47 protein-coding genes, 3 tRNA genes and 1 pseudogene (1 of these 51 only partly in view) are annotated in these 57671 nt (G+C 57.7%); 37 read left to right on the forward strand and 14 right to left on the reverse strand.

Features of this window, described 5'->3' with window-relative positions:
* Positions 1-129: 129 nt before the first annotated feature.
* The 5 genes and pseudogenes from ACIQLF_RS10055 to ACIQLF_RS10075 form a co-directional block, all read right to left on the reverse strand.
* Complete coding sequence (locus ACIQLF_RS10055) at positions 130-1566, reverse strand: IS1380 family transposase (protein ID WP_400297554.1); 1437 nt, start codon at positions 1564-1566, stop codon at positions 130-132.
* A gap of 332 nt (positions 1567-1898) precedes the next feature.
* Positions 1899-2216: pseudogene (locus tag ACIQLF_RS10060) on the reverse strand (IS481 family transposase); the annotation flags it as partial.
* Between the two features lie 581 nt (positions 2217-2797).
* The gene (locus ACIQLF_RS10065; protein ID WP_400297557.1) at positions 2798-3892 is read right to left on the reverse strand and encodes a capsular polysaccharide synthesis protein; all 1095 of its coding nucleotides are present in this window, start codon (positions 3890-3892) and stop codon (positions 2798-2800) included.
* A 616-nt stretch (positions 3893-4508) separates the two neighbouring features.
* Entirely contained in the window at positions 4509-5198 is a 690-nt protein-coding gene (locus ACIQLF_RS10070; protein ID WP_400297560.1) for a response regulator, read from the reverse strand.
* A 4-nt stretch (positions 5199-5202) separates the two neighbouring features.
* The gene (locus ACIQLF_RS10075) at positions 5203-6402 is read right to left on the reverse strand and encodes a sensor histidine kinase (protein WP_400297562.1); all 1200 of its coding nucleotides are present in this window, start codon (positions 6400-6402) and stop codon (positions 5203-5205) included.
* Positions 6403-6567: 165 nt separating this feature from the next.
* Between ACIQLF_RS10075 and ACIQLF_RS10080 the strand changes: the two genes are divergently transcribed.
* From ACIQLF_RS10080 to thiL, 13 genes are all read left to right on the forward strand, one after another.
* Positions 6568-7626, forward strand: coding sequence for a 3-isopropylmalate dehydrogenase (locus ACIQLF_RS10080; protein ID WP_400297565.1), 1059 nt, complete (start codon positions 6568-6570; stop codon positions 7624-7626).
* Positions 7627-7725: 99 nt separating this feature from the next.
* A complete protein-coding gene (locus ACIQLF_RS10085) occupies positions 7726-8820 on the forward strand; it encodes a branched-chain amino acid aminotransferase (RefSeq protein WP_400297567.1) in 1095 nt (364 codons plus the stop codon).
* A 97-nt stretch (positions 8821-8917) separates the two neighbouring features.
* Positions 8918-10033 (forward strand): UDP-glucose 4-epimerase GalE, encoded by a 1116-nt coding sequence (gene galE / locus ACIQLF_RS10090; protein ID WP_400297747.1) that lies wholly within the window; start codon positions 8918-8920, stop codon positions 10031-10033.
* 3 nt (positions 10034-10036) lie between these two features.
* Positions 10037-10798 (forward strand): fumarylacetoacetate hydrolase family protein, encoded by a 762-nt coding sequence (locus ACIQLF_RS10095; protein ID WP_400297570.1) that lies wholly within the window; start codon positions 10037-10039, stop codon positions 10796-10798.
* Positions 10799-11187: 389 nt separating this feature from the next.
* Positions 11188-12339, forward strand: a complete 1152-nt coding sequence (locus ACIQLF_RS10100) for a hypothetical protein (RefSeq protein ID WP_400297573.1) — start codon at positions 11188-11190, stop codon at positions 12337-12339.
* Between the two features lie 238 nt (positions 12340-12577).
* Positions 12578-14083 carry a glutamate--tRNA ligase gene (gene gltX / locus ACIQLF_RS10105; RefSeq protein ID WP_400297575.1) on the forward strand — a complete coding sequence of 502 codons (1506 nt, stop codon included), beginning with the start codon at positions 12578-12580 and terminating at the stop codon, positions 14081-14083.
* 17 nt (positions 14084-14100) lie between these two features.
* Complete coding sequence (locus tag ACIQLF_RS10110) at positions 14101-14883, forward strand: HAD family hydrolase (RefSeq protein WP_400297578.1); 783 nt, start codon at positions 14101-14103, stop codon at positions 14881-14883.
* Positions 14884-14983: 100 nt separating this feature from the next.
* Positions 14984-15055: transfer RNA gene (locus ACIQLF_RS10115), tRNA-Gln, on the forward strand.
* A gap of 67 nt (positions 15056-15122) precedes the next feature.
* Positions 15123-15195, forward strand: a tRNA-Glu gene (locus tag ACIQLF_RS10120).
* A gap of 49 nt (positions 15196-15244) precedes the next feature.
* Positions 15245-15320: transfer RNA gene (locus ACIQLF_RS10125), tRNA-Glu, on the forward strand.
* 117 nt (positions 15321-15437) lie between these two features.
* A complete protein-coding gene (locus ACIQLF_RS10130; RefSeq protein ID WP_400297581.1) occupies positions 15438-17240 on the forward strand; it encodes a dynamin family protein in 1803 nt (600 codons plus the stop codon).
* Positions 17237-18877 (forward strand): GTPase, encoded by a 1641-nt coding sequence (locus ACIQLF_RS10135; RefSeq protein ID WP_400297583.1) that lies wholly within the window; start codon positions 17237-17239, stop codon positions 18875-18877. Before ACIQLF_RS10130 ends, ACIQLF_RS10135 begins: the two co-directional genes overlap by 4 nt.
* Entirely contained in the window at positions 18864-19883 is a 1020-nt protein-coding gene (gene thiL, locus ACIQLF_RS10140; RefSeq protein ID WP_400297586.1) for a thiamine-phosphate kinase, read from the forward strand. The genes ACIQLF_RS10135 and thiL overlap by 14 nt, the downstream gene beginning before the upstream one ends.
* Positions 19884-19928: 45 nt before the next feature.
* Here thiL and ACIQLF_RS10145 read toward each other — a convergent pair whose 3' ends face one another.
* Complete coding sequence (locus tag ACIQLF_RS10145) at positions 19929-20648, reverse strand: IclR family transcriptional regulator (protein WP_400297589.1); 720 nt, start codon at positions 20646-20648, stop codon at positions 19929-19931.
* Positions 20649-20760: 112 nt separating this feature from the next.
* Here ACIQLF_RS10145 and leuC point away from each other — a divergent pair, with 112 nt between their 5' ends.
* The 6 genes from leuC (at position 20761) to ACIQLF_RS10175 (ending at position 27310) form a co-directional block, all read left to right on the forward strand.
* Positions 20761-22218 carry a 3-isopropylmalate dehydratase large subunit gene (gene leuC / locus ACIQLF_RS10150; protein ID WP_400297592.1) on the forward strand — a complete coding sequence of 486 codons (1458 nt, stop codon included), beginning with the start codon at positions 20761-20763 and terminating at the stop codon, positions 22216-22218.
* A 9-nt stretch (positions 22219-22227) separates the two neighbouring features.
* Positions 22228-22830 carry a 3-isopropylmalate dehydratase small subunit gene (gene leuD, locus ACIQLF_RS10155; RefSeq protein WP_400297594.1) on the forward strand — a complete coding sequence of 201 codons (603 nt, stop codon included), beginning with the start codon at positions 22228-22230 and terminating at the stop codon, positions 22828-22830.
* 211 nt (positions 22831-23041) lie between these two features.
* Positions 23042-24370: a UDP-N-acetylglucosamine 1-carboxyvinyltransferase gene (gene murA / locus ACIQLF_RS10160; RefSeq protein WP_400297596.1), complete on the forward strand. Its 1329-nt coding sequence runs from the start codon at positions 23042-23044 to the stop codon at positions 24368-24370.
* A 19-nt stretch (positions 24371-24389) separates the two neighbouring features.
* Positions 24390-25157: a lysophospholipid acyltransferase family protein gene (locus ACIQLF_RS10165; protein WP_400297598.1), complete on the forward strand. Its 768-nt coding sequence runs from the start codon at positions 24390-24392 to the stop codon at positions 25155-25157.
* Between the two features lie 30 nt (positions 25158-25187).
* Positions 25188-26189, forward strand: coding sequence for an NAD(P)H-dependent glycerol-3-phosphate dehydrogenase (locus ACIQLF_RS10170; protein WP_400297600.1), 1002 nt, complete (start codon positions 25188-25190; stop codon positions 26187-26189).
* A complete protein-coding gene (locus tag ACIQLF_RS10175) occupies positions 26186-27310 on the forward strand; it encodes a D-alanine--D-alanine ligase family protein (protein ID WP_400297602.1) in 1125 nt (374 codons plus the stop codon). Before ACIQLF_RS10170 ends, ACIQLF_RS10175 begins: the two co-directional genes overlap by 4 nt.
* Before the next feature lie 64 nt (positions 27311-27374).
* Here the strand turns inward: ACIQLF_RS10175 and ACIQLF_RS10180 are convergent, their stop codons facing one another.
* On the reverse strand, positions 27375-27917 hold the full coding sequence (locus tag ACIQLF_RS10180; protein WP_400297604.1) for a DUF3515 family protein: 543 nt from the start codon (positions 27915-27917) through the stop codon (positions 27375-27377).
* Positions 27918-27991: 74 nt separating this feature from the next.
* Here ACIQLF_RS10180 and ACIQLF_RS10185 point away from each other — a divergent pair, with 74 nt between their 5' ends.
* From ACIQLF_RS10185 to rsmD, 4 genes are read left to right on the forward strand one after another with little or no spacing between them, the layout of a single operon-like run.
* Complete coding sequence (locus tag ACIQLF_RS10185) at positions 27992-29035, forward strand: LCP family protein (RefSeq protein WP_400297607.1); 1044 nt, start codon at positions 27992-27994, stop codon at positions 29033-29035.
* Between the two features lie 22 nt (positions 29036-29057).
* A complete protein-coding gene (locus ACIQLF_RS10190) occupies positions 29058-30020 on the forward strand; it encodes a DAK2 domain-containing protein (protein WP_400297610.1) in 963 nt (320 codons plus the stop codon).
* Positions 30013-32226 (forward strand): ATP-dependent DNA helicase RecG, encoded by a 2214-nt coding sequence (locus ACIQLF_RS10195; protein WP_400297612.1) that lies wholly within the window; start codon positions 30013-30015, stop codon positions 32224-32226. The genes ACIQLF_RS10190 and ACIQLF_RS10195 overlap by 8 nt, the downstream gene beginning before the upstream one ends.
* 7 nt (positions 32227-32233) lie before the next feature.
* Positions 32234-32833, forward strand: coding sequence for a 16S rRNA (guanine(966)-N(2))-methyltransferase RsmD (gene rsmD, locus ACIQLF_RS10200; protein ID WP_400297615.1), 600 nt, complete (start codon positions 32234-32236; stop codon positions 32831-32833).
* Here rsmD and ACIQLF_RS10205 read toward each other — a convergent pair.
* Together ACIQLF_RS10205 and ACIQLF_RS10210 are read right to left on the reverse strand one after the other, a co-directional pair.
* A complete protein-coding gene (locus ACIQLF_RS10205; RefSeq protein WP_400297618.1) occupies positions 32795-33574 on the reverse strand; it encodes a spermidine synthase in 780 nt (259 codons plus the stop codon). The two genes, rsmD and ACIQLF_RS10205, sit on opposite strands and share 39 nt — an antisense overlap.
* A 1-nt stretch (position 33575) precedes the next feature.
* The gene (locus ACIQLF_RS10210) at positions 33576-34787 is read right to left on the reverse strand and encodes an aminotransferase class I/II-fold pyridoxal phosphate-dependent enzyme (RefSeq protein WP_400297620.1); all 1212 of its coding nucleotides are present in this window, start codon (positions 34785-34787) and stop codon (positions 33576-33578) included.
* 118 nt (positions 34788-34905) lie between these two features.
* Between ACIQLF_RS10210 and coaD the strand changes: the two genes are divergently transcribed.
* The 10 genes from coaD to ACIQLF_RS10260 all read left to right on the forward strand — a co-directional run bounded on the left by coaD (position 34906) and on the right by ACIQLF_RS10260 (position 44216).
* A complete protein-coding gene (coaD, locus tag ACIQLF_RS10215; protein WP_400297749.1) occupies positions 34906-35376 on the forward strand; it encodes a pantetheine-phosphate adenylyltransferase in 471 nt (156 codons plus the stop codon).
* 55 nt (positions 35377-35431) lie between these two features.
* Entirely contained in the window at positions 35432-36328 is an 897-nt protein-coding gene (gene galU, locus ACIQLF_RS10220; RefSeq protein ID WP_400297623.1) for a UTP--glucose-1-phosphate uridylyltransferase GalU, read from the forward strand.
* Positions 36329-36469: 141 nt separating this feature from the next.
* The gene (locus ACIQLF_RS10225) at positions 36470-37525 is read left to right on the forward strand and encodes an LCP family protein (RefSeq protein ID WP_400297625.1); all 1056 of its coding nucleotides are present in this window, start codon (positions 36470-36472) and stop codon (positions 37523-37525) included.
* A gap of 135 nt (positions 37526-37660) precedes the next feature.
* A complete protein-coding gene (locus ACIQLF_RS10230; RefSeq protein ID WP_400297628.1) occupies positions 37661-38509 on the forward strand; it encodes an ABC transporter permease in 849 nt (282 codons plus the stop codon).
* Positions 38493-39389, forward strand: coding sequence for an ABC transporter ATP-binding protein (locus ACIQLF_RS10235; protein ID WP_400297631.1), 897 nt, complete (start codon positions 38493-38495; stop codon positions 39387-39389). Before ACIQLF_RS10230 ends, ACIQLF_RS10235 begins: the two co-directional genes overlap by 17 nt.
* Entirely contained in the window at positions 39386-40432 is a 1047-nt protein-coding gene (locus tag ACIQLF_RS10240) for a glycosyltransferase family 2 protein (RefSeq protein WP_400297634.1), read from the forward strand. Before ACIQLF_RS10235 ends, ACIQLF_RS10240 begins: the two co-directional genes overlap by 4 nt.
* Positions 40429-41256 carry a CDP-alcohol phosphatidyltransferase family protein gene (locus ACIQLF_RS10245; protein WP_400297637.1) on the forward strand — a complete coding sequence of 276 codons (828 nt, stop codon included), beginning with the start codon at positions 40429-40431 and terminating at the stop codon, positions 41254-41256. The genes ACIQLF_RS10240 and ACIQLF_RS10245 overlap by 4 nt, the downstream gene beginning before the upstream one ends.
* A 4-nt stretch (positions 41257-41260) precedes the next feature.
* The gene (locus ACIQLF_RS10250) at positions 41261-42154 is read left to right on the forward strand and encodes a glycosyltransferase family 2 protein (RefSeq protein ID WP_400297640.1); all 894 of its coding nucleotides are present in this window, start codon (positions 41261-41263) and stop codon (positions 42152-42154) included.
* 55 nt (positions 42155-42209) lie between these two features.
* Positions 42210-42671 carry an adenylyltransferase/cytidyltransferase family protein gene (locus tag ACIQLF_RS10255; protein WP_400297643.1) on the forward strand — a complete coding sequence of 154 codons (462 nt, stop codon included), beginning with the start codon at positions 42210-42212 and terminating at the stop codon, positions 42669-42671.
* A gap of 120 nt (positions 42672-42791) precedes the next feature.
* Positions 42792-44216 carry an SDR family NAD(P)-dependent oxidoreductase gene (locus ACIQLF_RS10260; RefSeq protein ID WP_400297646.1) on the forward strand — a complete coding sequence of 475 codons (1425 nt, stop codon included), beginning with the start codon at positions 42792-42794 and terminating at the stop codon, positions 44214-44216.
* Between the two features lie 89 nt (positions 44217-44305).
* Here ACIQLF_RS10260 and ACIQLF_RS10265 read toward each other — a convergent pair whose 3' ends face one another.
* The 5 genes from ACIQLF_RS10265 to ACIQLF_RS10285 form a co-directional block, all read right to left on the reverse strand.
* Positions 44306-47506, reverse strand: a complete 3201-nt coding sequence (locus ACIQLF_RS10265; RefSeq protein WP_400297649.1) for a CDP-glycerol glycerophosphotransferase family protein — start codon at positions 47504-47506, stop codon at positions 44306-44308.
* A 107-nt stretch (positions 47507-47613) separates the two neighbouring features.
* Complete coding sequence (locus ACIQLF_RS10270; RefSeq protein WP_400297652.1) at positions 47614-49110, reverse strand: CDP-glycerol glycerophosphotransferase family protein; 1497 nt, start codon at positions 49108-49110, stop codon at positions 47614-47616.
* A complete protein-coding gene (locus ACIQLF_RS10275) occupies positions 49107-52433 on the reverse strand; it encodes a CDP-glycerol glycerophosphotransferase family protein (RefSeq protein WP_400297655.1) in 3327 nt (1108 codons plus the stop codon). The genes ACIQLF_RS10270 and ACIQLF_RS10275 overlap by 4 nt, the downstream gene beginning before the upstream one ends.
* Before the next feature lie 399 nt (positions 52434-52832).
* Positions 52833-54641 carry a glycosyltransferase gene (locus ACIQLF_RS10280; RefSeq protein WP_400297658.1) on the reverse strand — a complete coding sequence of 603 codons (1809 nt, stop codon included), beginning with the start codon at positions 54639-54641 and terminating at the stop codon, positions 52833-52835.
* Positions 54642-54714: 73 nt separating this feature from the next.
* A complete protein-coding gene (locus tag ACIQLF_RS10285; RefSeq protein WP_400297660.1) occupies positions 54715-55914 on the reverse strand; it encodes a CDP-glycerol glycerophosphotransferase family protein in 1200 nt (399 codons plus the stop codon).
* Between the two features lie 210 nt (positions 55915-56124).
* On the opposite strand from ACIQLF_RS10285, the gene ACIQLF_RS10290 reads away from it, so the two are divergent.
* The 4 genes in view from ACIQLF_RS10290 to mutM are tightly spaced (at most 9 nt apart) and all read left to right on the forward strand, a layout consistent with a single transcriptional unit that may run on beyond the window.
* Complete coding sequence (locus tag ACIQLF_RS10290; protein ID WP_400297663.1) at positions 56125-56688, forward strand: YceD family protein; 564 nt, start codon at positions 56125-56127, stop codon at positions 56686-56688.
* 2 nt (positions 56689-56690) lie between these two features.
* Complete coding sequence (gene rpmF / locus ACIQLF_RS10295) at positions 56691-56894, forward strand: 50S ribosomal protein L32 (protein WP_387523435.1); 204 nt, start codon at positions 56691-56693, stop codon at positions 56892-56894.
* 9 nt (positions 56895-56903) lie between these two features.
* Complete coding sequence (rnc, locus tag ACIQLF_RS10300; protein WP_400297666.1) at positions 56904-57599, forward strand: ribonuclease III; 696 nt, start codon at positions 56904-56906, stop codon at positions 57597-57599.
* Between the two features lie 2 nt (positions 57600-57601).
* A protein-coding gene (mutM, locus tag ACIQLF_RS10305; RefSeq protein WP_400297668.1) for a bifunctional DNA-formamidopyrimidine glycosylase/DNA-(apurinic or apyrimidinic site) lyase crosses the window boundary here: on the forward strand, positions 57602-57671 show its 5' end (the start). The gene runs 857 nt beyond the window's last position; the window shows 70 of its 927 coding nt (coding positions 1-70); it begins with the start codon at positions 57602-57604; its stop codon lies off the right edge, out of view.

Consider the following 57671-nt stretch of genomic DNA (forward strand, 5'->3'; position numbering starts at 1 on the left):
CCGGGGTCAACGGCCTGACTGGTTTTGCGGGCATGCCGGTATGGCCATATCGCTGGCCCAGGCGCCGGGTTCCATCTCCCGGATAGGTTGTTCTTTCGTCTTGAAGGGGCTTGCACGCGGCATCGCTGGCTATGTCGCGCGGCGCCCCTGCCGCCAGCGGTGCCGCAACCGTGCGGAGCCGTCGATGAGCACGGTGAAGAGACTGGCTTCGGGTGCCGCCTCGGGGATCAGCAGCCTTCTCTGCCGGGCGCTGCTGATCAGCTTTCCGGCGATCGAAAAAACCCGGTAGCGCCATCGCTTCATATCCCAGACCCCGGCCCCATGACCCGCGGGCAGGACCGCCAATTGCATCCAGGACACGAAGTTCACCGCGAGCACGGCCAGGTCCGCCCAGAGCTGGTTGGCGGCGAAAGCGTTGAAGGGTAGCTTGCCCAGCCCCGTGTTTTTCAGTGTCTTGATCCTGTTTTCGCACCTGGCCCGGGCGCGGTGCCGGGCATCAAGAAACGCGACGTTCCAGCGCGGTGCGTTGGTGAGGAACGCCGTCACCCGATGCCCGTCGACGTCGAAGAGCGAGGCCTTGGCCCCGGGATGCAAGGGTTCGGCCCGCAAATACAGGCGGGTGCCGTCGGGGTAGTCCTTCAGCTCGATGACCTTGGTTGCGTCGATGACCCACGCATCGTGGCGCTGGTTCCCGTGCTGGTCCAGGGCCGGCTCCCAATGCTCCTTGTCGTTTATCCAGTGGATGAACCGCTCGTTGGGAACCGGCAGCGCGAACGAGGTGGAGAACTGCAGCCCCATCGAATGCAGGTGGTGCAGGAACTCGCGGGAGGCCCCGGCGCTGTCGGTGCGCACCAGGATCCTCTCCGTATCCAGGTTTCCGTGCCCGTCGAGCAAGGCCTCGGGCAGCTGCGCCAGGGCCTCGGCCAGCACGGTGATGTGGTCCTTGGCGTTGTTGGCGGTCTTGTTTCCCGGGCGCAGCATCGCGGCCAGGACCTCCCCGGTCCCGTTCTCCGAGCCGTAATCGATGCTCGCGACCATCGGGGCGAACCCGTACCCTCCCTTGTAGGTGCCGACGCTGTTTTCCTTCTCGGAGTGCACGGTGACGAGAGTGGCGTCGATGTCGATCAGAAGCGGATCCAGCCGGGTGGCCAGGACAGCGGGGTTCCGTGTCCCTGCAGCTTCCCAGATCCGCGAACGCAGTCGCCGGCTGAGGGTGGTGAATCCGTGGGCGAATGCCTCGGGCTGACCGGTGGCCCGTGCCACGAAACTGGACACCGTCGCGTTCGAGGGGACCTGCCCGAAGAGCCCCGGGCTGTTGCGCAGCACGTCCAGGTCCGAGACGTGTTCCCCGCCGCCGGCCAGCATCACCGCCAGCGAGCCAAGGATCCGGCCCGGCCGGTGCACGGCACGCTCCGGGACGAACTGGGAGAAACGGTCCTCGCACAAGGCACCGAAACCGGTCGCGTCCACGAACGAGCTCAGTACGTTCAACCCGGCGTGGGAAACCAGCAACTGGCCGCTGAACGATACGGGAACGGAGGGAAAAACACGGATAGTATTGATCATTGAAAAGGTGAGTCCTGATTTGGTGGATAGATGGCGTCGTAACCTCTATTTTCCAGATCAGGCCACCTTTTCGCTGCTAAAGTTGCTTAATGACACCGCACCTCATGAAACCGTCAGGCTAGGTGGTACACCCAGTCCACGTAGTTGGTGGGTCATCTCTCAGGACATCGTTTACGCACCTCGTCAGATGTAATCACTCATGCCTTCGTTTACACACGCACTCATTACATCGTTTACAAACGAACTCGATACATCCTTTACACGTGGCGTCAGCACATCACTGACAATCAAACTCAACAGATCGCTGACACCACGCGTGCCGGATTCCCCGCTCAGGCTTGGGCCGGTTCCTCCACGGAGAAGTAGATGTCCTCGTAGTCGATCCTCTTCTGCGTCCAGGCCGGTTTCGGATCCCTGATCCGTGCCCCGTGCACCTGCCACAAGGGCACCAGCCTGGCACTGGAGGCCAGCCTGACCGGCAGCGGGAAGTACAGGCTCTGCTCGCCGTCAACGGTGCCGTAAAGCGTGTACGCATCATTGGTCAGGATCAGCTGGTACTCACTGACCAGGTGGATGGGCACCTTGAAGATCCAGCCCCGGTGGTAGATCTGCGGATTGGTTCGCCGGATCTGGATCACGTCATCGCACTGTGCTAAATAGCGTCAAATGGTAGCGGTGTTCTGACGAGGTGTAAACGATGTGCTGAGAGATGACAAAGCACCGCGTTGTATCCACCGTACCCAACTTGAAGAAAAATCTGGGAGTGAGCGCCGTCAGTATCCATACGCAGAGGAAGGGTTCGGAGCTGCAGGGCTGTTGAAAGTCGCTTAAGTTGTCGATCAAGCTGGCACCGGTTGTTACGAAATGTCAGTGATGGACGTGCCCCGCCGGGTGTTCCCGGCAGGGCGGTCGATATCAGAGTTGCGGCTCGATTGGTATCGATGCCGGATTAATTATCCGGCGAATTCTGCCTCCACCGTTTGTACCGTGGAGTCGTCCTCGACCGAGTTTTGGGTTGGGCTGGTGGCCAAAGCCTGGCCGCGGCGAAACGGTGACGAGGTGTTGGTCCAGGGCAGCCAGGAACGTTGCTTTCAATTGACGGTTCAGGATAGGTTGTGCGGCCCGGCGTAGAGCGAAGCATAATTCGGTTTCCATGCAAACATTCGTACGTTAGACGGATTTCGGCACAATCTGTTCATTCGTAGTGTCGTGACTATCCTGCGATGGGCACTTATTGTCCCCGTGCTGCCTCTGAAACAAGGCGGGCAACGCCCGTCGTCGGATCGCCGAGCTTGGACTGATCAAACTTCCATGTCAGTTTGTTCACTGGGCTTCGTCGGCGTATATCGAACCACTCATGATCGGCAAGGCGTCGTCCGAGAGACTTGTTCATTTCCAAGGCTTCGCGGGGGTGCAAGTACAGACCGGTGTCCCAATCATTGCGGTAGCGGGCGTCGGTCCAGTAGAGCATCTCAACGATGTCGTGGAACATGAAGTAGTTGGACCAAGGGCGTCCAGATTCAAGCCAGAGGTGTAATGCTGCGCGCAGTAGTTGCAGGCGGTACGAGTCCGGCTGAGCCCAGAAGAACCAATTGCCGGTACGAGACCCACGATAGGTGTACAGGAAAAAGTTCTCACGGTTTATCTGGTCGTACAGGAAGGGAAAGCCTGGGTTCAGCAGGCAGGTGGCGTCTAGCCAGAGACCGCCATGTGTGGAGAGCAGGTTCAATCGGATAACGTCCGAGCGGTGCGCTGGATTCTCGATGCCAGCCAGAAGACTTTCATCGATCGTTACCCAATCCTTGATTGTTGCTGCATTGAGCTCTACAACTTCAAGATCTTCTGGGGCAAACTTATGCATCGACTCGATGCACTGGCGCACAATGTCTGGTCGGTTGTCGGTGTCCCAATAGACGAAAGCTCGGGCAGCGGTTGTGCGCTCTTTCGCTTGTAAGCACGCGAGTTCAGCACTGGTACTCAACTCCGCCGCATGTTCAGTGAGGAACGTTGCGATAGTGTCACGTTCAACTGGCGCGGCGGCATAAACCCCAAAGGCTGCAGCGGAATCGTAGCATGTTGATGGGTGTAGTCGATTCGCTAGACTAGTGTACGTAGCTGCAACATCGTGACTGCCCATCCGCTCATGTGCCGAAGCGGCACTCAACCAAATATTTCGGTCGCTTTCGCCGTTCCGAAGAGCCTCATCAAACTCTATTGCAGCAGTTTTCCAATCTTGGGCGTGGAAAGCCTCAAAACCGAGTTGCTTCTTGCCGGAAGGTGCCCGGATTGCATACTTGGCTATGCTGCTAAAGAATTGGTGTTTCATTTGGCCTTCCGAATGCGGTGTGCTGGAGATATCGTACTATTCTAAGCCGCGAGGCTCGGCATACCGTATCCAGTCATACGGTAGGTATTTTGTAGGGCCTGATATGTAGAAGGCATAAATAATGTGCTTCCAAGCAGCGAATGGCGATGGCTGCGCTATGAGCGTAAGCGCTTCCTAACATGCCAGAGCTAAGCGGTACCACGGTGAGGGAGCAAACCGGCTCGATCACGGACGTCGAGAATCAGCAATCCAATCATTGTGTCTAACTTAGTTTTGGCAGAATCAAGCTATGAACCGTCCAAGAACAGTTACGGAGCGCGTGCTGGTGGGCTCACTTCTAGAATCAAAGATCTTCCCGCTATCTCCGGAGGCAATGTCATTGGATTGCCGGACTTCTGTTGCGCGATCCCGACCGTCATGATCAACCTGTTAGTGCCCTTCAAACGCGGGTTAACCAGGTCGCACACCCGAAACACCCTGTCAACAGTGCCAACACGGAGAACATTGCATACGGCACTGAAACTTGTTCCAGGGCGCAGGCCTAGACAACATTCTGTGCTTCCTTGCTTCCCTGCAGCGGATAGCATCCGTGGATTTTGAATTCAGGTGCAGGTCCCTAGGGCGTCACCACACCTGTTTCGTATGCAATCACGACTGCCTGAACCCGGTCCCTCGCGTTGAGCTTGGCCAAGATGTGTCCAACGTGCGTCTTGACCGTGGCTTCAGAGAGATAGAGGCCGGCGGCGATTTCCGGATTGGACTGGCCGTTGGCGATAAGCCCGAAAACTTCGCGTTCACGGGGTGTCAACGATTCCACCGCCTTGACGTGAATGCTGTCCGGCAAAGTCGAACGGCGAAGGATCGGTGCGACATGGTCCAGCAGCCGGCGAGTGGTTGACGGAGCGATGACGGCATCACCGCGGAATACTGTGCGAATCGATTCGAGCAATTCTTCGGGAGGCGCATCCTTAAGCAGGAACCCGCTGGCGCCTGCCTGAATTGCCGAAAGTGCGTACTCATCAAGGTCGAAAGTGGTCAGCACTATCACCCTTGGCCCAGGCGAATCCTTGGACCGTCCAGCGAGCAAATGCTCGGTGGTTTCGATGCCATTCATTTCCGGCATACGAACGTCCATCAGAATGACATCAGAGCCAGCCAACGCCGGAGAAGCGAGAGCTTCCCGTCCATTGGAAGCTTCTGCAACCACTTCAAGGTCGGGTTGTGAGTTGATGAGCATCCTGAAGCCGCTGCGAACTAAAAGCTGGTCGTCTACGAGGGCGACGCGAATGGGATTGTCTTTCAACAAGTTTCTAATCCTCTGTGTAAGGGATGAATACTGCAACATGGAACCCGCCGCCGGGAACTGGATTCGCTTCCACCCGGCCATCATAGAGCGAAACCCGTTCACTCATTCCCCGCAAGCCCTGACCGGCATCTGCGGTTCCGAGGGCGCCGGCTCCGCGGCCATTGTCTGTGATGGCGATATTCAATCCACGGTAATCCCAAGCGAGTCTCACCGTTGCCTGAACGGATGGACCTGCATGCTTGACCACATTCGTCAGGGCTTCCTGAATGGCGCGGTATGACGTCAGCTCGGCACCCGCAGGAAGTTCCCGGCGTGCTTGACCGGATTCCGAGTAGCTAATGTCAAGGCCGGTTTTTCTTGTTGCATCCAGCAAATCATGGATGTCTGCAAGGGTGGGGAGCGGCCGGGTGGAAGCTTCCTCGTCGTTCCGGAGTACCCCCAAGAGCCGGCGCATCTCGCGAAGCGACCCTCGGCCGGTATTGGCAATCGTGGCAAGTGTCGCGCGCGCGATTTCCGGTTCGTGTTCACTTGCATACCGGGCGCCGTCAGCCTGGGTGATGATGACGGAAAGCGAGTGCGCCACGATGTCATGCATTTCGCGCGCAATGTGGCTACGCTCATCCGCGGCAGCCAGATCTCGCTCTTGCTGCCGCTCGATTTCTAGCCTTCGAGCACGATCTTCCAGGGTCTGCATCGCCAGCCGACGTGTGCGTGCCAGATCGCCAAAGGTCCAAGCGACCATGACAACGAGGCCGAGCCCCACAAAGCTGATTAGGGTTCCTTCAATGGTGAAACCGTTGGCCATGCTGAGCTTTAACGTCACCAGCAGTGCGCCGAGAAAACCGGCGGCAATGCCGGCGATGGATTGCCACCTTTTCGCATAAGCAGCAAGCGTGTACACGGTAATGGGAACGGCAATCTGTGATGGCAGATAGACATCGGTGATGCCCACCTGAACCAGGTGGGCAGCTACGATTACACCCGCCGAAATACCGGGCCTTCGTCGACGCCAAATGAGGGGGAGGGTTTGCGCCGACCCCAAAAACAACGCCGGAACGAACTGACTGACACCGTTCACGACGATACCTGACATCGTAAATGCACTGGAGAGACCAAACGCAAGCCAGATTGCGATACCCAGAATGAGATCTACTTTGTTGGGGTTTTCGCGTATCCAGCGGTCAATGGTGCGATGTGGAGTCATATGGTCCTGCGTTTTCGGGGGAATGGTCTCTGTGGCAAGCCTACTCTCGGACCTGCTTTCGTGGCATCATGCCAGGGGCTGATTGGCGGACGTCACATTTATCCAAAAAGTCCACACTTTGAGACAGAGTGATCACATAGTGATACGAATAGCTATCATGAGATTATGAGCGAATCCTTGAATATTGCCGTCATTCCAGGTGACGGAATTGGGCCTGAAGTAATTGCCGAAGCCGTAAAAGTCTTGAAGAAGGCAGCCGAGCTGAGCGAAGTCCCGCTGGTGCTGACCGACTACAAGCTTGGTGCCGAACATTGGCTTGAAACGGGGGAGACCCTGCCGGACGAAACCCTCGAGGCCTTGAAGTCCCACGACGCCATACTCTTTGGCGCGGTCGGTGCGGCGCCCGGTGATACCCGGATTCCGTCCGGGCTCATCGAGCGGGAACTATTGCTCAAGCTCCGCTTTAGCTTGGATCACTTTGTAAACCTGCGCCCGGCCAAACTCTACCCGGGAGTTCCGAGCCCTCTGGCGGAACCCGGAGATGTCGACTTCATCGTTGTCCGAGAAGGAACCGAAGGGCCTTACGTGGGCAACGGCGGTGCCCTGCGGGTAGGCACGCCGCACGAAATTGCCACTGAAGTTTCAGTGAATACAGCATATGGTGTGGAGCGCGTGGTTCGAGACGGGTTCCGTCGCGCCAATGAACGTGCACGCAAACACGTGACGCTCGTGCATAAGCACAACGTCTTGGTCTACGCCGGCCACTTGTGGCGCCGGACCGTGGAAGCCGTTGCCGCCGAGTTCCCAAACGTCACCCACGACTACCTGCATGTCGATGCCGCAACGATCTTCATGACCACCAATCCATCGCGCTTTGACGTTATCGTGACTGACAACCTGTTCGGTGACATCCTCACGGACCAAGCCGGTGCGATTACCGGCGGCATTGGATTGGCCGCTTCGGGAAACATCAATATGGATCGCACGGCTCCTTCCATGTTCGAACCGGTACACGGATCGGCGCCGGATATTGCCGGACAGCAGAAGGCCGACCCGACCGCTGCGATCCTTTCGGTTGCGCTGCTGCTGGATCACGTTGGGCTGCCGAAGGCCGCGCGTCGCGTTGAAGAAGCAGTGGAAAGCGACATTGCTTCGCGGGACGAAATGACCGACCCGCGCACCACGGCTGAAATCGGCGATGCAATCGTAGCGGCACTGGCTTAGGCTTGAGTCTAGGTTCGCTACGGAACCGAATCATTGGGTGGCAAGTCATGATTGACTTGCCACCGCAAAACCCTTTCGAAGAGGAAGCCTGACGGCATCATGGAATTCACCGAAGAACTTTCACACCAACGCAAGAGTGACCAGGACCGCGCTGCCATCTTGGCGAATCCCGGATTTGGCGACTTCTTCACCGACCACACGGCAGTCATTGACTGGACCGCCGGTGATGCTGGTGTGACGGGTACTTGGGCCAACGCTCGTGTTGAACCGTACGGTCCCATCTCCTTGGATCCAGCGGCTTCGGTTTTGCACTACGGCCAGGAAATCTTTGAAGGCCTCAAGGCATACCGTCACGCGGATGGAACAGTCTGGACCTTCCGTCCCTATGCAAACGCTGCTCGGTTGAACCGCTCGGCCGAGCGCCTTGCACTCCCGCAACTTGATGAGGAAGCCTTCGTCGAGTCCTTGCGCCGCTTGGTCAAGGCAGACGTCCAATGGGTACCGTCCGGTGACGGCGAGGCTCTCTACCTTCGCCCCTTCATGATCGCCACCGAGGCCTTCCTGGGTGTCCGCGCTGCACGTGAGGTTTCTTTCCGTGTCATTGCGTCACCAGCTGGTAACTACTTCGGCGGCGAACTGAAGCCGGTTGGGATTTGGGTTTCGCACAACTATGCTCGCGCCGGGCGTGGCGGTACCGGTGCGGCCAAGTGCGGCGGCAACTATGCCGCTTCTTTGGTTGCACAGCTTGAAGCCGAACGAAACGGTTGCAAGCAGGTCCTCTTCCTTGACCCGTTCAATGACGAGGCAGTGGAAGAGCTTGGTGGCATGAATGTATTCTTCGTCATGAAGGGCGGCAAGCTTGTCACCCCGCGCCTGACGGGAACCATTCTTGAAGGCATTACCCGCTCCTCGATCATCGAGCTTGCGAAGGACCGTGGGATGGAAGTCGAAGAAAGGACCATCACCTTGGGGGAATGGCGTTCGGGAATCGCCAACGGCGATATCAAGGAAGTCTTTGCCTGTGGCACGGCTGCCGTCATCACCCCGATCGGCGTCCTCAAGAACGGTGAAGAGCACATCGGTGACCCAGAAGCCCCGGCAGGCGAAGTAACCATGGCGTTGCGAACCGAATTGCTGGGCATTCAGACTGGCGCGGTTGCCGATCGCCACGGATGGCTTGAGCGACTGGCCTAAATCTTAGGCAATACATGTTGGGTGGGATTCGTTTTGAATCCCACCCAACACTCGTTTAATCGCATGAATCTGGTCAAACATAACTAGAATGGAAATCATGCGAATTTTGGTCACCGGCGGTGCCGGCTATATCGGATCCCATACTGTTCTCTTGCTGCTTGAAGAGGGGCATGAGGTGCACGTTTACGACAACCTAAGCAATTCTTCGCCTGAAGCCCTTCACCGGGTTGCCGAATTGACCGGTAAAAACGCCACCCTTCATGTGGGGGATCTGCTGGACGCTGGGCGTCTTGAAGAGGTATTTGAATTGGCCCGCCCGGAAGCCGTGATTCACTTTGCCGGACTCAAGGCAGTGGGGGAGTCCGTGGCTAAGCCGCTCACCTACTACCGCAACAACGTGACCGGCACGCTCAACCTACTGGAGATCATGGATGCCCATGATGTCCGCACGTTCGTGTTCAGCTCCTCGGCAACGGTTTATGGAGAAACGCAGGAGCTGCCAATCACGGAGTCGACCGCGCTCTCTGCCACAAACCCTTATGGGCGCACGAAGCTGCACATTGAATTCATGCTTGATGATTTGGCGGCATCCGACCCGCGCTGGTCAATTGCGAAGCTCCGCTACTTCAATCCCGTCGGCTCCCACGAGTCGGGGCGCATCGGCGAAGATCCACAGGGCATCCCCAACAACTTGATGCCTTTCATTGCACAGGTTGCAGTTGGTGTGCGCGAAAAGGTCAGCGTCTTTGGCAGCGATTACCCGACGCCGGATGGCACCGGAGTGCGTGACTACATTCACGTAGTCGATTTGGGTGCCGGCCATTTGGCTGCCCTTGAATACTTGCAGGACCACGGTGGGCTTCATGCCTGGAACCTTGGAACGGGACACGGTTCCTCCGTCCTAGAAGTTATCCAGGCATTCGCCCGGACGTCCAAGCAAGAGATCCCTTATGAGGTTGTTGATCGCCGCCCCGGTGACGTCGCGGCAAGCTATGCAGACCCGAGCCTGGCTCGCGAAGAAATCGGTTGGAAGGCCGAACGGGGTCTCGAACAGATGGTCGAAGACATGTGGCGTTGGCAATCGACCAACCCAACCGGTTATCCGGACAAGCCCGCATTTATTGCCGGGGATGAAGATCCGGTGCTTTCGTCTGACGAGCCGAAGGCCTCGGCTGGCGATGAAACCGATCCAGAAGAAACGACTAAGGTGTAACGCATGCGTATTGCTCGTTTTGTAGTTGACGGTGACCCAATGTATGGAGTCGTTGAAGGCGATGACGTTCTTGTCATTGCCGGCGACCCTTTCTTCCAGGGCATCAAGCCCACCGGCGCCAAGCACAAGCTTGAAGATATCCGCCTGTTGGCGCCGATCATTCCCCGTTCCAAGGTCATCGGCTTTGGGCGTACCTATGCTGATCATGCCGCCGAACTCGGAAACGCGGTTCCAGCCGAGCCGCTGATGTTCCTGAAGCCAAACACGGCGGTGGTCGGTTCCGGCGACCCAATCACACTGCCAAGCTTCTCTGACGAGATTTCCTATGAGGGCGAACTTGCCGTCGTCATTGGAAGAATCTGTAAGGACGTTCCGGCGGAAAAGGCCGGCGATGTGATTTTCGGTTACACCGTTGCCAATGACCTCACCGCCCGCGATGCTCAGCGAACCGATGGCCAGTGGGCACGCGCCAAGGGCTGGGACGGTTCCTGCCCGCTGGGTCCTTGGATCCAGACCGAGCTGGACCAGGATGACACGCAGTTGACTACCCGACTGGACGGCAAGGTAGTCCAGGACGGCAACACCTCGGAAATGGTCTGGAGTGTAAACGACCTGGTTGCCTATGCTTCGCAGGCCTTCACGCTGCTTCCGGGCGATGTGATTCTCACGGGCACGCCGGCAGGCGTCGGCCTGGTCACCGAAGGACAGCGAGTGGAAATTGAAATTGAGGGAATCGGAACCCTCAGCAATCCGTTCCGCCGTTAGTGGCAGATGCGGAGACGTATCGATCTGCGTCATATTTTGTTTGGATTGAAATTGTCGTTACGATTTAGGAGTTAGTTTCTTTTTTGCCATCGAAGCTGACACCACACTGTAGTAGGTCCCGGTTTTTCGGGGCCTACTGCTATTTAAAGCGGATTCATGACATATTAGGCCAATAAGATGCCTGAACTTCTCGTAATTTTGCCAATCGAGTTTGCCATTCAGGGCACGCATCGAGATTTGAGGCACAGCAGATCACTGTAGCCCGCAACCGGACCCTTTCGCGTCACCGGACTTGCGTTATGTGCTCTGGTCACATAGCCCTTCGAATCATTCCATGCGATGGGGTAACGTTGCTGAAAATCTCTCATAGAAGCACAAAAGGGGAATTCGTGAGAAAGCTAGTCTCTGTACTTGTATCCGGGGCCCTGATCGTGGCGTCGTTTACCCTGCCTAGTGCCGCGGTCGCCGCGTCGGCAGGCAACATAACATCATCGGCTGCAGTCGCTGTGACCGCCGCTAAGAAGAAGGTGAAAACGCCGAAAATTGTTTCGGGCAAGACGACTGTCAACCGGTTCAACGGATATGATCCCTCGATCCAGACGATCACGTTGCCTGTCTTGGAGAATTCCACTTCAAAGAACCGGAAGGCGTTTAAGTCGCATGCCAATGTTCTGGTCGAATCCATGCAACGGAAGTTCAATAGAGCGACCTATGGCGAGTGCAAGAATTCCGACACCGCAACATTCGATGCGTCTCCGGCGTACAGCAACGTCTACAAGCAACGCTACGCTTCGGTGAGCATTGAGTTCGACATGTATGCCTGCGGAGCCACTTTATCGAGTGAGGTGAAATCGTTCACCTTGGATTTGAAAACTGGCAAGACGGTCGGGATCGGGAGATTTGTGGACCAGGACGACGTCACCACCAAGGTAGCCATTGCCCATAGGTTCCAATACGACCCGAAGCTCGAACTCTGCGCTAGCCCGATGATTCCCAGTGCCAAGCCGGGTAGATCTGGCCATATTCCCCGGCCCACTGCGTGGGTCGTCTCGTCGAAGGGCATCCGGTTCCACTTCGCGAAGTACGCCATTGGTACAAGCGAGTGCGGTCTTCCCAGCGGGATCCTGCCTTGGAACCACGTCGCGACAGCAAAGGAAATGACGGGTCCAGTCAAGAACCGGATATACGTCAGTCAACTAAAATACAACGACAAAACCAAAGAGTCTCGGGGATGGATTGAGGCTATATCGGTCCAGGGGCGGAAAGTCACCATGTTTGAGACCTATGCCGGTGAAAGACTTTCAAGGTCCGGATGCAGCCAAGGAATTCGAACCGGAAAAGCCGTCTGGGTTGGCCAGATCGCGGGAGCCGGTGAGATGCCGTACAAGTTCAAGCTGACGGGTGCTTCCACGAACCCTAAAAAGCATTATGACGCGTTTGGCAAGGCCCAGGGCTGGCATGAAGCCACCGCCAAGGACTTGAAGCTCATCAAGAAAATTACTGGTAGCAAGGTGACTGCTCGAAAGATATGTGGGGCCTAAGCAAAACCCAGGGAAGTCTTGTGGCGTACTGAAGCTCAAGACTCGATCAGGCAATCCTGGAGATCAAGTTTTGATCTTCGGCCCGCAGAACCGCCGCTACAGTGAATGGTCGCACCCTTCTATAAGAAGGGTGCGACCATTTCCTTTGGACCGATGCCCCGTGGTGGGCGGTTTCCATTGCCAAGGCGATCGAACTGCATCCCGGTGCACTGGCCGCGCGGCATAGAATAGACACATCATGACTGATGTAGCCCTCATTCCCACTGTGACCGATGAAACCCCCGTCCGCGTACGCTTCTGCCCGTCCCCGACAGGCACCCCGCACGTTGGCCTAATCCGCACCGCCCTGTTCAACTGGGCATATGCGCGCCACACCGGCGGCAAGATGATCTTCCGCATCGAAGACACAGATGCCAAGCGTGACTCCGAAGAAAGCTACAACCAGTTGCTTGATGCGCTGGACTGGCTCGGAATCACCTGGGACGAAGGCGTCAACGTCGGCGGCCCGCACGAGCCATACCGCCAGTCCCAGCGCGGAGACATCTACCAGGATGTCATCGCCAAGTTGCGCGCCGCGGGTCACCTCTACGAATCCTTCTCCACTCCGGAAGAAGTGGAAGAACGCCACAAGGCGGCCGGCCGCGACCCGAAGCTGGGTTACGACGGATTCGACCGCAAATTGTCCGCAGAGCAGATCGCCGCGTACCGCGCCGAGGGCCGCGAGCCGGTGCTGCGCGTTCGCATGCCGGATGAAGACATCACCTTCACCGACCTTGTGCGCGGCGAAATCACCTTCAAGCCGGGTACCGTTCCCGACTTCGTGGTTGTTCGCGCCAACGGCCAGCCGCTGTACACCTTGGTCAACCCGGTTGACGATGCGCTCATGGGGATCACCCACGTTCTTCGCGGCGAAGACCTGCTGTCCTCGACCCCGCGCCAGATCGCTCTCTACCGGGCCCTGATCGACGTCAACGTCGCCCAGTACATGCCGCTTTTCGGCCACCTGCCATATGTAATGGGCCAGGGAAACAAGAAGCTTTCCAAGCGTGATCCGGAATCAAGCCTCTTCCTTCACCGCGACCGTGGATTCATCCCCGAGGGCCTGCTCAATTATCTCTCGCTGCTGGGCTGGTCCCTGAGCGCCGACGAGGACATCTTCACTCGTGATCAGCTCATCGAGGCATTCGACGTCCACAACGTGCTGTCCAATCCTGCGCGCTTCGACATCAAGAAGGCAGAAGCCATCAACGGCACGCATGTGCGCATGCTGGAGGCCGAAGATTTCCGCGACCGCCTGATTCCCTACCTGCAGGCCAACGAGCTGGTCGGCGACGACCTGACCGAACGCCAGCAGGAAATCCTCGCCGAGGCCGCGCCGCTCGTCCAGGAACGCATCACCTTGTTGGGTGAAGCCCCCGAGATGCTTGAGTTCCTTTTCCGCGCGGATTCGGAAATCATTCCGGCCGCGGATGCCCTGAAGGGACTTCCGGAAAACACCGCCGAAATCCTTGACGCAGGCATCGCCGCACTGGAGGCTGCGCCTGAATGGACCGCAGAGTCCATCCAGGAAGCGCTGAAGTCGGCCCTGGTCGAGGGGTTGGGCATCAAGCCGCGTCATGCTTTCGGCCCTATCCGCACCGCTGTGTCCGGCAAGCGCATTTCACCGCCGCTCTTTGAATCCATGGTGATTCTTGGCAAGGAATCTTCGCTCGCCCGCGTGCGTGCTTTCCGGGCCACCCGGTAGGGAAGATCAAAAAGATCGTGGACAACGCGACCAACGCCCTCAGCTCACTTGACGGACTAGCTTCCGCCGCCCGAGTTGAGGGCGTTCTTTTTGACATTGACGACACCCTGGTCGACCTGAACTCTGCCGCTATCCAAGGCTTCCACCTGTTGACAGCCGAGGACTTCGAGAACATCCCCCTGGTTGCACGTGAGCGCATTGCGCGTGACTACGCGGACGACGGCGCAGGTGCCTATGAACGCTACATGAGCGGCGAACTTACATTCCTTGGGCAGCGCGTTGAGCGGATCAAGCGCGCCTATGCTCTTGCTGAGCTGGATGCCCCGCCGGCCGAATCGATGGGCGAGTGGTGCGACGCGTACGAGCGCGCGGTGCGCAGCATGTGGGCGCCATTCCCTGATGTCCACCGCTGCCTTGATGAGTTGGACGCGATGGGCATTCCCTATGGGGCGGTGAGCAACAACGTGGAAAGCTACCAGCGTGGGAAGCTCAGTGCCTCGGGCCTTGAGCGGATTTCCGTTCTTGTGGGTTCCGATACTGCCGGTGCGCCAAAGCCGGATCCGCGTCCGTTCCACGCAGGTTGCCTATTGCTTGGCACTTCAATCGGCGCAACCCTTTACGTGGGGGACAACCCAGTCAATGATGTTCAGGGTGCGCGCGAAGCGGGGCTGCTTGGAATCCTGCTAAATCGTGCCCCAGATCACAAAAATGGTTCGGGGAATTGCATTGAAAACTTGGCGTCATTACCCCTCCTGATCACCGGAAATGCGGGGTTATTGAGGCCCCGGACCCCCGAGTGACCCCCGATTTGTACTCATGCGGATCTGACTGTATAGTTATTTCTCGTGCTGAGGCGCAGGAAAGCTTCCGAAAAGGAAAGCCGGAGAGCGATCAACGCTGTGGGGTATGGTGTAATTGGCAACACACTGGTTTCTGGTACCAACATTCTAGGTTCGAGTCCTGGTACCCCAGCGCTACGGTCTTCGCGAAAGCGAAGGCCGGTCTGCTTGGGGGCGAAAGCCCTCTAAGCGGAGCATACGGCCCCATCGTATAGCGGCCTAGTACGCTGCCCTCTCACGGCGGTAACGCGGGTTCGAATCCCGCTGGGGTCACGATTCATGTGAATCGGACGGCAACAGTCCTAAAACGTTGCAGCTATGCGGCCCCATCGTATAGCGGCCTAGTACGCTGCCCTCTCACGGCGGTAACGCGGGTTCGAATCCCGCTGGGGTCACCAGCGCAAATGGTTCCAAACTTCGGTTTGGGACCTTTTGTCTTTAACGGACTTTCCAAGGGTTGGACCAATTTCCCCCAAGTCCCGATATATCTGCTGGCTCTTTGGCATGATGTAGTTGTGACTACTAGTAATGTTCCCGAACCGGCAAGCGTTCCCAAGACTTCCGCTGCGCCTGCGGATGCGGAAGCCATCAGGTTGCTCTCCGCCGTTCGAGACCAATTGTCTGGTGGGTTGCTTCCCCTCGAGCTCACCGGTGCGGCCGATGCCCGTGAAAACGCACGCACGGCAGTCGAGCAGCTGGACGACTACATCCTGCCCCGCTACCGCAGCCTGGAGGCACCGCTGCTGGCAGTGGTGGGAGGTTCCACAGGCGCAGGCAAGTCGACTTTGGTCAATGCAATCGTTGGCCATCCGGTAACCCGGGCCGGTGCCATCAGGCCCACCACCCGTCAGCCCATTTTGCTGCATCATGCGGAGGACCTGCCGTGGCTTGAAACCGACCGCATACTTCCAGGGCTTCGACGCATCATCGGAAGTCAAATACCGGCAGCTCGTAGGTTGCCAGCAGACCAAGCCGGGGCGGATCCGGATCCTGCCCTCATCGATTCCATCGTCCTGTTGCAGGACGAAGCCGTGCCCCGTGGCATTGCCATCCTGGATGCCCCCGATGTGGACTCCATATCAGACGAAAACCGTCGCCTTGCCGGACAGCTACTGGCAGCGGCCGATCTCTGGGTTTTCGTGACCACGGCGAACCGCTATGCCGATGCCGTTCCATGGAAGCTGCTTTCCGAGGCGGCTGCGCGAAACATCACTATTTCAATTGTGTTGGATCGTGTACCGGCCGGCGTGGAAACCGAAGTGTCGGCAGACCTGCAGGGCATGCTCAACCGTGAGGGCTTGGGCTCTGCGCGGCTTTTCGTGGTGCGCGAGTTCCAGCTGGACGATTTGGACATGCTTCCAGCAGAGGCCGTAGGTGACATCAAGTCATGGTTGGGACAGATTGCCGCCAGCAGTGAATCGCGCGCATCCATCGCCCGCCAAACGCTTGCAGGTGTCATGAACCAACTTGCCAACCGCACCGACGCCATTGCAGTGGCGATGAAGGAACAAATCACCAGTGCCCTGCGGCTGGAAACTTATGTCGACGAGGCATTTGGCCAGGCCAAAGACGGCATTCGGCAGGCTGTGCAGGACGGCACGCTGATGCGTGGGGAGGTCTTGGCCAGATGGCAGGATTTCGTGGGAACGGGGGAATTCTTCCGCTCCCTCGAATCCGGAATCGGGCGGCTGCGTGACCGGATAGGGGCCTTCTTCACGGGAAAGCCGCAGCCGGTGGACCGTGTCGAAAAAGCCATTGAAAGCGGCCTGCATGCTGTGGTGGTGGACCAGACGGCAAAAGCCTGCGAAACCGCCGAAGACAGATGGAGGGCTGACCCCGCGGGCAAGGCGCTTGTTGAGGCAGGGGAGCTCGGACGTCCGAGCCCAGATTTTTCGGACAAGGTTGCCGGGCAAGTGCGGGCTTGGCAATTGGATCTCATGGATATCATCCGCGCGGAAGGTGCCAACAAGCGCATGACCGCCCGCATGGTGTCATTTGGAATCAACGGCGTGGCGGTTGCCTTGATGGTTGTTGTATTCGCTTCAACGGCCGGACTGACCGGCTTGGAAGTGGGCATTGCCGGCGGCTCTGCCGTGGTGGGACAGAAACTGCTTGAAGCCATCTTTGGCGAGGATGCAGTAAGGCGGTTGACCAAGAAGGCAATGGAAAGCCTTGAACAGCGTTGTGAATCTCTTCTGGAGCTGGAGCGAACCAAGTTCTTGTTCCAACTGGAAGAGATCCCGGACAAGCAAGAACTCGAGAACATGAATCAGTATTCGGCAGCCATTCGCCGACTGGCCAGGGAGCAGGGTGCATGAGCCGGCGTCGATCCGAATCCGCACTTAGCCCGCTGGAACTTCGATTGGAGGCACTTAAGGAAGCAACCGAGCTTGGCAGCGAACGGCTTGGGACGCAGGAAAGCGACGCGTCCTGGGCGGTTCTGGAACGCGCTGCTGCGCGCAGGACGTTGTCCTCCGAACATACGGTTGTCGGATTCTTCGGAGCGACCGGCAGCGGGAAATCGTCGCTCTTCAATTCAGTCGTTGGTGAAGACCTTGCCCGGGTCGCTGCAACCAGGCCGACAACCAGCCAGCCGTTGGCCGGAATCTGGGGTGCCCATGGGTCGGATCCGTTGCTGGATTGGCTGGAGGTCAATGACCGCCGATTCCTGGACTCGCCGTTGCGTCTGGCCAAGAAGGGGATCTTCGGATCCGAAAAGGAAGCCAGCGGACTCATACTTTTGGACCTGCCGGACTTTGATTCCACGGTTCTGGCCAACCGGGAAATCGCAACAAAATTGGCAGGGCAAGTAGATGTCCTGATCTGGGTGCTTGATCCGCAAAAATATGCGGACGCCGCTGTGCATCACGATTTCATCAAACCGCTGTCCGCACATGGTGCAGTCACCCTCGTTGTACTCAACCAAATCGATAGGCTGCGCGAGACGCAACGGGCCCCTGTCATGACGTCGCTGCGCTCCGTACTCGAAGGCGACGGACTCGCGAATCCAAGACTTATCGGCGTCTCGGCAGTGACCGGAGAGGGCGTTGAAGTACTTCGCCAGGAAATCGCGAAGGTAGTCACCGCACGGAGTGCCGCGTCAAACAGGCTGGCTGCCGATGTTGCGACGGTTGCCGAACGACTGGGCGAGGGCCACAGCATGGAGGAACTCAAAACGCCGTCAGATAACGCAAAACGTGAACTGATACAGAATCTGGCGGCCGCATCCGGTGTAGACACCGTGGTGGACGCCGTCCGGATTTCATACCGACTCGACGCCCATAAGAAAACTGGATGGCCACTGACCAGATGGCTGTCCAAGATCCGTCCGGATCCATTGCGCAGGCTCAACCTTAAAAGCGCCGATGTAAACCCGAAGCTCAATCGAACGTCCCTTCCCACCCCGGGGTTGGCGCAACGCGCGCAATCCGACTCAGCGGTGCGTACCTATGCTGATGGCGCAGGTGCCGGTGCACCGGAGCCATGGAAGGCATCCATCCGCCGCGCGTCGCGAGATCATGCGCAAGAACTACCCGACCGCCTGGACCAAGCCATCGCGAACACCGACGTGAAAGCCACAAGGGGCGCGTGGTGGTGGCCGCTGGTATCGGTGATCCAGTGGGTATCCCTCGCAACGGCACTTGCCGGAGCGCTGTGGTTGGGTGCTCTTGCTGCGGTGCAGTATCTGCAGTTCAGCCTCCCGCCCGCTCCCAAGGTGGAGGGCATTCCCGTGCCGACCTTGATGCTAATCTTGGGAATCCTGCTTGGTCTGGTCTTGGGCATCTTTGCCGGAGTTGCCGCCAGGATCGGGGGCTCCGGACGCGCCCGATCGGCGAGGAAGGCCTTGCTGAGTGCCGTGGCTTCCGTGGTGGAAGAAACCGTTCTCAGCCCGGTCGACGCAGAAATCAATCGACACAATCAATTCATTGGAGCTCTTCGACGTGCCAGAGGATGAGAATCTAACCGTTGGCAATCTAGGCGAGAGTGGTTTGCTTGCCTGCATCTTGCCACGGCTGCGTGGCGCGGAGCCTTTGCTTGGCCCCGGCGACGATGCGGCAATGATTGCAGCACCCGGAGGGGCCTTCGTCATCACCGTGGACACCCTGGTGGAAAACCAGGACTTTCGGCTTCACTGGCCCAGCGGCTTCGAAAGCAGCGGTTTTGACGTCGGCTGGAAATCCGCGGCACAGAACCTTTCCGACGTGAACGCAATGGGGGCCTACGCCACCGCTGCAGTCATTTCCCTGACCCTTCCTCATTCAACGCCAGTGAAATGGGTCGAGGATTTGGCCGAGGGTTTCAGCGCCGCAGTTCGTGAGTTGGGGGCCTTGGACTGCTCGATTGCCGGCGGGGATCTGGGGCGGGGCAGTGAGGTTTCGATCACCGCGGCTGTCACAGGTGCCCTGGCGACGGGAAAGCCGATCTTGAGGTCCGGTGCCAAGCCGGGCGACATCGTGGCGGTCAACGGCGTCCTGGGGATCGCCGCGGCCGGACTGGCGCTGCTTGATTCGACGCTGCCCACGGTGGACTGGACGGAAACCGAGGTTCGAATCGTAGAAGGACAGCGGCGCCCAAAACCGCCGCTCCACGCCGGCCCAGAGGCTGCCCTTGCCGGGGCAACGGCAATGATGGATCTCTCGGACGGGCTGCTTAAGGACGGGCAGCGAATGGCAATCGCCAGTGGTGTGCACGTGTACTTCGAGCGAGATGCGCTGCTCAACGACCTTGAACGACTTGAACCGCTCTCCGGTGTCCTCGGCTGCGACCCGCTCCGCTGGGTTCTTGCCGGGGGAGAGGACCACGGTCTTTTGGCCACGTTTCCGCCGGGTGCGGAGCTTCCTCCGGGATTCAGGCAGGTCGGGGTTGTGCGTGCCCTCGAGCCGGAAGAATCCAACCCAAAGGTCTACTTTGATGGGTTGATGCAGGGCGTATCCATAGGATATGACCATTTCGAAGGATAGTCGGGCTCCGTCGGGCTTGCACAGGGAACGGCGACAGACCGCGGTCTAGTCACCTGTCTTTCGAAGCGCTTCGCTCAATGCGTTTGCGGTTTGAACCACGACTTCCTGGTGGGCGCGACCAGGCTGGCGGGAGAGCCGCTCGATGGGGCCGGACATGGAAACGGCGGCAATGACCCGTCCAGACGGGCCGCGAACAGGTGCGGAAACCGAAGCCACTCCAGGTTCGCGTTCGCCCAGACTCTGGGCCCACCCGCGGCGGCGGACGCCGGCCAGGATCGTTGGGGTGAAGCGCGCGCCCTGTAGTCCGTCAAGAAGCCGTTCGTGGTCTTCCCACGCCAGCAAGACCTGCGCGGCGGATCCAGCCTTCATCGAAAGCTGGGTTCCCACGGGGATCGTGTCCCGAAGGCCGACGGGTCGTTCGGCCGAAGCAACGCATACACGGAAGTCTCCCTGGCGGCGGAAGACCTGGGTGCTTTCGCCGGTGCTGTCACGTAGCTGGATGAGCAGCGGGCCAGCGGCGGCAATCAGTCTGTCTTCTCCTGCCGCCGAAGCCAATTCGACGAGCCTGCCGCCCAAGACGAAGCGACCGTGGATGTCCTTGCCCACCAGGCGGTGGTGTACCAAGGCCTGGGCCAGCCGGTGCACGGTTGGGCGGGAGATTTTAGTGACGGTTACCAGCTGCGCCAAAGAGGTTGGCCCCGCCTCGAGGGCATTGAGAATGAGAGCCGCTTTATCGATGACGCCAACGCCACTTGAAGTGTCCATACTATGATATTGACGTCTCACTATTTGAGATGCAAATCCGTGTAGTGGATATTACGTGGCCTGCGGTGGAACAGTTGAAGCATAAGACTTTTATCAAGCGAGGGAGTCGGTTATGGCCGCACACCAGGCAGCACAGACGCTGGCCGAAAAAGTATGGAATGCGCACGTTGTGCGCAAGGGCGAAGGGGCAGGCGCTGCGCGCCAGCCCGACCTGATCTACATCGACTTGCACTTGGTTCACGAAGTGACCTCGCCGCAGGCCTTCGAGGGACTTCGGCTGGCCGGCCGTAAGCTGCGCCGTCCTGACCTCACGATTGCAACCGAGGACCACAACACTCCCACGCTGGAAATTGACAAGCCCATTGCGGACCTGACCAGTCGAACCCAGATTGAAACCCTGCGGAAGAACTGCGCCGAATTCGGCGTGCGTCTTCACTCCTTGGGTGACAAGGAACAGGGAATTGTCCACGTAGTGGGTCCGCAATTGGGTCTGACCCAGCCGGGAATGACCGTCGTCTGTGGCGATTCGCACACCTCCACCCATGGTGCCTTCGGCGCCTTGGCCTTTGGCATCGGTACCTCCGAGGTCGAGCACGTGATGGCCACGCAGTCACTCTCATTGAAGCCGTTCAAGACCATGGCGATCAACGTCGAGGGAACCCTGAAGCCTGGCGTGACCGCCAAGGACATCATCTTGGCCGTCATTGCCAAGATCGGCACCGGTGGCGGCCAGGGTTACGTGCTTGAATACCGGGGCTCGGCCATCCGCGCACTGTCCATGGATGCACGCATGACGATCTGCAACATGTCCATTGAGGCCGGCGCCCGCGCCGGCATGGTGGCACCCGATGCGACGACCTACGAATACATCCAGGGTCGACCACACGCCCCACAGGGCGAAGACTGGGATGCCGCGGTCGCCGAGTGGGAAACCTTGGCCACCGACGAAGGCGCCACCTTTGACGCCGAGGTGTTCCTTGACGCGGATGGGCTCGAACCGTTCGTAACGTGGGGCACCAACCCGGGGCAGGGCGTTTCACTGTCGGCGAGGGTTCCGGCCCCGGAAGACTTCGAGGACGAGAACGCACGCGCCGCTTGCGAGCGTGCGCTTAGCTACATGGGCCTTGAAGCAGGCACCCCGATGAGGGACATCCGCGTAGACACGGTATTCCTGGGCTCTTGCACCAATAGCCGCATGGAAGACCTGAGGGCCGCCGCCGCAATCATCGAGGGCCAGGTAAAGGACCCCAACGTCCGAATGATTGTCGTTCCGGGTTCGGCTCGGGTTCGGCTCGAGGCGGAAGCCGTGGGCTTGGACAAGATCTTCACCGACTTCGGTGCCGAGTGGCGTTTCGCCGGCTGCTCGATGTGCCTGGGCATGAACCCCGACCAGCTCGCGGAGGGGGAGCGTTGCGCTTCGACCTCCAACCGCAACTTTGAGGGCCGACAGGGCAAGGGCGGCCGTACGCACCTCGTTTCCCCTGTTGTCGCAGCGGCCACCGCGATCCGCGGAACGCTGTCGTCGCCGTCGGACCTCGCCACCGATTCAGCCTCCACCACCGCCGCCTAAGGATCGATCATGGAAAAAATCACAACCCACACCGGTGTTGGTGTTCCGCTGCGCCAGAGCAACGTGGACACCGACCAGATCATTCCGGCCGTCTACCTCAAGCGGATCACGCGCACCGGATTTGAAGACGCCTTGTTTGCAGGTTGGCGCAAGGATTCGTCCTTCATCCTGAACCAGGAACCGTACTCGACAGGGTCCGTGCTTGTCGCCGGTCCCGACTTCGGTACAGGGTCCTCCCGCGAGCACGCGGTGTGGGCGCTCAAGGACTACGGATTCAAAGCTGTCCTGTCCTCGCGATTCGCGGATATCTTCCGTGGCAACTCCGGCAAGCAGGGGCTTGTTGCCGCAGAGGTTGCCCAAAGCGACATCGAGCTTATCTGGAAGGAAATCGAGAATCACCCCGGTACCGAGATCACGGTCAATCTCGAATCCCGGACGGTAACCTGCGGCTCGATCATTGCCCCGTTTGAGATTGATGACTACACCCGGTGGCGCCTGATGGAGGGACTGGACGACATCGGCCTGACGCTCCAGCACGAAGACGAGATCACTGCCTTCGAGAACGTGCGCCCGGCTTTCAAGCCGACAACGCTTCCGGCAAAGTACTCTTAACTCTTTGCTGATCGCGTAAACGGGTGCGGCGTGTTCACTGTCGATAGGACTAATCAAGCCCGAATTGAGTAGGGTTCTACGGATGGAAGCCGCTTAAACGCGACAGGCGTTACAGCCCGCATACAGCCCCCGGCAATGCCGGGGGCTGTATGCTTACTAAGTCTTACCTTCGGTTTCGAAGGACAAACAATCTGGTGAGGTTCTTAAGTTCATGGGGAAAGTCCTAACGATTCATGGTGGCGTGCCACTTAAAGGAAAAGTGACCGTCCGAGGCGCCAAGAATTTGGTACCCAAGGCCATGGTCGCCGCTCTTTTGGCGGATTCTCCCTCGGTTCTTCGCAACGTACCCGAGATCAAAGACGTAGCGGTGGTTACCAGCCTGCTCAAGATTCACGGCGTGACGGTCATCAAGGATGAAGTCACCGGTGACCTGACCATGGATCCAGCTGGCACCAAAACGGCCACCAGCAACGAGATTGATACCCACGCCGGTGATTCGCGCATTCCCATTCTCTTCTGTGGACCACTGCTTCACAGCCTGGGCGAAGCGCTGATCCCCAACCTTGGTGGCTGCAAAATCGGCGACCGCCCCATCGATTTCCACTTGGAAGTCTTGCGCAATTTCGGCGCCATCATCGACAAGGCCGGACCCCTGGGTACGAGCATTCGCGCTCCCCACGGTCTGACCGGCGCAAAGATTGCCCTGCCGTACCCAAGCGTTGGCGCCACCGAACAGGTACTGCTGACGGCAGTCCGTGCCAAGGGCACCACCGAACTTGAGAATGCCGCAGTAGAACCTGAAATCCTTGACCTGATCTCTCTATTGCAGAAGATGGGCGCGATCATCACGGTCCAGCGCGACCGCGTGATCCGGATTGTGGGTGTGGATCGACTTTCCGGCTACAACCACAAGGCCCTTCCGGACCGCAATGAATCCGCTTCGTGGGCCTCGGCTGCTTTGGTGACCAAGGGTGACATTTTTGTCGAGGGAGCTGCCCAGCGGGACCTGACTGCGTTCTTGCACACTTACCGCCAGATCGGTGGCGAATTCGAGGTTTTGGACACCGGCATCCGTTTCTACCACCCAGGTGGAGAACTGAAGCCCCTCATGCTCGAAACCGATGTCCACCCAGGTTTCATGACCGACTGGCAGCAACCGCTGGTTGTGGCGCTGACCCAAGCCGAAGGCGTATCCATCATCCACGAAACGGTTTACGAAAACCGGTTCGGATTCACCAGCGCTCTGGTGGAGATGGGTGCCCAGGTCCAGCTGCACAGCGAATGCCTCGGTGCCATTCCTTGCCGCTTCGGTCAGCGCAATTTCAAACACTCGGCGATCATCTCCGGCCCGACCGTGATGAAGGGCGCCGATATCGACATCCCGGATCTCCGCGGCGGCTTCTCGCATCTCATTGCGGCACTCGCGGCCGAAGGCACCAGTCACGTGACGGGTATCGAATTGATCAACCGCGGCTATGAGAAGTTCATGGACAAGCTCACCGATCTCGGTGCGCGAGTCGAAATGAATGAAATAGCCTAGTCCGCATAGGCTAATCTGCATGAAAGAATCACGCGGTACTAGAGCCGTGTTTGCTGCAGCTGCAGGAATCGTCCGGCCGGTCATGAATCTGATGATCAGCCGGACCTGGAAGGGCTTTGACAAGCTTCCGGCTGGCGGATTCATCCTGTGTCCCAACCACGTCACGGAAATCGATCCGCTGGTCGTGGGTCACGCCGTTTACAGCAACAAGCGATATCCCCGGTACTTGGCCAAGGAATCGTTGTTCAAGGTGCCTGTGCTCGGATTTGTGCTGCGGAAAACTGGACAGATCCCCGTGGCGCGCACGAGCGCCGGGGCCTCCGAATCGCTTCTTGCGGCCCGCAGAGTACTTGATGCCAACGGTGTGATCATTATTTATGCAGAGGGAACGCTGACACGCGACCCGGAGCTGTGGCCCATGCGTGGTCATACGGGTGCGGCACGCCTCGCTCTGCAGACCGGTGCCCCGGTGATCCCCATGGGGCATTGGGGTGCGCAGGACCTGTTCCCTCGGTACGCCAAGGGCGTCAAGCTGTTCCCGCGCAAGCGGGTAACGGTCAATATCGGCGACCCCGTCGACCTGGATGACCTCCGAGGCCTTCCCATGACCCGCTCCGTATTGAACGAAGCAACCGAAAGAATCATGCGTGCCATTGCCAACGACGTAGCTGAGCTACGCGGCGAAGAGGCTCCTGAGGTTCTTTGGGACCCCGCCGCACACGGACAGGCGATCAAGGGACGAAACTTTGAACGCAGACCAGCCTCGGACGAATCGGAAGGCAAATAATTGAGATCCCTGCCAAGAAAAATCGCAGTCATGGGAGCCGGCAGCTGGGGAACAACCTTTGCCAAGGTTCTCGCCGATTCGGGTTCGGATGCCGGGCGCGAGGTGATGGTGTGGGCGCGCCGTGAAGAGGTCGCCGTTGAAATCAACACCCGTCACACGAACTCGCGATACCTGCGTGAAACGCAGCTTCCGGCAAACATCACCTCGTCCTCGGATCCCCGAGAAGTCCTGGCCGGCGCCGAGCTTGTCGTCCTTGCCGTTCCAGCCCAAAGCCTGCGTGAGCAGTTGCGGTCCTTCCGTGATGCGATAGAACCAGACGCCGTTCTCGTTTCCCTGATGAAGGGCCTCGAACGAGATACGGATGCCCGCATGAGCGAGGTGATTTCTGCGGAGGTCGACATCGATCCCGAGCGTATCGCTGTGCTGTCCGGACCAAACCTGGCCATGGAGATCGCGCGCAGGCAGCCAACGGCTTCCGTTGTTGCTTGCTCCGACATCGAAACGGCCGCGTGGATAGCGGAGCTCTGCTCAACGGAGTATTTCCGCCCGTACACCAACACCGATGTCATCGGTGTGGAAATCGGCGGCATCGCCAAGAACGTGATCGCACTTGCCGTGGGAATCTGCGACGGCATGGGCATGGGGGACAACACCAAGTCATCCATCATTACCCGTGGCCTGGCAGAGACAACACGACTGGCCTTGGCGCTCGGCGGAAAGTATGAAACGCTATCGGGCCTGGCCGGCCTGGGCGACCTGGTTGCCACTTGCTCGTCCTCGCTCTCGCGCAACAACACTGCGGGTCGTCTCCTGGGGCAAGGTTTGTATCTCGATGAGGTCAACGACCGGATGTCCCAAACGGCCGAGGGCATCAAGTCTGGTCGTGCCGTGCTGGACCTTGCCACTCGCAATAACGTCGAAGTTCCCATCACCGAAGCCGTGGTCATGGTACTTGAAGGCACCCTGAGCGTTGAAAACATGGGTGCGCGCCTCCTTGGCCGCGAACTGAAATCCGAAGGGGAACTCCAATGAGTCCAACAAACACTCGCAAGCCTCGAGTCTTGCTCTTGTTCGGGGGGCGTTCCTCCGAGCACCCGGTTAGCTGCGTAACCGCAGCAGGCGTTCTTGACGCCATTGACCGCGAGAAGTACGAGGTGGTTCCGGTCGGAATCACCCGTGAGGGCGCATGGACACTGGTGGACCAGGACGTGGCCGCATGGTCGTTGGCCGGCAGCGCCAAGCCTGAGGTAACTGCAGGGAAAGAAATCCTGCGACTCACTGGCGAGCCGGGCCGCCACGAGCTCCTGGCTTCCGGGCCGTCACATGAAATCCGGAACCTGGGGGACATCGACCTGGTCTTCCCGCTGCTCCACGGGCCGTTCGGCGAGGATGGCTCACTTCAGGGAATGCTTGAAATGGCCGATGTTCCATATGTGGGTTCGGGCATCGCTGCGAGTGCCATTGGCATGGACAAACATTTCATGAAGGTTGTGTTTGAGGCTGCCGGCTTTGAAGTCGGACCCTATGTGGTCATTACCGACAAGCAGTGGGGACGCGACCGCGCGTCTGCGCTGGAATCGGTCAAGGGCCTCGAGTACCCACTCTTCGTCAAGCCTGCCCGTGCAGGTTCTTCGGTCGGTATTTCAAGGGTTGACACCCCTGATGCGCTTGAGGCAGCAATCGAGGCAGCCCGGATCCATGACCCGAAGGTTGTCGTGGAGCAAGGAATAGTCGGTCGGGAAATCGAATGCGGTGTTCTGGAGGGACGCGGACACCTTGCACCGCGTGCGTCGATGCCCGGCGAGATTTCCGTGTCAAATGACGGACACACATTCTACGACTTTGATGCGAAGTACGTAGACGGTGCAGCAGCCCAACTGAGCTGCCCCGCAGCCCTGTCGGAAGAAGCAACGGCCGAAATTCGTGATTTGGCAGCCAAGGCCTTTGACGCCGTCAACGCCGAGGGCCTTTCCCGCGTCGACTTCTTCTATACAGAAGACGGCAAATGGATCATCAATGAAATCAACACCATGCCGGGGTTCACGCCTTCGAGCATGTACCCGCACATGTGGGCCAAGACCGGCATCGAGTATGCGGACCTCATCGATGAGCTGATTCACCTGGGACTGAACCGCAAGACCGGGCTTCGCTAGAAAAGCCTGACATGCAAAGAGGGGGTGTTCACCTTGTGAACACCCCCTCTTTGCATGTCGAAAACTATGGAATGTCTTCCGCCTTGGTGACACCCGTGCAATGCCGTTGGGCAGGAATCTTCGAAGCAGCAGTGGCCAGGGAAGCCAAAACTGTGCTTGACGGTATTTTATTCGGATCAAAGATGAGCTCCGTGGCAGGAGTGCGCCCGTAGGTCGTCAAAGTCCAACTCTTCTCTCCTTGCTTGGCAAGCCAGTCAACACCATTTACCGTGACGCAGGGGTCGGTCGACGGCGGCGGGGGAGTCACCCCGCAGCGGAGGACAAGTTGCGAAGGGTCCCCCCACACTGCCGTTGCCTGGCTATTGGTCTGGCGCTTTTGTTGGTCGGCGATTTCGGAGGGAAGGAGCACCATCATCTCTGCGCAGAGGGGGTTCCCTGCGTCATCCGCAGACTGCACGTTTGCGATGGAACTGCAGCCGGTGAGGACAGCCAAGCAGGCTACCGCGCTGGCGATGGCAACCGAGAAACGGTGTTTGGCGGGAACTGAAACTGGATCAACACTGAATAGACGCTGTGAATTCGGGGCTGTGGGGTTCGAAACTGTCATTCTAGGCACTTAAACAGCCTACCGGTCGTGGGACATGACTAGGATGTAAAGGAGTATTTTGATGAGAGGCATAAATGACATATCCGCATGAGTCCTTCGAGGACACCAGCAACGAAACGCCCAAGAAGAAACGAACGGGGCGAGCCATCTTGCTGGGTGCGCTGGCTCTCGTCTTAGTTGGGTTGTTGGCGGCTGGCGGATATCTTTTCACACTGGCTCGCGCGTTTGACGACGGAACCAACAAGCTTGCTAACGCGTTTCCGGAAGAATCATTGCGTCCGCAGAAGTCCGGGGAAGCCAAGGGCGCCGTCAATATCCTTCTACTAGGCAACGATTCCCGTGCAAAGGACCAGGGTGAAGCGAACTTTGCGTCGCTGCCCAATGGCGGGCGTTCCGATACCATGATGCTCGTCCACATTCCGTCGGATCGGAAGGGTATCTACGTAACCTCTATCATGCGTGATACTTGGCTGGACATCCCGGGGCATGGCAATGCAAAGATCAATGCCGCGTTTGCCTATGGAGGAGTGCCGCTTGCCGTCCAAACGCTGGAAGGCCTGCTGAACACTCGTATCGACCATGTCGCATCCATCGATTTCGAAGGATTCAAGGGCCTTACCGATGCCTTGGGCGGAGTGGAAATCAACAACCCGATTGCTTTCTCTCCGACTACGGCCAAGAAACTTCATTTCCCGCAGGGCGTTCAAACGCTTAGCGGCGACGAAGCCCTTTCCTTTGTTCGTGAACGCCACGCGTTCAGGGACGGCGACTACCAGCGAGTACGCAATCAGCAGCTATACATCAAGGCCGTCTTGGGTAAGCTGACGTCCAAGGACACGTTGACAGACCCGGGAAAAATTTTGGAAAGTGTCGAGCAGATCGCGCCATACATCGCAGTGGACGAGTCGTTGGATGCAATGAAGGTGGCCCAGATTGGCGCTAGCATGCCTGGAATCGGCTCGGGCGACATGAAATTCTTCACGCTTCCCAACAAGGGAACAGGTCGGTCTGCCGACGGTCAGTCCATCGTCATTCCCGACATGGCAGTCATCGACGAATTCGCAAAAGCACTGAACAAAGACAATGTCGCCCAGTTCGTAGAGGACAACGACCTCTAAAGGTTAAGAAATCATTCACACCATGAACGTAAAAATCCATGCCAACTCACAAGCAATGGCGAACTGGCTTGAACGGGTAGTAAAGAGCCTTGGGAACCACAGCGATCGCCTAAACGCCATCAATATCTTCCCCGTGGCGGATGGCGATACCGGAAGCAATCTCTACCTGACCGCACGGGCAGCTCACGATGCCATTTCCAAATTGGAGACGGAGAACATCGGGGAACTGCTGACCATGGCTTCGCGTGCCGCCATGGAATCGGCGCGGGGGAATTCCGGGACCCTGCTGGCGGTGTTCCTGGCCGGCTTGGCCGAACCGCTATGTGGAGTCGAACGACTCACTGCCCCGCTGCTGGCAACGGCATTGGAACACGGCAAGGTACGGGCATGGTCCGCACTCAGCGAGCCTGTGGCAGGAACCATGCTATCGGTGATGGAGGTTGCGGCGAACGTTGCCCGGTCGACGCACCGGTCCAGCCGCCTTGAACCGGCCAGCAAAGCCGCGCTCACAGAGATTCTCGAAGCGATGTGTGTTGCGGCAGAAGACGCAGTGGTGGCCACCGAATCCGAGTTGGGCGTCCTGCACGAAGCTCAGATCGTGGATGCCGGCGCGGTGGGAATGCTCATCATCCTGGACGAGCTGCGAGGGGCGCTGCATGGCCACGTGATCGACCCCGATGAATACGCCCAGTTCCACGGTTACGACATCCAGGATCCGCATATCCACCAAGGGGTATCAAACGGGATCGGCGTGGAAGTCATGTGCACCATCAACCTTGATGCGTTGGGGGCAGCCACCCTACGTGGGCAACTCGATGCCTTGGGCGACTCCGTGATCATGAGTCCGGTAAACCCGACCAACGAGGGATACCGCTGGAGGGTCCACGTCCACGTACCGGCCGCGGAAGATGCCCTGAACGCCATTCGAGGCGTCGGTTCCCCGGTGAACGTATCGATCACCGATCTTTGCACCCACGATGGATGACCTGGATTTTGTTGCAACGACGCCCCTGGAACGAGTCCTAGGCGGCGCTACGGCCAAGAAGGTCCAGCAGGCCTTCGGGTATGAAACCGTTGGACAGATGTTGGGGCATTTTCCCCGCCGTTACATGGAAGTAGGAGAGCTCTCAAACATTTCAGAACTTCCAATCGGCGAGGAAGTCACGATTGTTGCCCAGGTTGAATCGATCAACCAAAGACGAATGCACTCGCGCTCTGGATTCCTGTTGCAGGTTGCCGTACGTGACGCCCTCGGGCCGGAACAATCAATGCTGAAGATGACGTTCTTCAATGGGTACGAGGCGAAGCGGGATCTTCAAGTCGGCGCAACTGCCATGTTTAGCGGCAAGGTGACGGTCTATCAGAACCACCTGGAATTGACGCACCCGGAGTACTCGCTTTTGGAGGCGGCCGAGGAAGCCGACCCGAGGCCCATCCCGATCTACCCGGCCACCGCAAAGTTCCCCAACAAAAAGATCCGCGACGTGATGTCGCTAATCATGGCAGGCACCAACGAAAAGGGGTTTCCGGATTTCATTCCGGAAACGGTTCTGAAGAAACAGCATCTTTCGCCCCGTGCAACTGCATACGCTGAAATCCACGGGCCGGAAAGCCTTGCCCAGGGCTACGCGGCCCGGAAGCGTTTTGCCTTTGAGGAAGCATTCCTGCTGCAGCTGGCTCTTCTGCAACGGAGGGCACACCGGCGCCAGCAGCCTGCCATCGCACGGGCGGGCCGCAGCGACGGGCTGCTGGCGGCGTTCGAACAGACGTTGCCGTACACCCTCACGGAAGGGCAGATCCAGGCCGGTATAGAGATCGCCGAGGACCTGCTCCGTGGCCACCCGATGAATCGCCTGCTTCAGGGCGAGGTCGGTTCTGGCAAGACCTTGGTGGCGCTGAGGGCCATGCTCCAGGTCATTGACTCGGGCGGGCAAACGGCTTTGTTGGCACCGACTGAGGTCTTGGCGCAGCAACACCACCAATCCATCCGAAAGCTTTTGGGCGACCTGGGAAAGCTGGGGGAGCTTGGCGCCGATCCGTTGGCCACCAGGGTCGACCTGCTTACGGGGTCCGCCTCGGCCGGCGAAAGGAAGCGTGTTCTCCTTGGGGCTGCATCGGGTGAAACCGGCATTCTGGTTGGTACCCACGCTTTGCTTTCGGACGTGGTGAGCTTCGCGGACCTGGGCCTGGTGGTCGTTGACGAGCAGCACCGCTTTGGTGTCGAGCAACGCGACCTCTTGCGGTCAAAGGCTGAGAACCCTCCGCACATGCTGGTCATGACGGCCACACCCATTCCCCGAACGGTGGCCATGACCGTGTTCGGGGACTTGGAGGTCAGCCTGATGAAGTCGCTCCCTCCGGGACGCGCGCCCATTTCCACGCATCTGGTTCCGCTTCAACTTCCCCATATGCAGACGCGGCTTTTTTCGCGGATGGCCGAGGAAGTGGCAAAGGGCCATCAGGTCTATGTCGTTTGCCCGCGAATCACCGAAACTGCGGTCGAGGACGATGCGCCGCCGGTGCTTGCCGATCAATTGGAAACCAACGGTTCAGGCGGCCCGGCGGCTGCAAAACCCGCATCAATGACCGTCGAGAAGATGATGGACCTTCTTGCCTCCATGCCCGTTTTTGCGGGTACCGAGATAAGGCAACTTCACGGACGCATGTCCAGTGAGGAAAAGGCTGCTGCCATGGGTGCCTTCGACAGTGGGCGTGCCTCCATTCTTGTCTCTACAACGGTGATTGAAGTCGGTGTCGACGTGCACAACGCAACGTTGATGGTGATCGTAGACGCCGAAAACTTCGGAATCTCGCAACTGCACCAGTTGCGCGGGCGCATTGGCCGTGGTCTCCATCCAGGCACGTGTTTAATGACTACCTGGCTGGACGCGGAGCATCCTTCGGTTTCTCGTCTGCGCGCGGTGGAATCCACAACCGATGGGTTCCTTCTGGCGGAATCGGACCTTCAGGAGCGCCGAGAAGGCGATATTTTGGGGGCGAGCCAGTCAGGTTCGCGTTCAACACTCAAAGTGCTGAGGGTAATCAAGGACTCAAAACTCATCGCGCGGGCTCGTGACGCCGCAGAGCAAATCATTGAATCAAGCCAAGGCTTGGACACATACCCATTGTTGAGCAAGGCAGTCGAGGACTGGGTGGACGAAGACATGCAGGCATTTTTGGAACGAGGATAAGGAAGAAATGAGTCGAATAGTTGCCGGTGCCGCAGGAGGCCTTCCGCTGAAGAGCGTTCCGGGGGATTCCACGAGACCCACTACGGACAGGGTGAAGGAGGCCCTTTTCTCCAGGCTGGAAAGCTATGACGTGCTGGCCGACGCCAGAGTCTTGGATCTGTACGCGGGCGCAGGTTCGTTGGGCCTCGAAGCGGCAAGCCGTGGGGCCCGCTTGGTCTTGTTGGTTGAACTGGCGCCAAAAGCTGCCGCCGTGTGCCAAACCAATGCAGGATTGGTCAACAAGGCACTTCGAAGCGACATCGTAAGTGTGCGGCGCGGCTCCGTGGACACGGTTTTGGATTCGTTTGCGCCGACCGCCGGAGTGTCCGGGGGAAAGAGTTGGGATTTGGTCTTCATGGATCCGCCGTATCCCATGACCAATGACGAACTCTCCAAGACGCTACAAAAGGTGGCACTGCTCCTTGAGGAACATTCAACCGTGGTGGTTGAACGTTCCTCAAGGTCAGAGGAGCCCATTTGGCCGGAGGGACTTACCCGTTTCGCCGAGAAAAAATACGGCGAAACGCGTCTATGGTTTGCCGAACCCGTCCAGGTCGCTGCCGAATAGGACAGTGCCGGGATGGGGGCCGGCCGCTTTGAGTCGTTCAACGAACCCCAGATCAATTTTTGATTGGGTGGCCGCCAAGATCATGTTGCCGGGGTATTTCCGAGAAAAGATTTCGGTGGGGGCACTCGCCATGATCGTTCTGAAAACTTCCGACAGCGCACTGATTTGGGTGTCGGCAAAGGCAAACGGGGGATCATCACCGACGTTGACCAGAACCATTCCGCCGTCCTCGAGAAGATCGTTCATTTCCGAGTAAAACGCCGGCACAGTTAGGTGGCTGGGAGCCCCCGAACCGCTGAAGATGTCCAAGACTATGACATCGAATTTCTGGTCAGAGAGCTCATGTGTAAGAACTTCACGCGCGTCACCGATCAGGGTCGAAAGATTCTCCGGATGGTTCAGCGGGAGTGATTCAAGAACAAAATCGAGGAGCTCACGTTCCAAGTCAACCGCGACTTGTGTGCTGCCGGGACGCACCTGTTCAATGTAGCGGGCAAGCGTCAATGCGCCGGCGCCCAGGTGCAGAACCTTTAGTGGTTTGCCCGGCTGGCCAACCTCGTCGACGAAGTTGGCCAGCCGTCGCAGGTATTCGTAAAAGATCTCTTCCGGATGCGCAACATTTACGTGGGACTGCTCCGCGCCGGCCAATGAGAGCACCCATGCACCGGGCACGAAAGTGTCTTCCTCCAATGTCGCATGTGCACCCAAATTGCTCATCCAACGGGAGATAGGGGTAGCCACGCTAATTTCCTATCTTGGCAGTCAGATGTGACAGTCGCTCGGATGCCTCGGTAAGTACATCGAGCTTCTTGCAGAATGCGAATCGCATCAGCGTCCGGGTTCTCTCCGCGCCCTCCTCATGGCAAAAGACCGAAAGCGGGATTCCCGCCACTCCGATTGAGGCCGGCATTCTCCGCGCAAGGTCGAGGGCGTTGGTGAACCCCAACGGAGCAACATCGGCAACGATGAAGTATGTTCCCTGGGGCCTAAAGACGGTCATGCCTGCAGCTTCGAGACCGGCCGCCAAGACTTCGCTTCGGTTTTCCAAATCCCTTGCAAATCCAGTGAAGAATTCGGTGGGGGAGCCCAATGCTTCCGCGATCACGGGCTGGAACGCCGAACCCGACGAATAACTGAGGAACTGCTTGACGGTACGCACTGCGGCGACCAACTGTGCAGGTCCGCTTGCCCACCCGACCTTCCACCCCGTGAACGAGAAGGTCTTGCCGACGGACGAAAGGGTCAGGGTCCGCTCCCAGGCTCCGGGCAAGGACGCAATCGGCGTGTGGGTGATTCCGAACGTCAAGTGCTCGTAGACCTCGTCAGAGAGAATGAAGCAGTCATGTTCCGTGGCAAGCGCCACAATTTCTGCCAAGACTTCCCGGCCGAAAACCGCACCGGTGGGATTGTGCGGGTTGTTCAAGACGATCATTTTCGTACGCGGGTTGAAGGCGGACCGGAGCTCGGCGATGTTCGGCTGGAACGTGGGCGCATTCAGGGCGACGGTCCTGTGGATCCCGCCGGCAAGTCCGATTGTCGCTCCATAAGAATCGTAAAACGGTTCGAAAGTGATGACCTCGTCGCCGGGTTGGACGAACGCCAGGATCGAGGCGGCGATGGCTTCGGTGGCACCCGTTGTAACAACCACCTCTGTGTCCGGGTCTACTGTGATCCCGTAGAAACGCTCTTGATGCTCGGCTATCGCCATCCGCAAAGCGGGTATGCCACCGCCAGGGGCATACTGGTTGAGGTTCCCCGCAATCCCTTGGGCGGCCCGGTCCTTGAATGCTGTCGGACCATCGGTGTCCGGGAATCCCTGGCCAAGATTGATGGCACCGTGTTTTGCCGCCAGTGTGGTGATTTCCTCAAAAATGGTGACGCCAAGCTGACCCGACGATGATAAGAGATTGGCGCCGGCGGCCGTACGCTGCCATGGCAAGTTGAATGTGGGCATGATCCATTATCCCGATTCTTGGCCCGATCATCAGCCGGTGACGTTCCGTAACGACACGATGCAAAGGCCGACTCGGTCAGGCAGCTACTGCGAGCCTGCCTTTGATAGATTGCTGAGTATGCGTAGAGCCGTCTGCCCCGGATCCTTTGACCCAATCCACAATGGTCATGTTGAGATCATTGCCCGTGCCAGCAGCCTTTTTGACGAGGTGATCGTGGCGGTTTCCACCAACTATGCGAAGAAGTACAAGTTTGAGGCCGCCGACCGCCTGGAAATGGTTCAAGAAACCATCGGAGGGCTCCGTGGCGTTAGCGTCCAACCCATGGGGGAGGGCCTCCTTGCGGACTTTTGCAGGGAACACGGCGCGGATGCGATCGTGAAGGGTCTGCGTTCAACGGTGGATTACCAATACGAAATTCCCATGGCCGTAATGAACCGCCATCTCACGGGGGTTGAAACGGTTTTCTTGGCAGCCGACAACAGGTATACCCATTTGTCTTCATCGCTTTTGAAAGAGGTGCAGTCGTTGGGGGGCGACGTTTCCGATTACTTGCCCCGCACGGTGCTCAAACGCTTGAACCACGGGTAATGATTGGGAGTTGGGGTGTCGCAGTTTTTGCAATTCATGAAGTAAAGTCGAACGCATGAGTACAAGTCGGCGAGTTATCAAAGCGGTCATCCCTGTAGCAGGCCTCGGAACCCGTTTTCTTCCTGCCACCAAGGCCATGCCCAAGGAAATGCTGCCGGTTGTCGACCAGCCAGCCATCCAGTACGTGGTCGCGGAGGCCTCACGAGCCGGGCTCACCGACATGCTGATGATCACCGGCCGCAACAAACGAGCACTGGAAGATCACTTTGATCGCGTTCCTTCTATAGAATCCACGCTCGAAGCCAAGGGCGACTTGGAGAAGCTGCGCTCGGTTCAGGAAGCCACCGAACTGGGTGACATCCACTACATCCGGCAGCGCGATCCCAAGGGCCTCGGACACGCGGTATTGTGTGCCAAGCAGCACGTGGGAAATGAACCGTTTGCGGTTCTGCTCGGTGACGACCTGATCGACGAACGTGATGAACTGCTGTCCGTCATGATTGACGTCCAGGAGAAGACCGGCGGGTCGGTCATCGCCTTGATGGAAGTCGACCCCGAACAAATCAGTGCATACGGCTGTGCGGACGTCACTGCCGTTGACGGCGCCGAATATGTGACCGTCAACGGTCTGGTTGAAAAGCCCGCAGTTGAGGACGCTCCGTCGAACCTTGCCGTCATCGGCCGTTACATTCTCCACCCGCGCGTGTTCTCCGTTTTGGAAGACACCGCTCCGGGTCGTGGCGGAGAGATTCAGCTCACCGACGCGCTGGAAACCTTGGCGGTTGCCGAGGGTGAAGGCTCCGGTGTTCACGCGGTGATCTTCCGGGGGCGGCGCTATGACACAGGCGACAAGCTGAGCTATATCCAGGCGGTCATTTCGCTGGCCTCCGAGCGCAGTGACATCGGTCCAGGGCTTGTCCCATGGCTGAAGGATTTCGTAGCAGGCCTCTAAAATAGAGACTTGTCAGCGAGGCTAACCCAGCTTTCTCACAGGGGAACTGGTTAGCCTTGCTTTGTTTGTGCGAAAGTTGCCGAGCTATCAGTAGTATCGCTTAGTACTTGGCAACTAGTTCTTGTCTAATGGAGACGTTGATTGACTGACAATAGAAATTTCCGCGGCGGCTACGAGCCCCGACGACTGCAGGCACCCAAGAAACGGACCGGCTTGGTGGTTTTGGCAAGCGTGGTCGGCTTGGTGCTGATCGCCGGGGTGGTTGCGGGCGGATACGTCATGAATCTCGCCAAGACCTTTAATGACAAAACCCAAGTCATTGCGTCGGCGTTTCCGGATGAAAACCTCCGTCCTGTCAAGAATCCTGACGACGGGTCGCTCAACTTCCTGTTGCTCGGAGTAGACCACGGAGCTGACGGCACCGAGTCCAAGGACTTGCTGTCAGGAGGCGGCACCGACCAGCGTTCCGACTCCATGATGCTGATGCACATTCCGGAGGACCGAAAAGGCGTCTACGTGATGTCCATCATGCGTGACCTTTGGACGGATATCCCAGGGCACGGACGACAAAAGATCAATGCTTCAATGTCATTGGGTGGGGTGCCCCTCGCTGTTCAGACAGTAGAAGGCATGCTAGATACGAAGATCGACCACGTTGCAATGATTGACTTTGACGGCTTCAAAGAGCTCTCCACGGCGCTCGGCGGAGTGACTGTCAAGAACGACATAGAGTTCTACTCGACCGACAAGTATAAATATCACTACCCCGTCGGAGAGATCACCCTAAAGGGTAACGAAGCATTGCGATTCGTTCGTGAACGCAAGCCATTTATCGATGGCGACTACCAGCGCGTGCGAAACCAGCAGATATTCATCAAAGCAGTCATGAGCGAGATGCTGTCCAAGGACACCTTGACTAACCCTGGCACCATCTACGAAGTGATTGACAAGGTTTCCCCTTATCTCTCATTTGATAATGGGTTTGATGCAGCAACAGCCGCAGGCTTGGGCTTGCAGCTTAAGGATCTGCGCGCTTCGAACGTGAAAATGTTCACGCTTCCGACTGCAGGAATCGGAACCTCGCCCGATGGCCAATCGATAGTTTTGCGTGATGAAGCTGCACTTGTGCAGATCGGCGAGGCACTGCGGACCGACACCTTGCGTGAGTATCTAAAGACCGCAGCTCTAAACGAGTAGTTTCTCGATAGGTGCATCGCCGAGAATGCTTAGAAGTCGATCAAGCGTTGAGATATCACGCTATCTACTAGAATCGAAGGGGTCTGCCGCCAACGGTCAGACTCATGATCAGCAACATACGAGGTAAGAAGACACATGACAGCTGCCGAATATGCGGAGCAGCACAACCTGCACAGGGTTGGTGCCCGTCCGGGTCTGGTGAGCTATCTAAAGCAAGCCTGGGCAAGGCGTGACTTCGCCTACGAACTTGCTCGAAGCCGTATACAGGCCAGCAACCAACAGAACCGCTTGGGCATGCTCTGGATTGTCCTGCGACCAACGCTAAATGCACTGATGTACGGTGCCATCTTTGGCATTTTGCAGGGCGGCAACAAGCCGGCCGACTTCCCCGCATACGTTGTCATCGGCGTGTTTCTCTTCGAGTTCTTCACGGATTCAATGAACCAAGGCGCGAAATCAATTACCGGTAATTCGTCGTTGGTGCAGTCTTTGGCCTTCCCTCGTATCACGCTTCCTTTCGCCTCGGTGATACAGCAATTTTTGACCCTCATGCCCATGCTCGGGGTCATGTTCATCTATTGCATGGTTCTTGGAACAACTCCCAAATGGTCGTGGTTCATGCTGATACCGTTGCTGGTCATTTTTACGCTGTTTAATACAGGCGTCGCGCTGATCTGCGCCAGGATTACCGTGCATGTTCGAGACTTCACCCAATTCCTGCCGTTGATTTCGCGAGTACTTTTCTACACATCGGGTGTTCTTTTCGGTGTCGACAAGATCCTGCACGCGTCTCCGGCTCTCGTACGTCTGTTTGATTTCCACCCGCTCTACCAGGCTCTCCAGATCGCCCGTGGTTCAATCATGAACAATGTCGATTACCCTGCGTTTTATTGGATCGTCCTGAGCGTTTGGGCTGTTGTCGCGTTTGTAGGCGGAGTCGTTTACTTCTGGACCGCTGAGGAGCGCTATGGTCGAGTCAACTAATTTCGATGATCTGCTGAACCCCCGATTGCATGAGCCCCACCAGACTCGTGCTGAATTCGAGGGAAACCAGCAGTCCCCGGCTGTGAGCGAGGGAACACCGTTGGCTGAAGCGCCGAAGACCACCGCACTGGAACTGGGCGAGACCCGTCGTCCGGTTGTTGTCGTGGACGATTTGCACGTCAAGTACCAAGTCTATTCAAGCGGAAAATCGGTGGGCACGGCAGGCGCTCGGCGTCTCCTGGCTCCATCGACCCGCGGCATCCGGGAAGTCCACGCAGTCAAGGGCGTGTCGTTTGTCGCGTACGAGAACGAATCCATCGGTGTGATCGGATCCAACGGTTCGGGCAAGTCGACCTTGATGCGAAGCATCGTCGGACTTACGCCCCCGGCATCTGGATCCGTTTATGCGTCATCACGACCCAATCTTCTTGGCGTCGGCGCAGCTTTGATCGCGGATTTGTCGGGCGACAAGAATATTACCCTTGGCGGATTGGCGCTTGGCTACAGCCGCAAGGAAGTTGACCAGCTTCGAGAAGAAATCATCAAGTTCGCCGAACTTGAAGAGTTCATTGACCTGCCCATGCGTACCTATAGCTCGGGCATGTCGGCACGCCTCAAGTTTGCAATTGCTGCCTCAAAACAACATGAAATCCTTATCGTTGATGAGGCGCTGTCTGTAGGCGATGCTCGCTTCCGCAAACGCAGCGAGGCAAAAATCAGGGAAATCAGGGAAAATGCCGGAACCGTTTTCCTCGTGTCCCACTCCATGAACTCAATCCTCGACACATGCAACCGCGTCATTTGGATCAACAAGGGCGTTCTCCAGATGGATGGCGATGCAAAGACCGTGGTCGAAGCATACAAGGCAACCAAGAAGTGACATCAACACAGATGCCCGGGGTTTCCTATGTGATGCCGGTGCTGAACGAAGCCGACTATTTGAGCGATGCGGTTCACAGCATCCTGAACCAGGACTATGCCGGCGACAAGGAAATGATTCTTGCGCTCGGACCCAGCGTCGACAACACCGATCAAGTTGCGGCAGCACTCGCGGCGGAGGATTCCAGGGTCCGGTTGGTTGAGAATCCACGTGGGCGGACACCTATTGGATTGAATCTCGCGATCAAGGCTTCAAAGTTCCCCATTGTCATCCGCGTCGATGCCCACAGCGAGTTGGAACCTTCCTACACGGCACGCGGCATTGAGACCATGTTCCGTGTCGATGCCCATGATGTCGGCGGCTTGATGGATGCGCGCGGAAAGAACCCCCTGCAACGCTCGATTGCTGCCGCATACCATTCCCCTTGGGGGTTGGGCGGAGCTGCCTACCATAGTGGTGCCCCCGAAGGACCGGCAGAGTCGGCTTACTTGGGCATCTTCCGTCGCGAAGTCTTCGACGAAGTCGGGTTCTATGATGAATCCCTTTGGCGTGCTCAGGACTGGGAACTGTGTCTCCGAATTCGCCAAGCGGGACACAAGGTGTGGTTCGATCCGGAATTGCGCACCGGATACTACCCGCGCGACGAGTTCGATGCCTTGGCCGCACAATCCTACGCCTCGGGTGTTTGGCGAGGGGAACTTGCGCGCCGTTATCCCGCTGGCAAATCCCTCCGTCATGACTTGCCGCCGCTTATGGTCGCCGGAACCGCAATTGGATCCCTGGCATTGATCATTGAGCCGTTCCTGGGACGCAAAACCAAGCCAACGGTCCGACTGCTCTGGAAGTTGGCGAAGCTGGCACCGGTGGCGTATGCAGGGCTGGTCGTATATGCGTCGGCCACGGCCACGCGCGCTTCCACCAAGGAAAAGTTCTTGATGCTTCGTGTTTTACCCACTATTCACTTCCCATGGGCGATTGGCTTCGTCAAGGGGCGCCTCAAGGGCGCCCAGGGCACCCTTGACAAGGGGAGGGTCCGCTCATGAGTGACAACTCCACCGCGCGTCCCAAGAATCCGTCACTTGAACAGCTGCGGGCCATTTGCCAACCACCCGAGGTCCGCGCCCGTCGAAATGCCGAGCACTGGACCGCGGAGCTCTACCTCCGCCATATCTCGATCTATCTGACGGCAATATTGGTCCGCACCCGGATCAGCGCCAACGGTGTCACTGGGCTCATGATCCTGGCCGGCTGGCTGATGTCGTTTGCCCTGCTGATCCCTGGAATCTGGGGGCCACTTCTGGCGGTCGTCCTCTCCCAAGTGCAGCTTTACTTTGACTGCAGCGATGGCGAAGTCGCGCGGTGGCGGGGAACCCAATCACCGCGGGGCATCTTCATTGACATGGTGGGCCACCACACGACCGAGGCTCTGATCCCCATTGCCCTGGGTTACCGCGTCTTCCGCGAGCTGAACGAACAAGGGGCCGACGCGTCCCAGGCCTGGCCAACGCTTTTTGTCGCTGCCGTTGTGTCAGTGCTATTGGTGCTCAACCGATCGCAGAGCCTTATGGTTCATGCTGCGCGCGGAATGGCGGGTCTGGGAAAACTGCCCGATACCGCCGAAGCACGGGCAGTCTCGTCAGCAAGTCTCATCGGCAAGCTACGATCCGCGGCTCGGTTCCTGCCATTCCATAAGATGCTGCATGCCGTTGAGCTGAGCTTGGTGATTCTGGCCGTGTCCATCGTTTCTGCAGTCGTGGGTATCCCCGGGTTCGGAGAAAAATGGATGCTCTGGGTTTTGATGCCGGCAGTTGTCCTAGTCAATATTGGCCATTTCGTTGCCACAATGGCGTCTTCGCGGCTGAGGTGACTCGATGAATACTGTGCCTGTTGTTGCACCGACTGTTGGTGTGGTGGTTTTGACCATGGGTAATCGCCCTGTGGAGTTGCGTCGCGCGCTGGAGAGCCTGCTGGAACAGCAGAACGTCTCCCTTGATGTGGTTGTCGTTGGAAACGGTTGGCATCCCGAGGGCCTTCCTGCCGGGGTTCGCGGGCACTATTTAGAAGACAACCTGGGAATTCCTGCAGGACGAAATGCCGGCGTTCCGAAAGTGTCAGGGGAGTTTCTATGTTTCCTCGATGATGATTCATGGTTCTTGGATGACGACTTCCTTGAAGAGGCCATCTCAAGATTCGAGTCACACCCAAAAATGGGTCTGTTGCAGCCGAGGATCACGGATCCTGAGCGGAACGATGACCCAACGCGCTGGATACCTCGTCTCAACAAGCGCACGGCGATGGACTCCAGCAGGGTTTTTCACGTGGGGGAGACCTGTTTGGTGATGCCTCGGGCGATCTTTGACGAGACTGGCGGCTGGGCTGGCGGTTTTTGGTACGCCCATGAAGGAATCGAACTTGCCTGGCGAGTATGGGACACCGGACATTATGTTTGGTATGCAGGTGACATGAGAATCGGTCATCCGGTGGTCGACCCTCGCCGTCACGAAGAATTCTATCGGCTGAATGCACGCAACCGCGTCTGGTTGGCGCGCAGAAACCTGCGGTGGCCCTTTAGCTGGTTGTACGTCAGTAGTTGGGCGTTGTTGGAGTGCATGCGTTTGCGCCGGGAGCCAGGTGCAGTGCGGCAGTATGCAAGTGGATGGCTCGCCGGATGGCGAACTGGTCCTTGGTATGCAATACCCCGACCTAAACTTAGATGGTCAACCCATCTTCGGATGTTGTTGGCTGGGCGTCCGCCCATCATCTGAGGCCCGCGAAAATACGCGAGTTCTTTGTGCCCTACTAATTCCTATGGAGCAAAACATGCCAAAAACTGTTCTTACCTACGGAACCTTCGACCTCTTCCACATTGGGCACTTGAACATCCTTAAGCGCTTGAAGGAAAAGGGCGACCGACTTATTGTTGGCGTTTCAACCGACGAGTTCAATGCGATTAAGGGTAAGAAGCCCATCGTGCCGTTTGAACAGCGCATCGAAATTGTTCGAGCGATTCAGTATGTTGACGAGGCGATCCCGGAAGAAAACTGGGACCAGAAACGCTTGGACATTGCAAAATACAACGTGGATGTCTTTGGGATTGGTGAAGACTGGAAGGGCAAGTTCGATGACCTTAGTGACAAGGTAGAAGTCGTCTACCTTCCACGAACATCAGGCATATCCACAACCGAGATGAAGCGAGTGCTCAGCGCGTTTGATGAACGCCACGTTGCCAAGCTGAAGGACACCCTCGACAGCATCAGCCAAATTGTCAAGGAACTGAGTTAGCACAATCCAGTGCGGCATGAATTGTCCAATTGCAGTGAATCACCAGCAATTCGTCGCTGGCTGATAACCTAGATTGGGCTGAAAATGGCTCATCGGACGTTGAGAGGTACCAACAAACCCATGCGCAATATTGGTGTGATCCTAGCAGGTGGAGTCGGCGAACGGGTCGGTCTGGATATACCCAAGCAGCTCATTAAGATTGCAGGTCGGCCGATCATCGAACACACACTTGCGGTCTTCCAGGAAAGCGACTGCATCGACGAAATCATCGTCATGATGAAGCCCGGATATCTTGATCGCGTGACGGAAATCGTGAAGAAAAACGATTTCACTAAGGTATCTCGAGTGCTGGAGGGCTCGGGGACTCGAAATGACACGACACAGGCTGCCTTGGCAGCGCTTGGAACCGAAGAATGCAACGTGATCCTCCACGATGCTGTCCGACCATTGCTTGCCCAGCGAGTACTTCGGGATGTCGTGGCTGCACTGGAAGAATACGAAGCCATTGACGTAGCGATTCCTTCGGCTGACACGATCATCGAAGTGGTCCAGGGCACGGGGTCCCTGCCGGAAATCGGCAATGTACCTCCGCGAGCGGCTCTCCGCCGTGGGCAAACCCCTCAGGCTTTCCGCCTCTCAACGTTGCGTACGGCTTATGAGGGCGCAAATAGTGATCCCCGTTTTGCGGCCACTGATGATTGCAGCGTTGTGCTCAAGTACTCTCCGAGCGTTCCGATCGGCGTGGTCCAGGGCGAGGAACGAAACATGAAGGTTACCGAGCCGATCGATATCTACATCGCCGACAAACTCTTCCAGCTCTACAACGATGACGGTCGACGGATCCTGGAAGATGAAACCTTGACTACCGCACTGAGCGGCAAGGTCATGGTGGTTTTCGGAGGTTCCTACGGAATCGGTCACGACATTGCACAGATGGCTGCACGTCACGGTTGCATGGTGCGGACTTTCTCGCGTTCTGCCACAAACACCCACGTCGATCGCCGCGAAGACATTGTTGTTGCACACGATGCGGTCATGGCTGAATTCGGTCGAATCGACTTCGTTGTGAACACCGCCGGCGTCCTGCCGCGCGGGCTGCTTTGTGAAACCAGCGACGAATCCGTTTACAACGCGACCGAAGTCAACTATCTCGCTCCGGTCTTCATTGCCCAGACTTTCCATGATTCCTTGGCCAAGACCGGTGGATCTCTTTTGCTATTCACCTCTAGCTCATACACCCGTGGGCGCTCCGGCTACAGCCTCTATAGCTCGGCCAAGGCAGCGACTGTGAACCTGACCCAAGCTCTCGCAGATGAGTGGGCAGAAGAGGGAATCCGCGTTAATTGCGTAAACCCTGAACGTACCAGTACACCAATGAGGACCAAGGCTTTCGGTGCAGAGGATCCCTCGACACTGCTTGAATCGGTTACGGTTGCGCGCGCTTCGCTTGAGACGCTCGTTGGAAGCCGGACAGGACATGTAATCGATGTCCGCCGTGATGACCCGTTGTCCCCTGCTTCATTGCTGGGGCAAGAAGAAGTCTAGAACACCGGCAAGGGCAGCAACAATCAAGCCGCGGGGCCTGGAGTAATCGATTGAAATCGATTACTCCAGGCCCCGCGGCTTTGTATGGTTTAGTTCTGGTGGAATCCGGGGAAATCTTCAAGGCGTGAAATCGTAGTTACGCCCTTTTGCCCTCGTCTGGCGGCTACGGAACCATTCCTTTGGAGCCCCGCACCCTCGTTGCCTTCCGACACGTCCGTGAGCAGCACAAAACGTTGGGTATTTTCAGGGAGTCCGGAGCCGACCAGCGCGGAGCTCGTAGGATCTTGCGAAACCGACAATGCAAAAGCGATTTGCGCATTACCAAGAATTCTCCGCGACTCGCGAGCGAATGAAGCCTCCACGATGTCATGCTGTTCTGCGGTGGAGAGAGTCGTCTGCGAGCCATACTGGTCAAGCAGCCAGCGTTCCTCCAATGACACGACATGGGATCCTGCGCGCATGACTCGCTGGACGTGTGCAGGTAGCGACTCCAGAACGGCCCTGCGTGCAGGATTGTTGATCAGGGCAGCCCTGTCGAAGGTTACCGCAATTCGGTAGGCGGCCTCATCGATGGTGCCGATCAATGTGCATAGTCGTTCGGAGATGGGGCCGGGTTCGAAATCATGGCGGATGAGAATGATGTCGCGATCATCGGCGGGCAAACCGACCACGTGTTCATCGTTTTTACCGAAGAAGAAATCAACGGCTTTGTGGGCCGCTGTGCCGTCTTCCGCGGGAGCAAATTCCTTGATCGCTTCTTCATGCTTGGATTCATCTTGGATTCCTGAATCGATGCCGAGTTCGATGGCTGAAACAAGTTCGCCGATGGTCATGGCGATCTCGCCAGGCATGTGGGCCATGTCGAAGTACAGCCCGCGCTCGGCAGCATACTCAGCCAAGTCGTAGGCATAGAAGACGATGGGCCGGCGCATGGGCAGGAAATCGAAGAAGATACTCGAGTAGTCGGTGATCAGTACGTCTGTCAGGGCCAGGACGTCATAGGTATCTATGTCGGCAGGAACCATGGTCGCCGTGAGCTGGACATTCTTGAGCGCCGTCTCGGCGAGGTGATGGGCGCGGAAGACAATGTGATAGTCGTGCTGGGAAAGTTCATGAAGGTCGTCAACAAGTCGAGACGCATCAAAACTACGGTTCCCGGTCGTTCCACGCCATGTTGGCGCGTAAAAGACGATTTTCTTTCCATCGTCGGACAATCCCAGGCGCTTGAGTATCGCTGCGCGGTCCGATGAACTTTGATTCATCATGCGGTCGATGCGCGGAGTGCCCAAGCGCGCGGCTTTCCCGGTGAACAGGCCTTCAGCCTCGTACCGAATGATCAGGCTGTCTTGCGTGTGTTGGTTCGGCGCCAAAAGATGGGTGCTCTGCAGGAGATTGCGGCTGACGTTTCCGTGTTCCATAAAGCCGGCAACAATGTCTTTGCCCAATGCCTTCAACGGTGTGCCATGCCAGGTGTTCAGATATTCCTGGCCGTCCCTGCGCACAAAGTAGTTCGGGAAGGAAACATTGGAAACCAAGTACTTGGCCGAGGCCAGGTATCGTCGATAAAGCCGCGAGCCGCGTGTCACCAAACTGACGTTGCTATCCAGCATGACATCCTCGGGAACTCGCGTCTTCCCCGTAACCACCCAGGCGAAGCGAAGATGTCCGTACCGTGGATCCGACCGGACGCTTCGATAGATCGCAGCAGGATTACAGTCAATCTTGCTGCCGTGGTAGCTTTCGAACAAGACGACGTCGTCCAGTGCCAACGACTCCGAGTAGTGAACGTACTCGATGGATTCTTGCTGCAATTTCTTGCTGAAGTAGGAATGAGAGCCTTGATCGTAGGCATTGCGCTGCACTTCGGTGCTGAGGAATGACTCCATTGCCAGAGCTTCGTCACCGGATGAAAGGTAGGCCAACGCCAGGTGGAAGTACCATTGCGGATTCTGTGCGGGATCTTGGCGGGTTGCGGCGCTCAACGCCGTGATTGCGGAACCGCTCAGCCCCAAGGCTAATAGGCGAACGCCGGCCTTGAAAAGTTCGTTGGGGTCATGACGTTCCAGCAGAATCGAAAGGTTGTCCTGCAGAATGTCAGCTGCTAGGCCGTCGACGACGGGTGAGGCGGCACGATCACCAAACGTCTCCAATTCGCCGGAAATCTCGGGGTGTGCCTTCAGGAAAGCGGCGATGGCTCCGGAGGAGTTTCCAAGCATATGCAACGTGTATGCGTGCCGGTAGATCCACTGGGGGTTCGCGGTAATTGAAAGTGTATTGGCCGCATCGTAGGCTTCCGATGCGCCCTTGAAGTCCTTTTGTCGTTCGAGACTGAGTCCGAGGAGATAGAAGTGCTCTGCTGAACTCGGGTCACGACGCAATGATGCGCCAAAGGCTTCCTGTGCAGTGGCCCAGTTGTTGATGCGCATATTCGCGATGCCTTGCATGAAACGCAATCGAGGCTGCTCGGGCCAAACTGAAGCGAACGCGTCGAACAAGCTGGCCGCATTCTCCCACTGACCAAGATCGGCGAAGTACGTTGCTGCACCAAAATTGTCTTCGTCTCGATTGGTTGGATCAACCGTTTCCCGAGCAACAGAGCGGACCGCTTCGTGATTTCCGGCAAGGTGGTTGGCGAGAGTTAGGTAATGGGCGATCGCAACGTCATGGGAGCTCATGGCCAGTGCTGCGGAGAACTTCGCGACGGCTTCCGCAGGTGTCCCGTTCTCCAGCAAAGCCACACCGTGGTGGAAAAGCCAGTTTGAACCTTGTCGGTTTGCTTCAGTGGAGTGGGCGAAGAATTCCAAGCGTGCAGCCAGCGAACCGGACCTTAGGATGCGTTGTGCTTCCGCGGAGAAGCCATCGTAGGGATTTGAGGTGGCGAGTGGCATAGCCAGCGAAGTCGCTGACGAATGAGCGATTGATCCCGTACGCTTTCGCAGCTTGGCAATACGTTTCTTCAAATCGCCGTTGGCTGGTGCCAACTCCAAGGCGGTTTCGTAGACAAGCAAAGCACGCAATGGTTGACCGTTGCGTTCATTCAAAGCACCCAGCCGCAAAAGCCACGCAGGCACGGAAGGATCGAGCGAGACAGCATGCTCCGTCGATGCCAGGGCTTCGGGGAACTTGCCAAGTTGGAATTGAGCATTTCCAAGGTAGTAGTGCGACTCTGCACTAGGTGATTGGCCTATGGCACGTTGAAAAAACCGTTCGGCGTGTTCCCATTTGCCGGCTCGTGCGTACAGGCGGCCGAGCTGAACTTGCAGGATTGAACCTGGCGATTGGTTCTTCATTGATTCTCCAATTATCGGAAAAGTAGAAAATTTTGATGTCTGGCTTGACTGCGATCCGCAAGGCTTTATGTTTCTTGCTTCTCGATGCCTAATTTTGTAAGCCGGATTTAGCCGTCCACAGGGGGAGTGCGACACAATATGTCGTCGACTGCGCCGGCGAACCGTTCACCGGAAATGTCGGCAACGTAACGGGTGGCCTCCGATGTCCTTCGAGCAGCCATCGGATCCGTATCCAGCATTTGGTGCCAGACCAAGGAATCGGGCGACGTAGCTAGATAGGTTGCCCGTGTACTCGGATACTCATCGTGATACCTGTCGATATCATTCGCATCCACCAAGACCGTGACCGGCTTTTGCGTGGGCAAGAATTCGACAATCATGCTGGAAATATCGGTCAGCAACGCATCAGACTGGTTGAAAAGAACGTGCAGTGACTCGTTCGAAGCTTCGGACGATTGCATGTGCTTGGCACCTGCTGTCTCCAGGAGCCTGTCGATTTCGGTTACAAGGCCCTGATCAGGAGCACGTGTCAAGCTAAAAGGGTGCGGGCGGAAAATCACGCGCATTCCACGATTCAGGCAATCCTGGACAAATGGCAGGGCACGATCCAATGAGCTCAAAGAGCTGGCCTTGTTGTAGCCCGACCACGTAGGCGCATACATGATGGTGGTGATTGGGCCGTGTCCGGTCGTTGGCACGATGTCGGCAAGTTGCGGGCGGCCTACGATGGCAGCTTGCCCTTTATCGAGGGGGATATTCTGTGCAACGTAGCGATCAAGTGCGGCCTGCCCCGAGACAAATACCGAGTCATACATGCGATGCACCGGGTGCGCCGAGATTTCCTTGTCGGAGTCTCCATGACCCAGATAAACGTGATGGAGCGACCTGTAATTGACCACCGTGGAATTGCTGCTCACGGAGTTAACGTAAAAGACTATGCGAGCCCCTGAATGCATGACATGATCCAGGTCTGCATTCTTGGGACAAGAAATAATTGGAGTTCCGACCGGTAGCGCCTTGGCCAAATATGCGGCCGCGCTCGCATGCCGCGTCACGATGAGAACATTCTTGGTTGACTTTTGGATCGTAGGCAACCATTGGAGGATTTGGTACGGGCCGCCGTCACTTCGGCCGGTGTAGATAATACTCTCGGGTTTCAGCTGGCTGATAGAGTTCCCCAGATCGGATTGAAGCCTGGGAATCGCACGTAGCCACCCCAGCACCCGGAACCCGAACAACATGGTGGTAAGGGCGGCAATGGCTGCTGCCCAGAGATTGGCTACAGCGATGGTGCCAACGAAGAGCGCGGTGGTTCCGAGCATGCAGAATACTCCCACGGCCATCGTGAAATGGCGCGATTTCTTCTTGACAGTTGGCCGTTGCGGAAGCCCAAGTCCATAGGAACGTGGGTATCCCGGGAAGGACGCGAGGACACGCAATCCTGGCAACGGCGACACCGCCATGAACCAGCATATGAAAACCAAGATGCTTTGGAACAGGCTGCCGTCCAAGTGCCAGAAAACGAGAGCTTGTGCTGCTGCAAAGGGCAGCGCGAAGAGCAGCCCAAGCGCCACGGCTTTCACCGCATTTCGAAGGGTTTTCATGAGGCTGGGACTCCAGGGCGGGCCAGAATTCTCTGGCGTGCGGTCCCGAGGAATCCTTCGACATAACTTTCAGCCGGGAAGCTGCCCAAGTAGTAGTCCTTGACCCCTGAGCGAAGCGACGCCAGCGGATCAGTTTCCAACAGGCAATCCAAGACCTCCGGGTAGTTCCCTAGAGATTCCTGCAGAACATAGCCGCTGGCGGTCGCCGGCATGCTCTGGTGCAGGCCGGCTTCGTCGGTTTGCACCGCTACCACGGCAAAAGGCTTTGTTGAATACAGGAAATCCGAGACCATCGCCGACACGTCGGAAATCATGGCATCACAGGCATTGAAGCACTCGACGAAGGACATTTGTGTTTCCGCTGCAGCTCCATAGACATGTTCACGACCTGAGACTGACGCGTCGGCCTTCAGCAGTTCAATAACGTTGCGGATCATCTGCACGGCATCGGGGAAGTTGTAGTTGAACGGGTGCGCCCGGAAAACCACTGTGCAGCCTCGCTCCAGAAGCCCAGCCACGATTTCCTCGCCCTTGGGTAGCGAATAGACTGCGGAGTCCGCATACGGTCCGCGCCAGGTTGGCGCATAGAGGACCGTACGCGCTGGCTCGGTACTTGTGGATTGTTGGATCTCTTCAACCTGGGGGCGTCCAACCACGGTGAATTTTTCCACGGGGATATGAACACCATGGCGCTCGTACCGGTCAATGCCGGCTTGTCCCGCGGCAAAGATTTCATCATAAATAGCGTGCACGGGGTTGAAGCAGGCCGGTTTTTCCGAATCACCATGGTTGAGCCAAATGTGGTGCAGTTCTCGGCGCTCGATCAGATGCGTGTTCTTGACAGCGTTGTTGACATAGAAGGCCGTGGTTAGACCTGGCACCAGAACCGCTTCCAATGAACCCAGGGATTTGCGGTAGATGACCGGTGCATCAGTGACCTTGGCGGCGGCCCGCATCATCTTGAGATCGCGGGTCACCACAATGTAGGGCAACCCGATGCGGTCAAGATATGGAACCCACATGCCTAGCTGGTAGGAGACGCCAACGTTCGAACCGAAATACACGCAGAAGCGCGGTGCCACATCGGCCAGCAGCTCGGGCAACTTCGATTCGAGAACCAAATTGATGTAACGGCGGCGCAGTCCTGCAATCAGGACGTAGGCGGTCACGGCGAAGGATACGGCGCCCAGCACGGCCAGTACCGTGTCGGCAGCGGGAACCAAGTAGCTGAGGATCAGCATCGCCAGCAGAACCAGCGCGCTTAGCATACCTGCCCATCCGCGGGAGAAGGGCAGGGGTCTTGCCTTCTCGGTCCCCGGAAGATTCATGGATTGAAGGCCGTCGGCCTTCCACGCGGCAGCGACCTGGCCTTCCAACGAAATTGCGAGAAACACCAGGCCCGCGCCAACGGCTGCGGATACGTCGTGGGACGCCGCCAAGAGTTCCACTGCCAGCGTTGCGGCAATGGTCGCACGTGCCGGCGCCATGGCCCCGAGGGCACGGTTCATTGCCGGCTTGCTGCGCCAGCCCCGGCGATTGGCATACAAGAAGAACGCGATTGCAAGTACGGCGGGTGCCAAGAACCAGAGGCTGCGGAAGTCAGTTACAGCTGCAGCAGTCAAGGCAAGAGCCGCGAAAACGTTGGGAAGTATCTGCTTGATCAAACCCAGGAATGCATTCCTGACGCGCCCTCGCGGCGCGTTCGCAGTCATGGCGTTGGCGTCCTGGCCCGCACGTGGGGCGGCCGCTTTGCCAACTTCAGGAACCGTCGAGCCGTCGGCTTCCACCGGGGCATCGCCTTCCGATTCAGTTTCGGATGAATCGACTGAAGGTTCGGCCGAAGCTTCGTCGGCATCGAATTCGATGTTTGCCGCCAGGTGCGAGCCCTGTTCAATGGTGAGCCGGGCCTGGCCGATGAATGCTTCGGCGTATTCTTCGCGCGGGAAATCACCCAGGTAGTCGACGCGCAGATCCTGGCGCTGCCCATACATGGGATCGGTTCCCAACATGGTGTCAAGGACATCATCCAAAGCCGAAAGCGAAGCGTCAAAAACGTAGGCTGCACGCGCAATCGGGTATTCGGTGCTGAAGTCCGCCACCGGAACGTTGACCGCAACCATGGCGAATGGTTTGCCCGAGTACAGGTAGTCGGAAACGACGCTGGAGACATCGGAGATCATGGCATCGGATGCATTCATGCAGCCGATGATGTCTAGTTCCAATTCCGCGGCAGCTCCCCAGAGGTGGTTCTTGCCGCTCGTGGCAGCGTCGGCGCGCAACAACTCCTGGACTTCGGCGATGATCGCAGCGTCCTCGGGGTAGTGGTAGCTGAAGGGATGCGGGCGGAAGATTACCCTGCTGCCGCCACTGAGCAGGGAGCTGACTATGCCCTTGGCCACGGGGATGGAGTGCAGGAACGTTTCTTCCACGTGCCCTCGCCAGGTCGGCGCGTAGAGAACCGTCGGGTTTGCGGGAACACCCTGCCCTGCCACCGTGACCGATTCAAGCTGAGGGCGACCGACAATGTCGAACTTGTCCTGGTCGATGATCACGCCATGGTCGGCGTAACGGCGCGTTGCGGCCTTCCCGGCCGCATAGATTCGGTCGTACATGGCATGCGTTGGGTTGTAGGAGGGCGCCTTGTCCGAGTCGCCGTGCCCCAAATAGACGTGCGTCAACTGGTTGTAGCGGACCATGGCACCGTTGCCGGAGGAGGCATTGACGTAGAAGACGGTGCTGAGTGAAGGAACGATGAGATCATCGAGCCCGGCAAGGCGTTTGCGCATGATGATGGGCGCATCCGTAATCTCGGCCAGAGCCTGGGAAGGGACCTCGGCCCGCGTGATGATGATGAACTTCTTGCCGGTCCGCTGCAAATAGGGCAGCCACATGGCCACCTGGTATGAGGCATCATCGGGGCGCGCGGTATAGATGGCAAACTCGGGGGCGTAGTCGGCCACCAATGTGTTGATCTTGCGCTCAGTGCGCATGTTGGCGCGGCGTCTGCGCACAACGCTCAGCGCCCGAACCGCTGTCAGCGAAACCACAAGAACACCTGACAGCAGCCACCACACACTGGAGAGGCCCATCACTCCGGTTGCCGCGCCCACGCCCAGATAGAACAGCTGGCCCAGCGCAATCGTTTTGTTCATGCGCAGAACTCGAGGAGGAGCCGTGACACCTGGCATGTTCAAGACCGAAGGTCCGCCGCCAAGTCCAATGCGGCGAAGCACCTGCTCACCCACAATGGCCACCATTCCGGCAAGGATTGCAAGTGCCACGAGCGCGATCTCGTCGACGGAGTCGGCCTTTGCAGCGACCAAGATGCCCACAATAGTGAGGAACCCGACCCGTACGGGGGTGAATTTTGCGAGGCCCGGAGTTAGGGAGGCTTTGGGCACCAGGAAGATCAATCCACAGAGGGCGAGCCATGAGGTCAGCAGCAACCATTTCCACAAATCATTGTCGGCATGTCGAATCCCGCTATAAGTTGTGATGCCGAGAAGGGCCACGAGGACCACGACGGCAACGATGGACCTGAGTCGGAAAAGTATTTGTGCACGTGCGGCTGGCGCTGTCACCAAAGGGCTAGACAATGTGGTCGATATCCTAAACTGCTTGATGTTCTTCCCCTGGCTATTGTTTCGTTCCAGGGGCCATACGGTGTCTCTGTGAGGAGGTAAACGTTCCGGCGGGAACCTGCGCTCTGCGCCGGAACGCCTCTATTTGCGCATGCTCCAGTAGCCATTCACCGTGCGGTAGCTGGTCCGGCTGTTGAACTGTATTTCCGCATGGTCCACGTCGATGGGAACTCGTATGCGGCGCGAGAGATTGTGGCCGGAAACCTGAAGATATGCATCGAACGGTTCATTGTTTTCAAATGGATCCAGCCCTACCGGGAATGCATTGGAAACCCGTATTGTGTCACCCTGGCGTTCTGCCTTGATGCTTTGCTGGCTTCCGCTGCTGCGGTTCATCCACACCAGCGAATACTCAAGATCATCGACCGACCCGACCAGAAGAGTCGTCTCTATTGCCAGTTCCAGCCGTAAATTGAGTCCCTGTAGGGCAAGATATGCCGGACCCACGGACAAGTTCCCGGGCAGGATGCGCTGGGACCTGTTGGCCGTGGCCGTGGCAATTGCGCCGGCCCATTGAACGAGCGCCGCCCGTTCACCGAAGTTGTCGGCGGCGCGCCAAGCCCGTCGGGACAACTTTTTTGCCAGGAAGCGATTGCTGGTGATGGCCAACACCTTTTGTGCTGCACCGGTTTCATCCTGGGGTTCCACGATGAACCCAGTGCGTCCGTCCTTGATCAGGTCGCGTGGGCCGTAGCGGATGTCGTGCGCAACCGGGGGGCAGCCGCGTCCCATGGCCTCCATCAGGACCAAGGGTTGCATTTCACTTTCACTGGTAAGCAAGGTGAAGGCGGCAGTATCGAAGTGTTTGGCTGCGCCGGGAACGGCGCCATGGAACGTGACAATGTCGTCCAATCCCAGTTTCGTTCGCAGTGCAAGAAGTTTCTGGTGATCAGGACCACCGCCATAGACGTCCAGCGTCACGCGCGGATCCTTTGCCTGAACCCGTTTCATGATGCGCATGGCCAAGGGAATGTCCTTGACCGGACTTAACCTCGCGACCATGACCCCGCGTTTGTGGTCGCGATGGCGAAACGGGGGCAACTTTTCCACGCGAGTCACGATGTTGGAGACGACAAATCGATTGTTTGTCGTCCCGAACCTCGTCTCGAGGTCCTCCTTGTTGCGTTCTGTCAACGCAATGATGCCATCCCAACGTTCTTGTTTCGTCAATACCGGTTTTCGCTGCGGTGTCAACGGCGCCGTGATGGCGTGGCCGGCCCCAACGGAGTGGTAGCCATGCAAGACGTGGAACTTGTAGGTGTCATTGCGTTCGTAGTGGGCAAAATGTGTGGCTGAATACTTGGAATCCACGATGAGGTAGCTTGGTCGATCGCCGCGAATCTCATCGAACCAAGCCCTGTACAGTTCCCCGGCATCCGCATATGTGGTTTCCCCGGATTCGGTATACCTCGTGAAGGTTCGTGCCAAGCGCTTGCCTGCGTCATTGTAGGTGCGGTCCTCGCGCATGAAGAGAGTACCGTCGGGGAACGTATAGGAGATGGTTCCAGGCTGCTTGGCCCTAGGATCGAGTTTCGTATGGCTGAAAGGCTTGCCCGCGGCATCCATTGACCAAGGGATCGAGGTCCCCTCGCCTATGCTCAGCGCTGGGGCGTTGGCTGCAAGCTTCCGTGAGCGGAGGTCTTCGAAAAGGTTCACGATCTTCACGCGCGGGGTGATCCTGCCTTCACGGATCATCTTTGAACGAACGTCGTCGTAGCTGGGACGGGCATCAACCGTGAGAATAGTTGTTGGAACCCCTGCAACTTCACCGAAGACTTTGGCGCGTTCAAGCATTGCAGCAGTCAAACCGCCAAAAGAGTCGGCTATTTGCATGGTGATCATGTAATAGTCGCCGTCTGGCAGTGTCACTTCAGCAATTCGATTGGCCATCCATACAGCATATCTGGCAATGTGAAGCCCAAATGTTCGGGAGGGCGTGTGATTGACGCTACGAAATCCCCATTCAGCCCTCTAATAGGCCTGCAGCTGCAGCCACAAATCTGTCTGTGGCCGGGCCGAGGGCGTCGGCGCCGAAGACGTACTCGCGGAACTCGCGCTGGCGCTCCGACAAGGGCGTTGTCGCCAGTTCGGCCAGCTCATCAAGCGCCCGTTCGGGAAGCACCTGCCATGTTGTGACATTGTCGAGCATGGCTAGCCCGGCAGTGGAAGCGCCCGATGCCGGCTTCGGGAGCAGAATCACTGTTGGCTTGTTGAGGCCGATGGAGTCCATCGACATCGCCGAAATGTCTGTGACCACCACGCTGGCCGCGGCGATTGACCCGATGGGATCCCCTTGCAGTTCAATTTGGGGCCCGTGTATCTGATTGTTTGACGCCGCTTTGCGGATGAGGGCTCGAATGTGCCGGTCTGCGTCCCTGTGCGCACTGGAATGGGAACCTAGCTTGGGATGCGGGCGGTAGATGAGTTGGAACCTGTGATCTGCAAGCACAACTTCGCAGAGTTCCCGGCCCTGGTTTGTCAGTGAGCTGTAAGCCATTGAGGGGCTATCGCCCTCCCACGTCGGGGCATAGAGCAGGGGAATTGCCTTTGAAGTACTTGAAGGCGACGACGGGGCAGGAACAGCCAAATCCAGCTGGGGACGCCCAACTTGGATGAGCTTCGCTGCGTCGAAACGGCGCAACGTGGAGATAATTCGGTCCTGTGAGGCCTGGCCGGCAATAAACGCAAAATCGTAGGCCTTGAGTTGATTGGATGTCATGGAGGATTTTTCGCTCTCTCCATGACTTAGGTGCACGTGCGCAGGGCCGTTGATCCGCAATGTAGTGAAGTTTGCTTGGTTGTTGTTGACATAGAAAATGACTTGAACGGCCTGCTGCTCGACAAATGTTCCTACCTTCGATGCCGAGGATTCCAAGTGGATCAGCAAATTAGTCAGGGCGCGTAGCTTGAGAGCCGTCTGCGCGTTGCTGACGATCAACGCGACCGGTCCGATGCGCCGTGACAGTGTTTCTAGCGGCGACAGCCATTGTTCGAGCTGGTAAAGGCCGGTGGGGCCATCGGAAAAGACCACTGCAAAAGGCGTGGGTTGGCTTTGGCGTTCCAGAGAGGCAAGAGCTTTTCGCGCGTAGGGTGTCGCAAGCTCAGACATGAGGCGGGCCTTGATCGGCTTCAGTGCTGACTTGAACTTTGTTACGGGGCGCATGCATATTAGCTTAGACGTTCATTTGCGGCGATCACTGAAGCAGATTGGGCGTGAGGTGCACGACACTTGACCCGCCCGACGCTTTTCCCGTTTGGGTTCTCATCCTTGATCGGGCTAAGATGTAATGTCCGTCTATGTTCTACAGGAGTCATTATCAGCGAAAAGCGTTCAGATCGTTCGTCGTCACACGACATCGATCGCAGTTCGCCCTTGGTTTTTCTAACCAAGGATCTCGGGCGCAGCCCGGGAAACATGACGACCCTTGAAGAGGTGGTCGTTGCACCCGCGGAAGTGGGTGTTGCACTCATCGGTGTTCGTGAAGGATCAGAAATTGATCTGGATCTGAGATTCGAAGCCGTGCACGAGGGCATTCTGGTGTCCGGTACAGCAACCGTTGAAATCAGCGGTGAATGTGGCCGGTGCTTGGAAGCCATCGCGTATGACTTAGATGCCGACATACAAGAACTTTTCTACTACGAGGGCTTACACGAGTTCGACGAAGATGAAGAGTTGGACCAGTACCAGGTTGTAGATGATCGTATTGATCTCGAACCTGTGCTCCGGAATGCAGTGGTGACCGCGCTGCCATTCCAACCGGTGTGCCGGGAAGACTGTGCAGGGCTTTGCTCCGAATGTGGAAAAAGCCTGAATGAGGATCCTGCGCATCACCATGAGGTCTTGGATCCTCGTTGGGCAGCGCTTGCCGGGCTGACCGACATCGTCGCAGAGGACGCGACACAGAGTACACATTCAGTCGAGAGAGAAGAGAAGTAGCCGTGGCTGTTCCTAAGAGGAAGATGTCCCGCTCGAATACTCGCGCCCGTCGCGCCCAGTGGAAGGCCACCGCGCCTACCCTGGTGAAGACCGTTGAAAACGGCCGCGTCACCTACAGCCTGCCGCACCAGGCCAAGGTTGTAACGGATTCCGCAGGCACCGAGCTGTTCCTTGAATACAAGGGTCGCAAGGTCGCAGACGCGTAAGTCTGTCTGATGCCTTCAACAGAAGAGCTTTTGAAGCGTCTCGGGGTCACTATTGACCCCGAGACGCTTCGTCTTGCCCTCACACATCGCTCATATGCCTACGAACATGGTGGAATTCCCACCAACGAACGGCTCGAATTTTTGGGTGACTCGGTGCTCGGCTTTGCCGTGACCGATCATCTGTATAACAACTATCCGGATTTGCCCGAGGGCGATCTGGCTAAACGTCGTTCAGCAGTCGTGAGCACCCGCGCCCTCGCCGGCATTGCCCGCTCGCTCGGCGTAGGCGAATTCATCTTGCTTGGACAGGGTGAAAAACTCACGAATGGCAAGGACAAATCATCGATCCTTGCCGACACCATGGAATCACTGATTGGCGCGACGTTCCTTAACCATGGCATCGAAGAAGCGCGCCAAATGGTTATGCGCCATATCGGTCCATTGCTCCAGGACGTTGAGGTCCTGGGTGCCGGTACCGACTGGAAAACAGCCATCCAAGAGATCGCAGCTGCCCGGAAGCTCGGAGCAATCGAGTACCGCGTTACCGGTTCCGGACCCGACCACGCGCGTTCCTATGTTGCCGTACTCCACATCGGCGGGAAACCGTACGGTGAGGGCAAAGGACCCTCCAAGAAGGAAGCCGAGCAGGAATCGGCAGCGATTTCCTGGAAAATGGTTCAGCCGGAAAATAGCAAGGCCAAATAACCATGCCCGAACTACCTGAAGTCGAGGTGGTTCGGCGTGGTCTGGTCGACTGGGTTGTGGACCGCAGCGTCG

The organism is Paeniglutamicibacter sp. NPDC091659 (assembly GCF_044756805.1).
Taxonomy (GTDB): Bacteria; Actinomycetota; Actinomycetes; order Actinomycetales; family Micrococcaceae; genus Paeniglutamicibacter.

What these genes read in the sequence shown, in the direction of transcription:
- ACIQLF_RS10280 (WP_400297658.1), bottom strand. Translation starts at nt 54,641, where the DNA reads ATGGCCAATCGAATTGCTGAAGTGACACTGCCAGACGGCGACTATTAC.
- ACIQLF_RS10190 (WP_400297610.1), top strand. Translation starts at nt 29,058, where the DNA reads ATGAACGTAAAAATCCATGCCAACTCACAAGCAATGGCGAACTGGCTT.
- ACIQLF_RS10095 (WP_400297570.1), top strand. Translation starts at nt 10,037, where the DNA reads ATGCGTATTGCTCGTTTTGTAGTTGACGGTGACCCAATGTATGGAGTC.
- gltX (WP_400297575.1), top strand. Translation starts at nt 12,578, where the DNA reads ATGACTGATGTAGCCCTCATTCCCACTGTGACCGATGAAACCCCCGTC.
- murA (WP_400297596.1), top strand. Translation starts at nt 23,042, where the DNA reads ATGGGGAAAGTCCTAACGATTCATGGTGGCGTGCCACTTAAAGGAAAA.
- ACIQLF_RS10230 (WP_400297628.1), top strand. Translation starts at nt 37,661, where the DNA reads ATGACAGCTGCCGAATATGCGGAGCAGCACAACCTGCACAGGGTTGGT.
- ACIQLF_RS10255 (WP_400297643.1), top strand. Translation starts at nt 42,210, where the DNA reads ATGCCAAAAACTGTTCTTACCTACGGAACCTTCGACCTCTTCCACATT.
- rnc (WP_400297666.1), top strand. Translation starts at nt 56,904, where the DNA reads ATGCCTTCAACAGAAGAGCTTTTGAAGCGTCTCGGGGTCACTATTGAC.
- ACIQLF_RS10145 (WP_400297589.1), bottom strand. Translation starts at nt 20,648, where the DNA reads ATGGACACTTCAAGTGGCGTTGGCGTCATCGATAAAGCGGCTCTCATT.
- ACIQLF_RS10065 (WP_400297557.1), bottom strand. Translation starts at nt 3,892, where the DNA reads ATGAAACACCAATTCTTTAGCAGCATAGCCAAGTATGCAATCCGGGCA.
- ACIQLF_RS10055 (WP_400297554.1), bottom strand. Translation starts at nt 1,566, where the DNA reads ATGATCAATACTATCCGTGTTTTTCCCTCCGTTCCCGTATCGTTCAGC.
- galU (WP_400297623.1), top strand. Translation starts at nt 35,432, where the DNA reads ATGAGTACAAGTCGGCGAGTTATCAAAGCGGTCATCCCTGTAGCAGGC.
- ACIQLF_RS10260 (WP_400297646.1), top strand. Translation starts at nt 42,792, where the DNA reads ATGCGCAATATTGGTGTGATCCTAGCAGGTGGAGTCGGCGAACGGGTC.
- rsmD (WP_400297615.1), top strand. Translation starts at nt 32,234, where the DNA reads ATGAGTCGAATAGTTGCCGGTGCCGCAGGAGGCCTTCCGCTGAAGAGC.
- ACIQLF_RS10085 (WP_400297567.1), top strand. Translation starts at nt 7,726, where the DNA reads ATGGAATTCACCGAAGAACTTTCACACCAACGCAAGAGTGACCAGGAC.
- leuC (WP_400297592.1), top strand. Translation starts at nt 20,761, where the DNA reads ATGGCCGCACACCAGGCAGCACAGACGCTGGCCGAAAAAGTATGGAAT.
- ACIQLF_RS10195 (WP_400297612.1), top strand. Translation starts at nt 30,013, where the DNA reads ATGGATGACCTGGATTTTGTTGCAACGACGCCCCTGGAACGAGTCCTA.
- ACIQLF_RS10245 (WP_400297637.1), top strand. Translation starts at nt 40,429, where the DNA reads ATGAGTGACAACTCCACCGCGCGTCCCAAGAATCCGTCACTTGAACAG.
- ACIQLF_RS10180 (WP_400297604.1), bottom strand. Translation starts at nt 27,917, where the DNA reads ATGACAGTTTCGAACCCCACAGCCCCGAATTCACAGCGTCTATTCAGT.
- ACIQLF_RS10235 (WP_400297631.1), top strand. Translation starts at nt 38,493, where the DNA reads ATGGTCGAGTCAACTAATTTCGATGATCTGCTGAACCCCCGATTGCAT.
- ACIQLF_RS10265 (WP_400297649.1), bottom strand. Translation starts at nt 47,506, where the DNA reads ATGAAGAACCAATCGCCAGGTTCAATCCTGCAAGTTCAGCTCGGCCGC.
- ACIQLF_RS10270 (WP_400297652.1), bottom strand. Translation starts at nt 49,110, where the DNA reads ATGAAAACCCTTCGAAATGCGGTGAAAGCCGTGGCGCTTGGGCTGCTC.
- ACIQLF_RS10075 (WP_400297562.1), bottom strand. Translation starts at nt 6,402, where the DNA reads ATGACTCCACATCGCACCATTGACCGCTGGATACGCGAAAACCCCAAC.
- ACIQLF_RS10135 (WP_400297583.1), top strand. Translation starts at nt 17,237, where the DNA reads ATGAGCCGGCGTCGATCCGAATCCGCACTTAGCCCGCTGGAACTTCGA.
- ACIQLF_RS10185 (WP_400297607.1), top strand. Translation starts at nt 27,992, where the DNA reads ATGACATATCCGCATGAGTCCTTCGAGGACACCAGCAACGAAACGCCC.
- ACIQLF_RS10175 (WP_400297602.1), top strand. Translation starts at nt 26,186, where the DNA reads ATGAGTCCAACAAACACTCGCAAGCCTCGAGTCTTGCTCTTGTTCGGG.
- ACIQLF_RS10080 (WP_400297565.1), top strand. Translation starts at nt 6,568, where the DNA reads ATGAGCGAATCCTTGAATATTGCCGTCATTCCAGGTGACGGAATTGGG.
- ACIQLF_RS10250 (WP_400297640.1), top strand. Translation starts at nt 41,261, where the DNA reads ATGAATACTGTGCCTGTTGTTGCACCGACTGTTGGTGTGGTGGTTTTG.
- ACIQLF_RS10210 (WP_400297620.1), bottom strand. Translation starts at nt 34,787, where the DNA reads ATGCCCACATTCAACTTGCCATGGCAGCGTACGGCCGCCGGCGCCAAT.
- ACIQLF_RS10165 (WP_400297598.1), top strand. Translation starts at nt 24,390, where the DNA reads ATGAAAGAATCACGCGGTACTAGAGCCGTGTTTGCTGCAGCTGCAGGA.
- ACIQLF_RS10170 (WP_400297600.1), top strand. Translation starts at nt 25,188, where the DNA reads ATGGGAGCCGGCAGCTGGGGAACAACCTTTGCCAAGGTTCTCGCCGAT.
- galE (WP_400297747.1), top strand. Translation starts at nt 8,918, where the DNA reads ATGCGAATTTTGGTCACCGGCGGTGCCGGCTATATCGGATCCCATACT.
- coaD (WP_400297749.1), top strand. Translation starts at nt 34,906, where the DNA reads ATGCGTAGAGCCGTCTGCCCCGGATCCTTTGACCCAATCCACAATGGT.
- ACIQLF_RS10285 (WP_400297660.1), bottom strand. Translation starts at nt 55,914, where the DNA reads ATGCGCCCCGTAACAAAGTTCAAGTCAGCACTGAAGCCGATCAAGGCC.
- leuD (WP_400297594.1), top strand. Translation starts at nt 22,228, where the DNA reads ATGGAAAAAATCACAACCCACACCGGTGTTGGTGTTCCGCTGCGCCAG.